At 66.3% G+C, this 56,325-nt stretch carries 52 protein-coding genes and 1 tRNA gene (1 of these 53 only partly in view); 33 read left to right on the top strand and 20 right to left on the bottom strand.

The window, feature by feature from the left end; translation table 11 throughout:
* A partial coding sequence (locus WA983_RS12610) for a hypothetical protein (RefSeq protein WP_424312129.1) occupies nucleotides 1-1,130 on the top strand: 1,130 nt, incomplete at its 5' end.
* Here WA983_RS12610 and WA983_RS12615 read toward each other — a convergent pair.
* Nucleotides 1,114-1,743, bottom strand: a complete 630-nt coding sequence (locus WA983_RS12615; protein WP_424312130.1) for a pseudouridine synthase — start codon at nucleotides 1,741-1,743, stop codon at nucleotides 1,114-1,116. The two genes, WA983_RS12610 and WA983_RS12615, sit on opposite strands and share 17 nt — an antisense overlap.
* Nucleotides 1,744-1,991: 248 nt before the next feature.
* Here WA983_RS12615 and WA983_RS12620 point away from each other — a divergent pair, with 248 nt between their 5' ends.
* Nucleotides 1,992-2,645, top strand: a complete 654-nt coding sequence (locus WA983_RS12620; RefSeq protein ID WP_424247828.1) for a DsbA family oxidoreductase — start codon at nucleotides 1,992-1,994, stop codon at nucleotides 2,643-2,645.
* A 161-nt stretch (nucleotides 2,646-2,806) separates the two neighbouring features.
* The gene (locus WA983_RS12625) at nucleotides 2,807-3,580 is read left to right on the top strand and encodes an NYN domain-containing protein (RefSeq protein WP_424247830.1); all 774 of its coding nucleotides are present in this window, start codon (nucleotides 2,807-2,809) and stop codon (nucleotides 3,578-3,580) included.
* 68 nt (nucleotides 3,581-3,648) lie between these two features.
* Here the strand turns inward: WA983_RS12625 and WA983_RS12630 are convergent.
* Nucleotides 3,649-3,724, bottom strand: a tRNA-Phe gene (locus WA983_RS12630).
* A gap of 133 nt (nucleotides 3,725-3,857) precedes the next feature.
* Between WA983_RS12630 and hemA the strand changes: the two genes are divergently transcribed.
* From hemA to WA983_RS12660, 6 genes are all read left to right on the top strand, one after another.
* Nucleotides 3,858-5,135 (top strand): glutamyl-tRNA reductase, encoded by a 1,278-nt coding sequence (gene hemA, locus WA983_RS12635; RefSeq protein ID WP_424247835.1) that lies wholly within the window; start codon nucleotides 3,858-3,860, stop codon nucleotides 5,133-5,135.
* A gap of 82 nt (nucleotides 5,136-5,217) precedes the next feature.
* A complete protein-coding gene (prfA, locus tag WA983_RS12640; RefSeq protein WP_424247837.1) occupies nucleotides 5,218-6,297 on the top strand; it encodes a peptide chain release factor 1 in 1,080 nt (359 codons plus the stop codon).
* A 67-nt stretch (nucleotides 6,298-6,364) separates the two neighbouring features.
* Complete coding sequence (prmC, locus tag WA983_RS12645) at nucleotides 6,365-7,186, top strand: peptide chain release factor N(5)-glutamine methyltransferase (RefSeq protein WP_424247839.1); 822 nt, start codon at nucleotides 6,365-6,367, stop codon at nucleotides 7,184-7,186.
* A 17-nt stretch (nucleotides 7,187-7,203) separates the two neighbouring features.
* Nucleotides 7,204-7,545: a Grx4 family monothiol glutaredoxin gene (gene grxD / locus WA983_RS12650; RefSeq protein ID WP_424247841.1), complete on the top strand. Its 342-nt coding sequence runs from the start codon at nucleotides 7,204-7,206 to the stop codon at nucleotides 7,543-7,545.
* Nucleotides 7,542-8,174 carry a UbiX family flavin prenyltransferase gene (locus WA983_RS12655; RefSeq protein ID WP_424247843.1) on the top strand — a complete coding sequence of 211 codons (633 nt, stop codon included), beginning with the start codon at nucleotides 7,542-7,544 and terminating at the stop codon, nucleotides 8,172-8,174. The genes grxD and WA983_RS12655 overlap by 4 nt, the downstream gene beginning before the upstream one ends.
* A gap of 34 nt (nucleotides 8,175-8,208) precedes the next feature.
* The gene (locus WA983_RS12660) at nucleotides 8,209-9,444 is read left to right on the top strand and encodes an HD-GYP domain-containing protein (RefSeq protein ID WP_424312131.1); all 1,236 of its coding nucleotides are present in this window, start codon (nucleotides 8,209-8,211) and stop codon (nucleotides 9,442-9,444) included.
* On the opposite strand, the gene WA983_RS12665 is transcribed toward WA983_RS12660, so the two are convergent.
* The gene (locus tag WA983_RS12665; protein WP_424247847.1) at nucleotides 9,441-10,697 is read right to left on the bottom strand and encodes a CynX/NimT family MFS transporter; all 1,257 of its coding nucleotides are present in this window, start codon (nucleotides 10,695-10,697) and stop codon (nucleotides 9,441-9,443) included. The genes WA983_RS12660 and WA983_RS12665 overlap by 4 nt on opposite strands.
* A 16-nt stretch (nucleotides 10,698-10,713) precedes the next feature.
* A complete protein-coding gene (locus tag WA983_RS12670; RefSeq protein ID WP_424247849.1) occupies nucleotides 10,714-11,943 on the bottom strand; it encodes an MFS transporter in 1,230 nt (409 codons plus the stop codon).
* A 230-nt stretch (nucleotides 11,944-12,173) separates the two neighbouring features.
* On the opposite strand from WA983_RS12670, the gene WA983_RS12675 reads away from it, so the two are divergent.
* The 3 genes from WA983_RS12675 (at nucleotide 12,174) to WA983_RS12685 (ending at nucleotide 15,680) form a co-directional block, all read left to right on the top strand.
* On the top strand, nucleotides 12,174-13,262 hold the full coding sequence (locus tag WA983_RS12675) for a TRAP transporter substrate-binding protein (RefSeq protein WP_424247851.1): 1,089 nt from the start codon (nucleotides 12,174-12,176) through the stop codon (nucleotides 13,260-13,262).
* Between the two features lie 115 nt (nucleotides 13,263-13,377).
* Nucleotides 13,378-13,989 (top strand): TRAP transporter small permease subunit, encoded by a 612-nt coding sequence (locus WA983_RS12680; RefSeq protein ID WP_424247852.1) that lies wholly within the window; start codon nucleotides 13,378-13,380, stop codon nucleotides 13,987-13,989.
* 2 nt (nucleotides 13,990-13,991) lie between these two features.
* Nucleotides 13,992-15,680: a TRAP transporter large permease gene (locus tag WA983_RS12685; protein ID WP_424247854.1), complete on the top strand. Its 1,689-nt coding sequence runs from the start codon at nucleotides 13,992-13,994 to the stop codon at nucleotides 15,678-15,680.
* A gap of 25 nt (nucleotides 15,681-15,705) precedes the next feature.
* On the opposite strand, the gene WA983_RS12690 is transcribed toward WA983_RS12685, so the two are convergent.
* Nucleotides 15,706-18,294: an EAL domain-containing protein gene (locus tag WA983_RS12690; protein ID WP_424247856.1), complete on the bottom strand. Its 2,589-nt coding sequence runs from the start codon at nucleotides 18,292-18,294 to the stop codon at nucleotides 15,706-15,708.
* 293 nt (nucleotides 18,295-18,587) lie between these two features.
* Between WA983_RS12690 and WA983_RS12695 the strand changes: the two genes are divergently transcribed.
* Nucleotides 18,588-19,790 (top strand): glycine C-acetyltransferase, encoded by a 1,203-nt coding sequence (locus WA983_RS12695; protein WP_424312132.1) that lies wholly within the window; start codon nucleotides 18,588-18,590, stop codon nucleotides 19,788-19,790.
* 22 nt (nucleotides 19,791-19,812) lie between these two features.
* Nucleotides 19,813-20,838: an L-threonine 3-dehydrogenase gene (tdh, locus tag WA983_RS12700; protein WP_424247860.1), complete on the top strand. Its 1,026-nt coding sequence runs from the start codon at nucleotides 19,813-19,815 to the stop codon at nucleotides 20,836-20,838.
* 3 nt (nucleotides 20,839-20,841) lie between these two features.
* On the opposite strand, the gene WA983_RS12705 is transcribed toward tdh, so the two are convergent.
* A complete protein-coding gene (locus tag WA983_RS12705; RefSeq protein ID WP_424312133.1) occupies nucleotides 20,842-21,816 on the bottom strand; it encodes an asparaginase in 975 nt (324 codons plus the stop codon).
* Nucleotides 21,817-21,857: 41 nt separating this feature from the next.
* Nucleotides 21,858-23,147 (bottom strand): Glu/Leu/Phe/Val family dehydrogenase, encoded by a 1,290-nt coding sequence (locus WA983_RS12710; protein ID WP_424251865.1) that lies wholly within the window; start codon nucleotides 23,145-23,147, stop codon nucleotides 21,858-21,860.
* A gap of 219 nt (nucleotides 23,148-23,366) precedes the next feature.
* Here WA983_RS12710 and WA983_RS12715 point away from each other — a divergent pair, with 219 nt between their 5' ends.
* The 3 genes from WA983_RS12715 to WA983_RS12725 all read left to right on the top strand — a co-directional run bounded on the left by WA983_RS12715 (nucleotide 23,367) and on the right by WA983_RS12725 (nucleotide 26,404).
* Nucleotides 23,367-24,134 (top strand): phosphoadenylyl-sulfate reductase, encoded by a 768-nt coding sequence (locus WA983_RS12715; protein WP_424250181.1) that lies wholly within the window; start codon nucleotides 23,367-23,369, stop codon nucleotides 24,132-24,134.
* The gene (gene cysD / locus WA983_RS12720) at nucleotides 24,131-25,042 is read left to right on the top strand and encodes a sulfate adenylyltransferase subunit CysD (protein WP_424250179.1); all 912 of its coding nucleotides are present in this window, start codon (nucleotides 24,131-24,133) and stop codon (nucleotides 25,040-25,042) included. Before WA983_RS12715 ends, cysD begins: the two co-directional genes overlap by 4 nt.
* 63 nt (nucleotides 25,043-25,105) lie before the next feature.
* A complete protein-coding gene (locus tag WA983_RS12725; protein WP_424250177.1) occupies nucleotides 25,106-26,404 on the top strand; it encodes a sulfate adenylyltransferase subunit 1 in 1,299 nt (432 codons plus the stop codon).
* Between the two features lie 12 nt (nucleotides 26,405-26,416).
* On the opposite strand, the gene WA983_RS12730 is transcribed toward WA983_RS12725, so the two are convergent.
* On the bottom strand, nucleotides 26,417-27,091 hold the full coding sequence (locus WA983_RS12730; RefSeq protein ID WP_424250175.1) for a Crp/Fnr family transcriptional regulator: 675 nt from the start codon (nucleotides 27,089-27,091) through the stop codon (nucleotides 26,417-26,419).
* A gap of 149 nt (nucleotides 27,092-27,240) precedes the next feature.
* On the opposite strand from WA983_RS12730, the gene WA983_RS12735 reads away from it, so the two are divergent.
* The 8 genes from WA983_RS12735 (at nucleotide 27,241) to WA983_RS12770 (ending at nucleotide 36,738) form a co-directional block, all read left to right on the top strand.
* Entirely contained in the window at nucleotides 27,241-29,202 is a 1,962-nt protein-coding gene (locus WA983_RS12735; RefSeq protein WP_424250172.1) for an AMP-dependent synthetase/ligase, read from the top strand.
* A gap of 1 nt (nucleotide 29,203) precedes the next feature.
* Complete coding sequence (locus WA983_RS12740) at nucleotides 29,204-30,043, top strand: ABC transporter ATP-binding protein (RefSeq protein WP_424250170.1); 840 nt, start codon at nucleotides 29,204-29,206, stop codon at nucleotides 30,041-30,043.
* Nucleotides 30,044-30,071: 28 nt separating this feature from the next.
* Complete coding sequence (locus tag WA983_RS12745) at nucleotides 30,072-31,001, top strand: branched-chain amino acid ABC transporter permease (protein ID WP_424250168.1); 930 nt, start codon at nucleotides 30,072-30,074, stop codon at nucleotides 30,999-31,001.
* 15 nt (nucleotides 31,002-31,016) lie between these two features.
* Nucleotides 31,017-32,078 carry a branched-chain amino acid ABC transporter permease gene (locus WA983_RS12750; protein WP_424312134.1) on the top strand — a complete coding sequence of 354 codons (1,062 nt, stop codon included), beginning with the start codon at nucleotides 31,017-31,019 and terminating at the stop codon, nucleotides 32,076-32,078.
* A gap of 89 nt (nucleotides 32,079-32,167) precedes the next feature.
* Entirely contained in the window at nucleotides 32,168-33,499 is a 1,332-nt protein-coding gene (locus tag WA983_RS12755) for an ABC transporter substrate-binding protein (RefSeq protein ID WP_424250164.1), read from the top strand.
* Nucleotides 33,500-33,544: 45 nt separating this feature from the next.
* Nucleotides 33,545-34,372 carry an ABC transporter ATP-binding protein gene (locus tag WA983_RS12760; protein WP_424250162.1) on the top strand — a complete coding sequence of 276 codons (828 nt, stop codon included), beginning with the start codon at nucleotides 33,545-33,547 and terminating at the stop codon, nucleotides 34,370-34,372.
* Nucleotides 34,373-34,386: 14 nt separating this feature from the next.
* Nucleotides 34,387-35,658 (top strand): phenylacetate--CoA ligase family protein, encoded by a 1,272-nt coding sequence (locus WA983_RS12765; RefSeq protein ID WP_424312135.1) that lies wholly within the window; start codon nucleotides 34,387-34,389, stop codon nucleotides 35,656-35,658.
* 57 nt (nucleotides 35,659-35,715) lie between these two features.
* Nucleotides 35,716-36,738, top strand: coding sequence for an amino acid ABC transporter substrate-binding protein (locus tag WA983_RS12770; protein ID WP_424312136.1), 1,023 nt, complete (start codon nucleotides 35,716-35,718; stop codon nucleotides 36,736-36,738).
* 51 nt (nucleotides 36,739-36,789) lie between these two features.
* On the opposite strand, the gene WA983_RS12775 is transcribed toward WA983_RS12770, so the two are convergent.
* From WA983_RS12775 to dprA, 3 genes are all read right to left on the bottom strand, one after another.
* On the bottom strand, nucleotides 36,790-37,269 hold the full coding sequence (locus WA983_RS12775; RefSeq protein WP_424251277.1) for a hypothetical protein: 480 nt from the start codon (nucleotides 37,267-37,269) through the stop codon (nucleotides 36,790-36,792).
* Between the two features lie 57 nt (nucleotides 37,270-37,326).
* Nucleotides 37,327-38,229 (bottom strand): hydroxymethylglutaryl-CoA lyase, encoded by a 903-nt coding sequence (locus WA983_RS12780; RefSeq protein WP_424251279.1) that lies wholly within the window; start codon nucleotides 38,227-38,229, stop codon nucleotides 37,327-37,329.
* Between the two features lie 68 nt (nucleotides 38,230-38,297).
* Nucleotides 38,298-39,458 (bottom strand): DNA-processing protein DprA, encoded by a 1,161-nt coding sequence (dprA, locus tag WA983_RS12785; protein ID WP_424251281.1) that lies wholly within the window; start codon nucleotides 39,456-39,458, stop codon nucleotides 38,298-38,300.
* A 179-nt stretch (nucleotides 39,459-39,637) separates the two neighbouring features.
* On the opposite strand from dprA, the gene def reads away from it, so the two are divergent.
* Entirely contained in the window at nucleotides 39,638-40,162 is a 525-nt protein-coding gene (def, locus tag WA983_RS12790) for a peptide deformylase (protein WP_424251283.1), read from the top strand.
* Nucleotides 40,163-41,107, top strand: coding sequence for a methionyl-tRNA formyltransferase (fmt, locus tag WA983_RS12795; RefSeq protein ID WP_424251285.1), 945 nt, complete (start codon nucleotides 40,163-40,165; stop codon nucleotides 41,105-41,107).
* A gap of 14 nt (nucleotides 41,108-41,121) precedes the next feature.
* Here fmt and WA983_RS12800 read toward each other — a convergent pair whose 3' ends face one another.
* The 4 genes from WA983_RS12800 to rsmB form a co-directional block, all read right to left on the bottom strand.
* Nucleotides 41,122-41,838 (bottom strand): response regulator, encoded by a 717-nt coding sequence (locus tag WA983_RS12800; RefSeq protein WP_424251287.1) that lies wholly within the window; start codon nucleotides 41,836-41,838, stop codon nucleotides 41,122-41,124.
* A gap of 6 nt (nucleotides 41,839-41,844) precedes the next feature.
* Nucleotides 41,845-44,172: an ATP-binding protein gene (locus WA983_RS12805; protein WP_424312149.1), complete on the bottom strand. Its 2,328-nt coding sequence runs from the start codon at nucleotides 44,170-44,172 to the stop codon at nucleotides 41,845-41,847.
* Nucleotides 44,172-44,741 carry a DUF4390 domain-containing protein gene (locus WA983_RS12810; protein ID WP_424251289.1) on the bottom strand — a complete coding sequence of 190 codons (570 nt, stop codon included), beginning with the start codon at nucleotides 44,739-44,741 and terminating at the stop codon, nucleotides 44,172-44,174. Before WA983_RS12810 ends, WA983_RS12805 begins: the two co-directional genes overlap by 1 nt.
* 84 nt (nucleotides 44,742-44,825) lie before the next feature.
* Nucleotides 44,826-46,148 (bottom strand): 16S rRNA (cytosine(967)-C(5))-methyltransferase RsmB, encoded by a 1,323-nt coding sequence (gene rsmB / locus WA983_RS12815; RefSeq protein ID WP_424312137.1) that lies wholly within the window; start codon nucleotides 46,146-46,148, stop codon nucleotides 44,826-44,828.
* A gap of 239 nt (nucleotides 46,149-46,387) precedes the next feature.
* On the opposite strand from rsmB, the gene rimO reads away from it, so the two are divergent.
* A complete protein-coding gene (gene rimO, locus WA983_RS12820) occupies nucleotides 46,388-47,710 on the top strand; it encodes a 30S ribosomal protein S12 methylthiotransferase RimO (protein WP_424250820.1) in 1,323 nt (440 codons plus the stop codon).
* Nucleotides 47,711-47,744: 34 nt separating this feature from the next.
* Here rimO and WA983_RS12825 read toward each other — a convergent pair whose 3' ends face one another.
* Nucleotides 47,745-48,701, bottom strand: a complete 957-nt coding sequence (locus WA983_RS12825; protein WP_424250818.1) for a methyltransferase domain-containing protein — start codon at nucleotides 48,699-48,701, stop codon at nucleotides 47,745-47,747.
* Nucleotides 48,702-48,775: 74 nt separating this feature from the next.
* Here WA983_RS12825 and WA983_RS12830 point away from each other — a divergent pair, with 74 nt between their 5' ends.
* Both WA983_RS12830 and WA983_RS12835 read left to right on the top strand, forming a co-directional pair.
* Nucleotides 48,776-49,522 carry a phosphoribosyltransferase family protein gene (locus WA983_RS12830; protein ID WP_424250816.1) on the top strand — a complete coding sequence of 249 codons (747 nt, stop codon included), beginning with the start codon at nucleotides 48,776-48,778 and terminating at the stop codon, nucleotides 49,520-49,522.
* A gap of 32 nt (nucleotides 49,523-49,554) precedes the next feature.
* Complete coding sequence (locus WA983_RS12835) at nucleotides 49,555-50,025, top strand: tRNA (cytidine(34)-2'-O)-methyltransferase (RefSeq protein WP_424250813.1); 471 nt, start codon at nucleotides 49,555-49,557, stop codon at nucleotides 50,023-50,025.
* Here the strand turns inward: WA983_RS12835 and WA983_RS12840 are convergent, their stop codons facing one another.
* From WA983_RS12840 to WA983_RS12855, 4 genes are read right to left on the bottom strand one after another with little or no spacing between them, the layout of a single operon-like run.
* On the bottom strand, nucleotides 50,026-51,066 hold the full coding sequence (locus WA983_RS12840) for an NAD(P)H-dependent glycerol-3-phosphate dehydrogenase (RefSeq protein ID WP_424312138.1): 1,041 nt from the start codon (nucleotides 51,064-51,066) through the stop codon (nucleotides 50,026-50,028). It lies immediately after the preceding gene.
* Nucleotides 51,067-51,085: 19 nt separating this feature from the next.
* Complete coding sequence (secB, locus tag WA983_RS12845; RefSeq protein ID WP_424251369.1) at nucleotides 51,086-51,592, bottom strand: protein-export chaperone SecB; 507 nt, start codon at nucleotides 51,590-51,592, stop codon at nucleotides 51,086-51,088.
* Between the two features lie 48 nt (nucleotides 51,593-51,640).
* Entirely contained in the window at nucleotides 51,641-51,898 is a 258-nt protein-coding gene (gene grxC / locus WA983_RS12850; RefSeq protein ID WP_424251367.1) for a glutaredoxin 3, read from the bottom strand.
* 16 nt (nucleotides 51,899-51,914) lie between these two features.
* Nucleotides 51,915-52,325 carry a rhodanese-like domain-containing protein gene (locus WA983_RS12855; RefSeq protein ID WP_424251365.1) on the bottom strand — a complete coding sequence of 137 codons (411 nt, stop codon included), beginning with the start codon at nucleotides 52,323-52,325 and terminating at the stop codon, nucleotides 51,915-51,917.
* Between the two features lie 121 nt (nucleotides 52,326-52,446).
* Here WA983_RS12855 and gpmA point away from each other — a divergent pair, with 121 nt between their 5' ends.
* From gpmA to WA983_RS12870, 3 genes are all read left to right on the top strand, one after another.
* Entirely contained in the window at nucleotides 52,447-53,199 is a 753-nt protein-coding gene (gpmA, locus tag WA983_RS12860; RefSeq protein ID WP_424251363.1) for a 2,3-diphosphoglycerate-dependent phosphoglycerate mutase, read from the top strand.
* Nucleotides 53,200-53,225: 26 nt separating this feature from the next.
* Nucleotides 53,226-54,743: a murein hydrolase activator EnvC family protein gene (locus WA983_RS12865; protein WP_424312139.1), complete on the top strand. Its 1,518-nt coding sequence runs from the start codon at nucleotides 53,226-53,228 to the stop codon at nucleotides 54,741-54,743.
* Nucleotides 54,744-54,845: 102 nt separating this feature from the next.
* A protein-coding gene (locus WA983_RS12870; RefSeq protein WP_424250642.1) for a S41 family peptidase crosses the window boundary here: on the top strand, nucleotides 54,846-56,325 show its 5' portion. 38 nt of this gene lie beyond the right edge of the window; 1,480 of the gene's 1,518 nt are visible here — the first part of the coding sequence; its start codon is at nucleotides 54,846-54,848; its stop codon lies beyond the right edge, outside the window.

Consider the following 56,325-nt stretch of genomic DNA (forward strand, 5'->3'; position numbering starts at 1 on the left):
GTACCAGCCTGCTCGCAGCCAAACCCGATGTCCTCATCGTCATCGGCAACGATCACCTGGCCAACAGCCGCACGCGTGCTTACCCGGATTTTCTGATTGGTATGGCACCGATGCATGTCGGCCCCTACGAATGGTACAAAGAGTGGCTGGGCTGTCGCGACTATCAGGTCAAGGGCAACCCTGCGGTCGCTGAGGCCGTGTTGCGCGGACTGAACCGGCGCGGCCACCGCATGCATGCCGAACGCGACAATCTGCGTTTTGACGATAACCTCTCGATCCCGGCGCTGCACATGAAGCTCGACGAGGGTGACATCACCGTGGTCCCGATTCTGCAGAACTGTACTGTTCCGCCCCTGCCCGATACGCACCAATGCTATGCGCTGGGCCAGTCCCTGGCTGACGTGATTGCCCATGACATGCCCGCCGACCTGCGCGTGGCGGTGCTGGGTTCGGGTGGCTTGAGCCATGAGCCGGGCGGTGCGCGCTACTGGTACATCGACAAGGAATTCGACCTCTGGTTCATGGAACTGATGGCCAGTGGCGACCACGACATGCTGCTCAAAGAACTGACGGTCGCCCGCATGGAGCAGGCCGGCTCCGGGGGCACCATGGAGGTACTGGCCTGGGTGGTGGTGGCCGGCCTGACGGGCCCGCGCTACGGCGCGCAGTCCGACTATGTCCTGCATAGCAACTTCAAGTGCGGGATCGGGGCCGTTCTATGGGATCTGAGCCGCACGGTCGACCAGCCGCTGCCCGTACGCGATCCCGGCCCGGTCACCACGGCACCTACGCTGCTGACGGCCTTTGATCCCAGCCTCGCCTCGCATGATCTGGTGCAGGATCTGAAATGGGACCCTCAACTCCGGGCGCGCTTTGCCACCCACGAATCAGACGTGCTGGATCGCTACCCCATGCGCCCCGAAGAGCGCCAGGCCATCGAGCAACGTGATTTTCGGGCGCTGTACGATCTGGGCTTTCACCCCTACCTGGGCGGTCAACTGGCACGGCTGATCTATGGCAACACAGCAGGCAAGGGTGCCACCATCGCGGTGCAAAAGCTGGTCGAATCCCTCCGTGGCCAGCAGATTGAAGCCTACGCCAGCGTGGAGGGCGTCACGGGGAAGGACTGACACGGGAATCGACCTCGCGCCATGCGCCGGGGGGCAGGTCTTCCAGGCCCCAGGGGCCGATGCGGATGCGCACCAGGCGCAAGGTGGGCAGTCCCACGGCGGCCGTCATGCGCCGGACCTGGCGATTGCGGCCTTCGTGAATGGTGATTTCCAGCCATGCGGTCGGGATGCTTTTGCGAAAACGCACCGGCGGATTGCGCGGCCAGAGCTGTGGTTCCGGCAGCCGGCGGGCCTGGGCGGGCAGGGTGGGGCCGTCCTTCAGCGTTACGCCGGTCCGCAGGTGCTGCAGTTGGGCCTCGGTCGGCTCCCCCTCGACCTGCACCCAGTAGGTTTTCGCCATCCGGTGCCGGGGATCGGCGATGCGTGCCTGCAGACGGCCGTCGTTGGTCAGCAGGAGCAGGCCCTCGCTGTCGCGGTCCAGACGCCCGGCCGGGTAGACGTCAGGGACATCGACGAAGTCCTTGAGCGTGGCGCGGCCCTGGTCGTCGCTGAACTGGGTCAGCACGTCGAAAGGCTTGTTGAGCACCAGCAGACGAGACCGCGCAGGCGGTTTCCGGGGTGTCCGGCGTGCACCGCCGGGTTGGGGACGTCGCGGCGGGGTTCCATCAGTCATGTGAGCCTTCCTGGGGCATGGGCGTGTGTGGCCATAGGTATCTGCCCAAAACAAAAAGCCCTTGATTCCATCTGGGATCAAGGGCTTCATGATACTTGGTGGCCGGGGGTACGATCCCGAAAGGGACGCAAACCGGCATGCATGCCGAGTCTTTTGAAAAGCGAGTGTGCCGGCGTCCAAAGCCCTGTTCCCGAGGCCGCCGTCGGATAGAATGGAGACACCGCCATCCGTCTTTGCAGGAGTCGCACATGACCGCCCGGATCAAGATCGATTTCGTCTCGGATGTGTCCTGTCCATGGTGCGCGGTGGGACTCGGCTCGCTGGAAAGCGCCTTGTCCAGGCTCCAGGGCGAGATCGAGGCGGAGATTCATTTTCAGCCCTTCGAGTTGAATCCGGACATGCCGCCCGAGGGGCAGGATACTGTGGAGCGCCTGTCGCGCAAGTACGGAATGACGCCTGAACAGGTGCGGCACAACGGCGAGCTCATCACGGCGCGTGGTCTTGAAGTCGGTTTTACGTTCAATATGGACAAGCGCACGCACACGTACAACACCTTCGATGCACATCGGCTTTTGCATTGGGCCGGCTTTGAAGGGCATCAGCTGGCATTGAAGCATGCGCTCTTGAAGGCGTACTTCACGGATGGCGAGAATCCCAGCGCGCATGATGTGCTGGTCAGGTTGTGCGGCGAGTCGGGGCTGGATGCCGGACGCGCGCGCGCGATCCTGGATTCTGACGAGTTCGCGGCGGATGTGCGCGAACGTGAGCATTTCTATGCACAGCAAGGCATCACTTCCGTGCCTTCCATCATCCTGAATGACCGGCATCTCATCCAGGGCGGGCAAACCCCCGAGGTCTTCGAGCGTGCGTTGCGGCAGGTGGCCGGAGCCCTCGCATCGTAAGCGCCCTTGGAGAAAAGCAGATTTGCCGAAAGCCAGATCGTCGTGGTGCTCAGAGAAAGCGAGGCTGGTCACCATCGCAACTGGGGATTTGGGCTGCGCTACCTGTATGGCCGCATAGCGTTCCTGCTTCTGACAATCGCTAAAAATGGGGGGAGATTACCGTGAACCACATACAGGCAGATGAAGAATCTCGTGTCGCTATTTTGATCGATTGTGACAATGTTCCCCCAGAAATCCTCGAATATGCACTATTGATATCGGCTCAGTTTGGACGTGCCACGATCCGACGTGGTTATGGCAACCAGAGAACCCTGGCTGATAGGTGGCGCGATGTGCTGGTCTCTTCTGCCTTTTCCCCTTGCCTGCAATATCAGTATGCTTCTGGCAAGAACACTGCCGATCTTGCCTTGGCGCTGGATGCGCTGGAGGCCCTGTTTGACGAGCGGGCTGATGTGTTTTGCCTGGTCACCAGCGATTCGGACTTTGCCTATCTTTGCCGCAAGTTGCGCGAACGTGGGTCTATGGTCTACATCATCGGTGAGCCTAAAACCCCAAGCGCGCTTCGCAATGCCAGTGATCAATTCTTTGAATGGATTCGAGAGGATGGTACAGCCACCCCGCTTGGCGAGGCAGGTTCAGAAGACACCAGGCAAAAGGCGGTGGATACCAAAGGCACTGCAAATAACAAGACAAAACCCCAGCAACGGCCAATCTTTGTTGTAAAGGCGGTCACCTTGCTTGCGAGTGAGTCGGTGGACGACAAGGTCCACCTTGGCCAGCTCGGGCAATATCTTAAGCGCACTGACCCCGCCTTTTCCCCTAAGACCTACGGATACACAGGCTTGCTGGAAATGTTGAAAACGTATGACCTGCTTGCCGTCCACAAGGAAAGCGCTGGTGGTTGGTCGGTGAGCGTGGTGAATGCTAAGCACTGAATGCAACAGGTGCTGTGCCCAGAACAAAAAGCCCTCAATTCCATTCGGAATCAAGGGCTTCATGTATTTGGTGGCCCGGGGCGGAATCGAACCACCGACACAAGGATTTTCAATCCTCTGCTCTACCGACTGAGCTACCGGGCCAAGACGCAGAATCATACATGAAAAATTGATCCTGTGCAGACAACGAGGCGTAAACGAGACGGTCGGCGTTCCATGACCGCGCGTGGCGTCCTATAATACAGTCCATCATCGTGTGCAACTACTTCTTGCGGGCATGTCCGTCGACGTCCTGACCTTTGGCTTGAACCACGTTTCCGCTCCGGTTTCGGTGCGGGAACGCGTGTCGTTTCCGCTCGATCTGGTTCAGCCCGCGCTGGCGGCCCTGCGTTCCACGTTTGGCAGCGGCGTGCGCGAAGCCGCCATTCTGTCCACCTGTAACCGCACGGAAATCTACTGTGCGGCCGATCCCGGCGTTGCGCCGGAACTGCCGGCCTGGCTGGCAGAGTTCAACCGGCTGGAAGCCGGCCTGCTGACGCCCCATCTGTATCAGTACCAGAAGAACGACGCCGTACGCCATGCCTTCCGCGTAGCCAGCGGCCTGGATTCCATGGTGCTGGGCGAACCGCAGATCCTGGGCCAGATGAAGGACGCCGTGCGCACGGCCGAACAGGCCGGCACGCTGGGCACCTTGTTGCACCAGTTGTTCCAGCGCACCTTCTCCGTCGCCAAAGAAGTCCGCTCGCAGACGGCCATCGGCGCGCATTCGGTGTCCATGGCCGCCGCCGCCGTGCGCCTGACCGAACGCGTGCTGGGGGACCTGTCCTGTAGCAACGTGCTGTTCATCGGCGCGGGCGAGATGATCGAACTCTGCGCCACCCACTTCGCTGCGGTGCGCCCGCGTCAGATCGCGGTGGCCAACCGCACGCTGGAGCGCGCCGAGACCCTGGCCGCCCAGTTCGACGCCCGCACCCTGAAGCTGTCGGAACTGCCGGATCACCTGGCCGAATTCGACGTGATCGTCTCCTGTACGGCCTCATCCCTGCCCATCCTCGGCCTGGGGATGGTGGAAAGGGCTGCGCGCGCACGGCGCCACCGTCCCATGGTGATGGTCGATCTGGCCGTGCCGCGCGACATCGAACCCGAGGTCGGTCGTCTGGCCGACGTCTATCTGTACACGGTCGACGATCTGGGGCGCATGGTGCAGTCCGGCACCGACGCTCGCCGCGCCGCCGTGGTCCAGGCCGAAGCCATCATCGAGGCGCGGGTGCGGCATTTCATGCACTGGCTCAGCAACCGCGAAATCGTGCCGGCGATCATCGACTACCAGCAAAGCGCCGACGCCTTGCGTCTGGCCGAACTGGACCGTGCCCGGCGGCTGCTGGCGCGGGGTGACGATCCTCAAGCCGTGCTCGAACTGCTGGCGCACAGCCTGACGCACAAATACATGCACGGCCCGTTGGCTGCGCTGAACCGCAGCGAGGGCGCCGAGCGCGACCAGATGTTGTCGCTGTTGCCCCGCCTGCTGCCCGAATCCGGCGCGCGTCGCCGGTAGCGGCGATCTCCTTTTCTTCGTGCCGATCCGGTCCCGCGCGGGCCGGGTGCCGGCTTTCTTGTGATTCCCCGGAACTTCCCCCATGAAAAGTTCGATGCGCAGCCGACTGGAACAGCTCGGCCACCGCCTGGCCGAGATCGATGCCCTGCTGGCCGAGCCGGACAGCGCCGATGACATGGACCGTTTTCGCAAATGGACACGCGAACGCGCCGAGCTGGAGCCGGTGGTGCGGGTCTTCGAATCCTGGCAGCGCGCGTGTGATGACCGGGACGCGGCGCGGGACATGCTGTCCGACCCCGACATGAAGGCGCTGGCCGAAGAAGAGCTGGCGGGCGCCGATGCGCGCATCGAGGCGCTGGAGGACGAGCTGCAGATCCTGCTGCTGCCGAAGAACCCGGACGATGACCGCAGCATCTTCCTGGAAATCCGCGCCGGCACGGGGGGAGACGAAAGCGCCCTGTTCGCAGGCGACCTGTTGCGCATGTACACCCGCTACGCGGAACTGCGCGGCTGGCGGGTGGAACTGATGTCCGAGAGCGAATCCGAACTGGGCGGTTACAAGGAAGTCATTGCCCATATCGAAGGCGACGGCGTCTACGGCCGGCTCAAGTTCGAGTCCGGCGCCCACCGCGTCCAGCGCGTGCCCGAGACCGAATCCCAGGGGCGGGTGCATACCTCGGCCTGCACGGTGGCGGTGATGCCCGAGGCCGATCCTCAGGCCGACATCCAGATCAATGCCAATGATCTGCGCATCGATACCTTCCGCGCCAGTGGGGCGGGGGGGCAGCACATCAACAAGACCGATTCGGCGGTGCGGATCACGCACTTGCCGACCGGCCTGGTGGTGGAGTGCCAGGACGACCGTTCGCAGCACCGCAACAAGGACAAGGCCATGCAGGTGCTGGCCGCGCGGCTGAAGGATCGTCAGCAGCAGGAAGTCCATGCCCGCGAGGCGGCCCAGCGCAAGAGCCTGGTGGGCTCCGGCGACCGGTCCGAGCGCATCCGCACCTACAACTTCCCGCAGGGGCGGGTCACCGATCATCGCATCAATCTGACCTTGTACAAGCTGGCGCAGACGATGGACGGCGACCTGGGTGAATTGACCGACGCCCTGCTGGCCGAGCACCAGGCCGAACAGCTCGCCGCGCTGGCGCTGGACTGAACATCATGAAACCACGCTCAAGCCCTGGGGGCGGGCGCGTTGCGGCCGCGCCCGGTATCCGTCGGCCATGAGCGCGCCGACGACCCTGCGCGCCGCTCTGGCAGCCAGCCCGCTGCCGCGCCTGGAGGCGCATCTGCTGTGGCAGCGGGTGCTGGGCGTGTCGCGCGCCTGGCTGATCGCGCATGACGCCGATCCCCTGGATCCGGTGCGTGTCGTCGCCTACCAGGCGCTGGAAGCGCGCCGGCTGGCGGGGGAGCCGATCGCCTACATCCTGGGCAGCCGGGAGTTTTTCGGCCGCGATTTCCAGGTCACCCCGGCGGTGCTGATCCCCCGGCCGGACACCGAACTGCTGGTCGAATGCGGCCTGCGGGCGATCCGGTCCGTGCGTGAACCTCGCGTACTGGACCTGGGTACGGGCAGCGGCATCGTGGCCGTGACGCTGGCGTTGGAGCGGCCCGACGCGCGCGTGCGGGCGACCGACTGCAGCGCCGAAGCTCTGGACGTGGCGCGAAAGAACGCACGCGCCCTGGGGGCGCAACTATGGTTTTCACACGGGAATTGGTACGATACAGAACTGGGTTCGGCGCGTTTCGATCTGATCGTCTCGAACCCTCCATACATCGACGCGCAGGACGCGCATCTGGGGCTGGGCGATCTGCGCTTCGAACCCGCGGGTGCCCTGACCGATGGGGCCGATGGCCTGCAGGCCCTGCGCGACATCGTGCAGGGGGCGCCGGATCATCTGTCTCCGGGCGGAGCCCTGTGTGTGGAACACGGTTGGGACCAGGCGGCGGCCGTCCGGTCCCTGTTTTTGAACCGGGGATTCGCCGACGTCGCCAGCGAGCGGGACCTGTCTGGCATCGAACGCGTCACCCGGGGGCATTTTTGATTTTAAGCGAGACCACCATGAGCGAAGCAGTCCAGTCCGAAGTCCAGAATTTCATCCGTGAAACGGTCACCGGCCATCCGGTCGTCCTGTTCATGAAGGGTACGGCCCAGTTTCCGCAATGCGGCTTTTCGGGCCGCGCGATCCAGGTCCTGAAGGAAATCGGCGTCACCAAGCTGGTGACCTTCAACGTGCTCGAAGATCCCGAAGTCCGTCAGGGCATCAAGGACTATGCCAACTGGCCGACGATTCCCCAGCTCTACGTCAAGGGCGAGTTCATCGGTGGCACCGACATCATGAACGAGATGCATCAGAACGGTGAACTGGCTCAACTGCTGAAGGACGCCGGGGCGATCGAGTGAGTTCCCCTGCGGGGGCCTCTGATCCGGTCAAGCGTCTGGTCGTCGGCATCAGCGGTGCGACCGGCGTCCGGTACGCCACGCGGCTGCTGGAAATCGCGCGGGCGCACGGTGGGGTGGAAACCCATCTCGTCATGTCGCCGTCCGGCGTGCTGAACGTCCGTCACGAGCTGGGTCTGGATCGTCAGGCCGTGCATGCCCTGGCCGATCACGTCCATAGTTTCCGCGACGTGGGTGCGGTGCTGGCCAGTGGCAGTTTCCGCACGGCCGGCATGGTGGTGGCGCCCTGTTCCATGCGGACGTTGGCGGCCGTGGCGCACGGCCTGTCGGACAACCTCATCACGCGGGCGGCGGACGTGACCCTCAAGGAACGCCGTCGGCTGGTGCTGATGGTGCGTGAAACCCCCTTCAATCTGGCGCATCTGCGCAACATGACGGCGGTGACCGAGATGGGCGGGGTGATTTTCCCGCCCTTGCCGGCGTTCTACCTGCGCCCGGCCACGCTGGACGATCTGATCGACCACACTGCCTGCCGTGTGCTGGAGTTTTTCGATATTTTCGTGCCTGGACCGCGTTGGGAAGGTCTCGATGAGCCGGGCATCCGCCACTCGCAGGGTGCCGGGGCTGCTTGATGTGCCGCCCCCACCTGTTTCCCGGAATGTGAGCATGATCAAAAAAGTCCCTGTGTCCCAATTGTGCGTCGGCATGTACGTGCATGACCTGGGTGGCTCTTTCCTGGATCATTCCTTCTGGCGTTCGCGCTTTCTGATCCAGAACGAACGCAAGCTGAAAAGGCTGCAGACGTCCCGGCTGGAGTGGGTGCTGATCGACACCAACCGGGGCATCGACCTGCGCTCCGGTGGGCCGGACGCCGTCGCGCCTGAGCCTCAGTCTGCGTCTCCGGCGCCCGGCGCGGCGCATTCCGCCGCGAAGTCGCATGCCGCTGAATCTCCGTCGCAGCCGCTCACACCCGAACAACAGGCCTTTGACGACGCCAAGGACATCATCGATGGCTCGCGTGAACAAGTAAAGCAATTGTTCGCCGATGCGGAACTGGAGGGCAAGATCGACCTGCGCCAGATCGAGGGCCTGGTTCAGGACATGGCCGATTCCATCGAAGGCCATCCGGACGCCTTGACCAGTCTGGCCCGCATCAAGCGCGCCGACCAGTATCTCTACGCGCACTCCGTGGCGGTGTCGGCGCTGATGACCGCGCTGGCGCGGACCCTGGAGCTGTCCGACGAACAGGTGCGTCTGGCCGGCATGGCCGGCCTGCTGCACGACATCGGAAAGATTCGTGATCCCGACGAGGTGCCCGGCAAGCTCGGCCGCCCGATCCAGCCGCCGCAGGAACTGCTGCGCAAGCATCCGGGCAGCGGTGCCGCGGTGCTGAGCCAGGACTCGAGCGTACCCCCCGAGGTCATCGACGTCTGTCTGCACCACCACGAGCGTGCCGACGGCAAGGGTTTCCCCGACGGGCTGCTTGGCGAGAACACCAGCCTGCTGGCCCGGATGGCCGCCATTTGCAATTACTACGACGAAGTCACCTCGACGCGGCCTTTCAAGAAAGGCTGGGACCCCGCCTTCGCGCTGTTCAAGATGCTGAAGTCTTCGGGCCAGTTCGACATGGACGTGCTGGGCGCCTTCGTGCGTACGGTGGGGCGCTATCCGCTGGGGTCCATCATCAGTCTGACGCAGAGCGAGCTGGGTCTGGTGGTGGAGCAGAACCCGGACACGCCGGAACTGCCCGTGGTCAAGATCTTCTATTCCATCCGCTGGAGCCACGCCATCCCGGAGCGCCGGGTGAATCTGGCCGATCCCGACTGCCCCAGCCGCGTCCTGCCCGTGGTCGCGCCGGTGGACTGGGCCCAATCAGGCTTGCCCGTGCCGTCCATTCTCTAGGATCTGGACGGAGGCGAACCGGCTCCGGCTGTCCGGGGTCGTGCACGCAAGCCGATCAGCACCGCCAGGACGATGCCCGTGGCGGCGAAGGTGCCTGTGGCGGTCCAGGTCCATTGCCAGTCGCCGCCTGCCCGGTTGACTACCCAGGCCACCACGGGCGGTCCGGCGAACTGACCCAGGGACGAGCCTTGCTGCATCCAGCCGATGGTCGTGGAGGTCGTCTGCGGGCTGGGCGCCAGGGTCAGCCCCAGCACGAACAGCGTGGCCGGCACCAGGCCGCCCACCATGGAAAACATCAACACGGCCACGAACTGGCCTGATGCGGGCAGACCGGCGCCAAACGCAGCCCAGGCGCACAGAATCATGGTGGCCAGCCCGGCCACCAGCAGTTGCCAGCCGGGTACTCCGCGATGCAGCAGGCGGCCGGCGGCTAGATTGCCGATCGCGTTGACGCCCGCGACGATGGCCGTCAGCAGCCCCGCCGTGGTGCCGCCGACGCCCTGGACGGCGTAGATCGTTGGCAGGAAACCGATCACCGCGATCCACTGGCCCGCATACAGGCCGAAGGTCAGGGCCAGCAGCCAGACGTTCAACGAACCCAGCGTCGTCCGGGTCAACTGCACCGGGGAATGCCGTGGCTGATCGGAGGCGGCAACGGGGTCCGGCGGCACGAGGTGTGCGGTGAGCAGCAGGCAGCACAGCGTCAGCGCCGCCAGCAGCGACCACAGCAACTGCCAACTGCCCACACTGAGCACCCAGGACCCCGTCAGCAGGATGACTACGGTGCCCAGCGGCATGTAACTGCCCCACAGGCCCATGATGCGGCTCAGCCGGTCCGGCGGCACGAGGCGGCGGATCAGCGCGGGAGTCGGCATGGCCACCATCAGCACGCCGAGGCCCTCGGCGGCGCGGCATAGCAGCACCAGCAGGCTGGTGTCCAGCAGGGCGCCCAGCATCGAGGTGGCCGCCAGGATGGCCAGGCCGATCAGAACGCAGCGGCGCAGGCCGATGCGTTCGGCCACCAGCGCGATCGGCAGGCCCAGGATCAACCCGCCGAGCTGCACGGCCGACAGCAGGAAGCCCGATTCCACCAGGCTGAGATGAAATTCGGCTTGCAACTGGGGCAGGGCCGGGGGCACTTTCCAGATGTGCAGTGCGGCGCACATGCCGACCAGCACCAGAAACAGGGCCGCGCGCACGGCGGCATGGATCTCGGGTGCAGTGCGGGATTCAGGGTCGGCGTGTAGCGGCATGGGCGATCAGAGAGGGTCAGGGAGAAGCGGTTTTACGGGGCAGCCAGTGCCAGAACATCCAGGCGGCGACGAAGCCCAGGGCGCCGATGGCGGTGATGCCGCTGGCGAGTGACAGCGCCGCAGTGACGGCGGACATCAGCAAGGGGCCGCCGCCGCCGCCGAGGTCGGTGATCAGCCGCCAGAGGCCCAGGAACCGGGTGCGGTCGCCAGGCGGGGAGGCGTCGGCGCCGATGGTCATGATGATGCCCGAGCCGATGCCGTTGCCTACGCCCAGCACCATGCTGACCATCAGCAGGCCGACGAATCCCGCCGTCCAGGGAATGGCGATCAGGCTGGCACCCATGATCAGCATGCAGGGCAGGGCGACCCAGTGGCGGCCGTGCAGGTCCATGATCCGGCCCGCGGGATAGAACAGCAGCATGTCCACGCCACCCATGATGCCGTAGATCAGGGCGGTCTGCGTGGCGTCCAGGCCGATCTGATCGGCCCAGAGCGGGATGACGATCTGGCGGCAGGCGCGGATCGCCGCAACCAGCGCGGTGGCCACCCCCAGTGTCAGGAGGACGCCTGCGTGTGCGCGAGCCAGGTCCGCCAGGGACAGTGGCGGGGCGTTGCGGTGCGCGGTGCGGTCGCGGGGTTCGAGATCCGGGACGCTGAAGGCCAGGATGCCGGCGCCCAAGAGGGCCAGAATGGCGGCCCAGTAGGCCCCTTGCAGCCCCAGCAGGTGGATGAAGCCGGCAGCCATGAAGGGGCCTGCGAACAGCCCCACCCGCATGGTGCCTCCCAGTGTGGACATGGCGCGCGCGCGCATGTGGGGCGGTACGGCCTCGATCAGGTAGGTCTGGCGAGCCAGCAGAAAGACGGAACTGGCCAGGCCGACCATCAGGACGCCCAGGCCGAAGGTCCAGGGGGTACGGGCAATCAGGCACAGCACCAGCGCGGCCAGGCTGAAAGCGGCGGCGCCGATCATGGCGCGGCGTTCGCCGTAGCGGTTGGTCAGCGCAGCGGCCGGCAGGTTGGCGAGCATCGAGCCGATGCCGATCAGGGCGACGATCAGGCCGGCTTGTGCGGAACTGGCACCCAGTTCGCGGGCGCTGAGGGCGAGGACGGGGTAGATGGCGCCTTCGCCCAGGCCGAAAAGCAGGGAAGGACCAAATGCCGGCAGGGCGATCCGCGCCAGGCTGAAGGAATCGGAGGAGGGAGGCACGCCGGAAGGGTCGTGATGACCAAATCGGCATTGTCGCATACGGTAGGCGCGGCTGTGTCCGAATGCGACCCGAATGCGACCCGGATGCGGCGCAGTGGGTGAGTTTCCCTATTCCCTTCATGGAAATTGGCAGATTCAATCAGAGATCAGATTAGGCGTTATTACCGATTGCGAGAGGCTTCAAGTTTCGTGCATCATGCACGCGCTCTCAGCCGTTTACAAAGCGGCACATTTAACCGGTTTACCAACCAACTTAGGGGCTCTCTCTCATGCAACGTCGTTCCTTCCTCAAGAAGGCTGCCCTCGGTGCGGCCGCTGGCGGCGCCACCCTGGCCGCTCCCGTCTTCGCCCAGGAATCGCCCACCCTCACGTGGCGTCTGGCTTCCAGTTTCCCCCGCAGCGCCGACGCCATCTATTCCGGTGGCGAAAACGTCGCCAAGTTCGTCTCCGAGGCGACTGGGGGCAAGTTCCAGATCCGCGCCTTTCCTGGTGGCGAAATCCTGCCCGCGCTGGGTGTGCTCGACGGCGTGCAGAACGGCACGGTCGAATGCGGCCATACCGCGTCCTACTACTATTTCGGCAAGGATCCGGCCCTGTGCTTCGACGGCGCCGTGCCCTTCGGCCTGAACACCCGCCAGTACAACGCCTGGGTGCGTCACGCCGGCGGCCTGCAGGTGCTGCGCGAGATGTTCGCCAAGTTCAACATCGTGAACTTCCCCTGCGGCTACACCGGCACCCAGATGGGTGGCTGGTTCCGCAAGGAAATCAAGACGGTCGATGATCTCAAGGGCCTGAAGTTCCGCACGGCGGCCTTCGCCGGCGCGGTGTTGATGAAGCTCGGCGTGGTGCCGCAGCAGATTGCCGGCGGCGACATCTACCCGTCCCTGGAAAAGGGCACCATCGACGCGGCCGAATGGATCGGCCCCTATGATGATGAAAAACTCGGCTTCCACCGCGTGGCGCCGTTCTACTACTTCCCCGGCTGGTGGGAAGGCACGCTGCAGGTGTCCCTGTACGTCAACAAGGACAAGTACGAAGCCCTGCCCAAGCACTATCAGGCTGTGCTGGACCAGGCTTCCGCCCTGGCGACCAACACCATGATCGCGACCTACGACGCCGAGAACCCCAACGCCCTCAAGCGCCTGATCGCCGAAGGCGCCAAGCTGCGCGCTTTCCCGAAGCCCGTCATGGACGCCTGCTACAAGGCCGCCCAGGAAACCTACGCGGAGCTGTCCGCCAAGGATGCGGGATTCAAGAAGATCCATGACGCTTACATGGGCTTCCGCGACCATGAAATCCCGTGGTTCCGCATTGCTGAAGGCAGCTTCGACCAATACATGGCCACGGCCGCCAAGTAATCGACGCCTCGTGCCGGCCTTCTTTCAAGGCCGCTCATGACCGGTTCACGCGCTAGCCCCCCTCGAGGGGGCTTGCGCGTGTCCGGGTGCAACCCCTTTTTCATCGGCTCTCACCATGAATGCACTTCTCGCCCTGTCGCGAGCGATTGACGCCGTCAATCGCCGCGTGGGCCGGGCCGTGACCTGGTTGATCCTGCTTGCCGTTCTCGTCAGTTCCATCAATGCGACGGTCCGCAAGCTGTTCAACGTCAGTTCCAATGCCTGGCTCGAATTGCAGTGGTATCTGTTCGGCGCCATCTTCCTGTTGGCGGCCGGCTATACCCTGCTCAAGAACGAACACGTCCGCGTCGACGTCCTGGCCTCGCGCTTTTCGCGGCGCACCCAACTCTGGATCGAAGTCTTCGGCGTGCTGTTCTTCCTGCTGCCCGCCTGCGGGCTCATCATGTGGCTGTCCTGGCCGTTCTTCATGGACGCCTACGTGAACCACGAGCAATCCTCGAACGCGGGCGGCCTGATCCGCTGGCCGGCCAAGCTGCTGATTCCCATCGGCTTTGCCCTGCTGGTGGCTGCCGGCGTGTCGCACATGATCAAGAGCATCGGTTGTCTGCTTGGCCGCTGCCCTGATCCCCGCGACGTGCACACGGGCAAGTCCGCCGAGGAACTGCTCGCCGAAGAAATCGCCCGCGAGGCGCAACAGCGCGAGTCCTCCTCGCATGAGGGGCACTGACCATGGAAGCATTGTTACTGGCTTATATGGCGCCGATCATGTTCGGCATGCTGGTGGTCCTGCTGTTGCTGGGGTTTCCGGTGGCTTTTTCCCTGGCAGCCAACGGGATTTTGTTCGGCCTGATCGGGATCGACCTGGGTCTGCTGTCTCCGGCGCTGTTCCAGGCCCTGCCCCAGCGCGTGTTCGGCGTGATGGGCAACGAGTCCCTGCTGGCGGTGCCGTTCTTCACCTTCATGGGCTTGATCCTGGAACGCTCCGGCATGGCCGAGGATCTGCTGGAGACTGTCGGCCAGTTGTTCGGTCCGCTGCGCGGCGGCCTGGCGATCGCGGTCGTTCTGGTGGGTGCGATGCTGGCGGCGACGACTGGCGTGGTGTCTGCCTCGGTGATTTCGATGGGGCTGATCTCGCTGCCCATCATGCTGCGCTACGGCTATGACCGCAAGCTGGCGGCCGGCGTGATCGCGGCCTCCGGCACACTGTCGCAGATCATCCCGCCCTCGTTGGTGCTGATCGTGCTGGCCGACCAGTTGGGCCGCTCCATTGGCGACATGTACAAGGGTGCCTTCCTGCCGGGCTTCGCCCTGACGGGGCTGTACATCTTGTACGTCGTTGCGATCGCCTTGTTCAGGCCGAAATCGGCACCCGCCATCCCGCCCGAGGCGCGCACCTTCATCGAGCCCAGCGGCGGGCACGGCATCCCTTCGCTGCTGGTGCTGATGGCCCTGTCCGTCGGTATTTCCGTCGTGGGTGTGGAACTGCTGCTGGACGACGGGACGCACGTGGACGAACTGATCGTCACCAGCATCCTTCTCTGGGGCGTGGCGGCTTTCGTCATGGCCGGGGTCAACAAGATCCTGCGTCTGGGGCTGCTCTCGCAGATCGCCGAGCGCGTGACCTTCGTCATGATTCCGCCGCTGGCACTGATCTTCCTGGTGCTGGGCACGATCTTCATCGGCGTGGCCACGCCGACCGAAGGCGGCGCCATGGGCGCGGTCGGTGCGCTGGTGATGGCCATGATCAAGCGACGGCTGAATTTCACGCTGCTGCGCCAGGCCATGGACACCACCACGACGCTGACCTGCTTCGTGGTGTTCATCCTGATCGGCTCCTCGGTGTTCAGCCTGACCTTCCGTGGCGTGAACGGCGACCTGTGGGTCGAGCATCTGCTCACGGGCCTGCCGGGCGGCGAGATGGGCTTCCTGATCGTGGTCAGCCTGCTGACCTTTGTTCTGGCCTTCTTCCTGGACTTCTTCGAGCTGGCCTTCATCATCGTGCCGCTGATCGGGCCGGTGGCCGACAAGATGGGCATCGACCTGATCTGGCTGGGCATCCTGCTGGCCGTGAACATGCAGACGTCTTTCATGCACCCGCCGTTCGGTTTCGCGCTGTTCTATCTGCGGTCGGTGGCGCCCAAGGAAGACTACCAGGATCGGATCACCGGCAAGACCATCGCCAAGGTCACCACCGGCGATATCTATTGGGGCTCGATCCCCTTCATCGTGATCCAGATCGCCATGGTGATCCTGGTGCTGTTGTATCCCGGCATGGTCACGCACTACAAGGCGGACCGGCCCCAGGTGAACATCGAGGACGTCAAGCTCGATATGGGCAACTTCGGTGGCTATGGTGCCGATACCGGGGGCCAGGCGAGCGAGCCCTCGGATCAGGACTACAACAGTATGTTCAAGTAGGGCCTGTGTCGCGTCCGGCCCCGCCTCAGCGGGGCCGGCGCGCGCGGATCATGTCCACCCATGCCGCCAGTGGCATGGGGCGGGCCAGCAGATAGCCTTGCTGGGCGTGGCAGTCGTGTTCGAACAGGAACCGGGATTGCGCTTCGGTTTCCACGCCCTCTGCGACCACGCGCAGATCGAGCTTGTCGGCCATCGCCAGGATCAGTTGGACGATGGCGAGGCTGTCGCTGTCGCCCGGGATGTCCTGGACCAGGCTTTTGTCGATCTTCAGTTCGTACAGCGGCAGGCGCTTCAGGTAGGCCAGGTTGGAATAACCGGTGCCGAAATCGTCGATGGAAAAACGGATTCCCAGCAGGGCCAGTGCCTGCATGCGCCGGGTGACGGCCTGTATATCCTGGATCAGCACGCCTTCGGTGATCTCGAAGATCAGCCGATTGCCCGGGATGTTCTTGTTTGCCAGCGTGTCGCGCACGGTTTCGACGAACTGGGGTTCCATCAACTGCCGGGGGCTGACGTTCAGGGACAGGGGGTAGGTCTCGCCTTCTTCCTGCAGCGTCACCAGGGCGTCGCAGGCGAATTGCAGGGACCAGCTCCCCAGCAGGCTGATCAGGCCGGTTTCCTCTGCGATGGGGATGAACAGGGCGGGTGAGACCGGCCCTCGGGTGGGGTGGGTCCAGCGGGCCAGCAGTTCGCCGCCGGTGACGCGCCCGTCGTGGCCGAACTGAGGCTGGATGTACAGGGTGAGGTGCGGTGTGCCGATGGTCTGCAGCAGATCATGTTCCAGCCAGAGTCGCTGCTCGACCTCGGATTGCAGGCTCTGCTCGTAGAACGTGACCTGGTTGCCGCCGTGCTGCTTGGCGCGGTGGGTGGCCATGTCGGCCTCGCGCATCACGGAGTCGATGGTCTGGCTGTCCGCCTGGATCAGGGTCAGGCCGATGCTGCCGGTGACATAGATGGGCTTGCCCTGGACGGAGAATGCGCTGTTGCAGACGGCGATCCGCAGTTTCTCGGCCACATGCATGGCATTGCGGGCAGCATCGTTGACTTTGCTGCTCAGATCGTCGAGCAGCACGATGAACTCGTCGGCGCTGACGCGCGACACCATATCCTGGTCGCGCACGCTGGTCCGCAAGCGGTCCGCAATGCCGCACAGCACCTGGTCGCCGGTGTCATGTCCATGCATGTCGTTGATTCGCTTGAAGCCGTCCAGATCAATCAGCAGCAGTGCGCCGATGGGCCGGCCCGGTCTGGCCGATTCGAGCATCTGCGTCAGATGGCTCAGTGCCGTGCGCCGGTTGGGCAGGCCGGTCAGCGCGTCGTAGACGGCCAGGTGGTGAGCGGTCTCCTCGGCGCGCAGCCGTTCGGTGATGTCGGTGGCGACCGTGCAGATGGCTTCCAGGGTTCCGTCCGGGTCGCGCATGGGCGCCTTGATCGTCAGGAAGGTGCGTGGCTCGCCCTGACGCGGTTGCAGGGTCATCTGCGACACGCTGCGTTCGTGGGAATCGATCACGGCCTGGTCGCTGCTGCGGATGCGGGACAGGGATTCGGCGTCGTCCAGGACGTCTTCGTCTCGCAGGCCGATGAGCTGGCCTTCGTTCAGGCCCAGGAATGCTTCGTGTTTGTCGTTGGCGAAGGTATAGCGGAAGTCCAGGTTCTTGATGCCGACAGCGGCGTCGATGGCGTCCAGGATGGCTCCCAGGCGGCGCTCGCTGCGCCGCAGACGCCGCCGCTGGTGGCGAAGCTGGGTGCGCAGCACCAGGGTCACGATCAGGGTCAGGATCAGCAGTCCGCTCAGGCCGCCGACGATCCAGCGGCCGTATAGGCTCAGCAGGGATTGGGAACGCGGCAGGCGCCAGTTGTCCAGGGTGTGATAGTAGAACGAGCCCGGGGAGGCCTGCCAGGCGCTGAGGTGGCGGTCGATGGCCGCAAGGACTGTGGGGAAGCGGCCCTTCGGGGCGGCGAAGTAGGCCTGAGTGGGTTGAAAGATGATGGGTGTGGCGACGAGCTTGTGTTCTTGCGCCAGCAGTTCGCCGGCGTAGAAATCGGCCACCACGGCGTCGTCCTGGCCGGCCAGCACGCGCCGGAAACCGGCGTCCAGGTTCAGGACCGGGTCGATGCGGGCGTTGATGCCCAGGCTGGGCAGGGCGGTTTTCAGGTAGTCCTGCTGGAGTGAGCCTTCCAGGACCGCGATAGCGTGATTCTTCAGGTCCTCGATCGAGCGCAGGGTATGGTCCGGCCGGGCATAGACCTGAGACCAGCTATGCAGTGCCGGGACGTGATGCAGATTGAACGTCTGGGCCCGTTCCAGAGTGTAGAAGACGTCGGGCAACAGGTCGATCTTGCCCTCCGCCAGCAACTGCATGCACTGCGCCCAGTGGCAGGCCTGGGTCCGGATCGTCCAGCCCTCCTGGCGGGCGATTTCGTTCAGCAGTTCGCCGAGGATGCCCGCCGGGCGGCCGTCCCGGGCGATGTAGATGTCGGGTTTCTGGTCGTAGATGCCGACGTCCAGGGTCAGGGCGGCGCGCGCGTGCGGTGCGAACAGCCCCAGGCACAGCACCAAGGCTGGCAAGAGGATGCTGCAATACACGCGGTGCAGGCGAGCGCGAAAGGCCATAAGGGTTCGGTCCGGGGACCGGATGAGCGGCGCCCGGTCCCCCGCAGGCGGGGCGGTGCCTATGGCGCGCTGGCACGAATCCAAAAGAGAACATCATAGTGCGAGGCGGAACAAATCAAAATGGCGCACAGTCCGCAGGATTGTCATCAGTTGTACGGATTGTGAACCAATATGAAAACCGCGTCGTGAACCTTTGCTCGTCTGACCCAGTGTCGGGGTTAGGGCGCCGCAGGTGCGTGGGCGGCGTACAATGCCGGCACGCATTTCCATTGCATTCCCCCAAAAGGTGGATCATGTCCCAGCGATTTCTTGCGGATGCGCGCGCCCGGATCGGGCAGTTGCGCGAAGAAGGCTTCTACAAGTCCGAGCGTGTCATCGCCAGCCAGCAGTCTGCTCGTGTGCGCCTGTCTGACGGCGCCAGCGTGCTGAATTTTTGCGCCAACAACTACCTGGGACTGGCCAACGATCCGCGCCTGATCCAGGCCGCTGCCGATGGCCTGGCGGCCGACGGTTTCGGTCTGGCGTCGGTGCGTTTCATCTGTGGCACCCAGACGGGACACAAGGCACTGGAATCCGAACTGGCTCATTGGCTGGGGATGGGCGACGCGATCCTGTATTCCAGTTGCTTCGACGCCAACGGCGGTCTGTTCGAGGCCCTGCTGGACGAGCAGGACGCCATCGTCAGCGACGCACTGAACCACGCCAGCATCATCGACGGCATCCGCCTGAGCAAGGCGCGCCGCTACCGCTACGCCAACAACGACATGGCCGACCTGCGCGCGCAGCTTCAGGCCGCCCGTGACGGCGGGGCGCGGCACATCATGATCGCTACCGATGGCGTGTTCTCCATGGACGGCATCATCGCCGACCTGGCGTCGATCTGCGATCTGGCCGATGAATTCGACGCCCTGGTGATGGTGGACGATTCCCATGCCGTGGGCTTCATGGGTGCGGGCGGTCGTGGCACGCCGGAACACTGCGGCGTCGCGAACCGGGTCCACATCCTGACCGGGACGCTGGGCAAGGCGCTGGGCGGGGCCTCGGGCGGCTACGTCGCGGCCGATCCCGTGATCGTCGAGCTGCTGCGCCAGCGCTCGCGGCCCTATCTGTTTTCCAATACGCTTGCCCCCGCCATCGTGGCGGCGTCGCGGCGGGTGATCGAACTGCTGCAGGACGCCGAAGGCGCCGATCTGCGCGCCCGCGTCCACCGCAACGGCGCGCATTTCCGCCGCGAGATGCAGGCGCTGGGCTTCGATCTGGTGCCCGGCGAACATCCGATCATTCCGGTGATGCTGGGCGACGCCGCGCTGGCTGGTCGCATGGCCGACGCCCTGCTGGCGCAGGGCATTTACGTGATCGGCTTTTCCTATCCCGTGGTGCCCAAGGGGCGTGCCCGCATCCGCACCCAGATGAGCGCGGCCCACACGCCCGAGGACATCGGCCGCGCCGTCCAGGCCTTCGCCCGCGTCGGACGAGACCTGGGCGTTATTGCCTGACGGCCACTTCCCGGAGATTGTCATGAGAGCCTTGGCCAAAATGCAGCCTGCCGTCGGGCTGGAAATGGTGGATGTCCCGAAGCCCGTCATCGGGCACAACGACCTGTTGATCCGCATCCGCAAGACCGCCATCTGCGGCACCGACATCCACATCTGGAAATGGGACGACTGGGCCGCGCGCACCATCCCCGTGCCCATGCACGTCGGCCATGAATACGTGGGCGAAGTCGTCGAAATCGGTCAGGAAGTCCAGGGCTTCCGGATCGGCGACCGCGTTTCCGGCGAAGGGCACATCACCTGCGGCCATTGCCGCAACTGCCGTGCCGGCCGTCGCCATCTGTGCCGCAACACTCAGGGTGTGGGCGTCAACCGTCCCGGCGCTTTCGCCGACTATCTGGTGATCCCGGCCTTCAACGCCTTCCGCATTCCGGATGACGTGTCCGACGATCTGGCTGCGATCTTCGATCCCTACGGCAACGCCACCCACACGGCGCTGGCCTTCGATCTGGTGGGCGAGGATGTGCTGATCACAGGGGCCGGTCCGATCGGCGCCATGGCGGCGGCGATTGCCCGCCACGTGGGCGCGCGCAACGTCGTCATCACCGACGTCAACGATTACCGCCTGGATCTGGCTGCCCGCATGGGTGCCAGCCGAACGGTGAACGTGGCCCGCGAGGACCTGCGCGACGTGATGCGTGAACTGGGCATGACCGAGGGCTTCGACGTGGGCCTGGAAATGTCCGGCGTGCCCAGTGCCTTTGCCTCGATGCTGGGTCAGATGAATCATGGCGGCAAGATCGCCATGCTGGGCATCCTGCCCGACGGCGTGGGCATCGACTGGAGCCAGGTCATCTTCAAGGGGCTGGAGATCAAGGGGATCTACGGCCGCCAGATGTTCGAGACCTGGTACAAGATGGTCGCCATGTTGCAAAGCGGCCTGGATCTGTCCCCCATCCTGACCCACCACTACCCGGTGGCTGACTTCCGCCAGGGCTTCGAGGCGATGCTGTCAGGCCAGAGCGGCAAGGTCATCCTGAATTGGAATTAAGCGCTACAGCCGCCGCAGCAATCCGTCGATTTCCGCTCGCCCCATCCCGCGTGCCAGCGCCAGCCGCAGGGCGATGCGCGCTTGCAGTGGATTGAGCGCATGGGCGGCCAGCGAGCCGCCGGCCTGTGCCGCGTCGTCGGTGACCAGGCCGTCCGGCACCCGGCTGGCGCGCACGCACACCAGGCCCCGGCGGATCGCCTGAGCGCAGCCCCGCACAGCGGCGGGACTGAGGCTGCCGTTGCCCATGGCGGCGACCACCAGGCCGCGCGATCCGGCCTGAATCGCGGCGGCGTAGGGGTATGCGGGCGCATCCTGGTAATCGAGAATGACGTCCACCGGGGGCAGCGTCCGCAGGCCGGACAGGGCGAAGGGGGCCGTAGCCGGCAGATCGGGTCGGACTGAATAGCGCGCCTGGCCGTCGGTGACCGCGCCCAGCACGCCCGTGCCGTCCGCCCCGAAGGCGTCCACCCGCGTGGTGTGGCGCTTGGCCGCGTGCCGTGCCGCGACGATGCAGTCGTTCAGGACCACCAGCACGCCCCGGTCGCGGCTGGCCGGATCGGCTGCCGTCAACAGGGCGTTCACCAGATTCAGCGGCCCGTCGGCGCTCAGGGCCGAGGCCGGGCGCATCGCGCCGACCAGCACGACGGGCTTGGGGCTGCGCACCGTCAGGTGCAGGAAGAAGGCGGTTTCTTCCAGGCTGTCGGTCCCGTGGGTCACGACCACCGCGTCCACGTCCGGCGCGCGCAGGTGGCGCTCTATCAGGCGCGCCAGCCGCAGGACCTGGGCGGTGCCCAGATTCCGGCTGTCCACGTTGAACGGCTGTTCGCAGCGGATCTCGGCCACGTCGCGGGCGCCGGGGATCGCCGCCAGCATGGCTTCGATCCCCTGGGTGACCTGGTAGCCGGTCAGTGTGCGGGCGTCGCCTGCCGTGGCGGCGATGGTGCCGCCCGTGCCGATCAGGACCAGACGCGGTCGCATCGGTCCCGACGGGTTCGTCCTGGAGGCGCGCGGGCGGGGCATCAGGGGTACAGGCCGCGCACCTGACGGGCTTCGAGGATGCGGGTGCAGGCCACGATGAAGGATGCCGTGCGCAGCGACACGCCGTGCTGGCGGGCGACCCCCGACACGGCCGCGTAGGCGGCCCGCATCATGGCTTCCAGACGGTGGTTGATTTCCTGCTCCGTCCAGAAGAAGCTGGAGAAGTCCTGCACCCACTCGAAGTAGCTGACCGTGACGCCGCCCGCGTTGGCGACCACGTCCGGGACGATGATCGTGCCCTTGGCCGAGATGATGTCGTCGGCTTCGGGGGTGGTCGGGCCGTTGGCGCCTTCGACCAGGATGCGGGTATGGATCAGGTCGGCGTTGTCGTGGGTGATCTGGCCTTCCAGGGCGGCCGGAATCAGGATTTCGGTTTCCAGCGACCAGAATTCCTGGGGCGTGAGCGTCTCGGAGTCGGGGGCGCCGCCCACGCCGCCGCTTTCGCGCACGTGATCGAACAGGGCCAGGACGTTCAGGCCGCGGGCGTTGTGGATGATGCCGGTGTGGTCGTACACCGCGATGACCTTGGCGCCGGCTTCGTGAAACAGACGCGCAGCGGTGCCGCCCACGTTGCCGAAGCCCTGGATGGCGATGCGTGCGCCCTTGATGTCGATGCCGGACTCGCGTGCGGCTTCGCAGGCGGCCACGTAGACGCCGCGGCCGGTGGCTTCGACGCGGCCCAGGCTGCCGCCCAGTGCGATCGGCTTGCCCGTCACCACGCCGGTGGTGGTGGCGCCTTCGTTCATGGAGTAGGTGTCCATCATCCAGGCCATGATCTGACCGTTGGTGTTCACGTCCGGCGCGGGGATGTCCTTGTTGGGGCCGATGATGTCATGGATTTCGCTGGTGTAGCGGCGCGTGATGCGTTCCAGTTCGCCCAGGGAGTGCTTGCGCGGGTCGATGCGGATGCCGCCCTTGGCGCCGCCGAAGGGCAGGTTCACGGCGGCGGACTTGACCGACATCCAGGCCGACAGGGCCATGACTTCGGACAGGGTCACGTCCTGATGGTAGCGCACGCCGCCCTTGCCGGGCCCGCGCGAGGTGTTGTGCTGCACCCGATAGCCTTCAAAGTGGGCGACGGAACCGTCATCCAGTTCCACCGGCACGTCCACGATCAGGATGCGTTTGGGGCGCTTCAGGGTTTCGACCCAGCGCGCCAGAGAGCCCAGGTAGGGCGTGACACGGTCGACCTGTTCCAGGTAGATGCCCCAGGGACCGGGATGGGCGGGGTCCAGATAGGAGGGCAGGACTTGGGGAAGCGGTTCGGACATGATGGGCAGCCTTTGGTGTGAGTGCAGGGCAGTCAGAGACATGCGATTGACCCCATTTTAGTGCCGCAAGGGCGTTCTGTGTCCGGGCGGGGGCTAGGGCTCTCTGGCGGTTATATCGAATCAACGTTTTTTTCGTTCCGCCCGGAACAGTGGGCGGGCACACTGGGTACTTCCGTCGGCGCAAAGCCGGCTTTGCGCCATGGAGAAAAAATCGTGTCGATGACGCTGTCCCCGCCGCAGGCGGCGCGCTGGGAGGCCCTGCTGGCGGGTCTCGCGCGCATTGTGGACATCCACCCGGATGCGCTGCTGGCCTCGTCCATGGGGATCGAGGACACCTTGCTGATCCACGCCGTGGCGCAACTGCCCCGGCCGTTGGAGGTTTTCATGCTGGACACCGGCCGCCTGCACGCGGCAACACTGGGCATGGTGGACGTCATACGGGATCGCTATGGTATCGAGACGCGCGTGATGCAGCCCGATCCGCAGGCCGTGCAGGACCACGTGGCCGCGCACGGCGAGTTCGCCTTTTATGAAAGTGTGGAATTGCGCCAGGCCTGCTGCGGCATTCGCAAGGTCGAACCGCTGCGCCGCGCGCTGGCGGGCCATACGGCCTGGATCACCGGCCAGCGGCGCGAGCAGTCCCTGACCCGGGTCGAATTGCCCGACACGCAGTGGGACGACACGTTCGGCCTGCAGAAATTCAATCCCCTGGCGTTCTGGACGACCGACGAAGTCTGGGGCGTGGCGCGCGCGCTGGACGTGCCCTACAACCCGCTGCACGACCGGGGATATCCCTCCATCGGTTGCGAACCCTGTACACGCGCCGTGCGCCCCGGCGAGGATGCGCGCGCCGGGCGCTGGTGGTGGGAACAGCGCGACAGCCGCGAATGCGGCCTGCATGCCGGTAATTTGCGCACGGCGGGAACACCGGGCGTGCGCCCGCGCACCCCTCTTTCCACGGACTTCACGGAAACATCGACATCATGAGCACTGCCGTACTCACTCGCACGCACCTCGACTGGCTGGAATCCGAAGCCATCCACATCCTGCGCGAAGTCGCCGCCGAATGCGCGCGGCCCGTGCTGCTGTTTTCCGGCGGCAAGGATTCCTGCGTGCTGCTGCGCCTGGCGGAAAAAGCCTTCCGCCCGGGGCGCTTTCCCTTTCCCCTGATGCACATCGACACCGGTCACAACTTCCCCGAGGTGATTGCCTTTCGCGACCGTCGCGCGGCGGAGCTGGGCGAGGAACTGATCGTGCGCAGCGTCGAGGATTCCATCGCGCGCGGTACGGTGGTTTTGCGCCACGCCAACGATTCGCGCAACGCGGCCCAGGCCACGACACTGCTGGAATCGATCGCGGAATTCGGCTTTGACGCCTGCATCGGCGGCGCCCGCCGGGACGAGGAAAAGGCCCGCGCCAAAGAACGCATCTGCTCGTTTCGCGACGAGTTCGGTCAGTGGGACCCCAAGGCCCAGCGTCCGGAGCTCTGGAATCTGTACAACACCCGCGTGCATCCGGGCGAGAACATCCGCGTCTTCCCGATCTCGAACTGGACCGAACTGGACGTCTGGCAGTACATCGAGCGCGAAGGTCTGGAACTGCCCTCGATCTACTACACCCACGAGCGCGAAGTCGTGCGCCGCAACGGTCTGCTGGTCCCCATCACGCCGCTGACGCCGCCGCGCGAAGGCGAACGCCCCGAACACCTGAGCGTGCGCTTTCGCACGGTGGGGGACGTGTCCTGCACCTGCCCGGTGGCGTCCACCGCAGCCACGCCGGCCGACATCATCGCCGAGACGGCCGTCACCACCATCACTGAGCGCGGCGCTACGCGCATGGACGACCAGACCAGTGAGGCGTCGATGGAACGGCGCAAGAAACAAGGCTATTTCTGAGCGCCTGGCCTGACAAGCCCATGCATCCGAACTTGAGCATCCAAATCGGATCAAGGAATCACAATGAACGCAATCAATGAACAATGGCCGCTCGCGCCCGAAACCAGTGTGCTGCGCCTGATCACTGCGGGGTCCGTGGACGACGGCAAATCCACGCTGATCGGTCGCCTGCTGGTCGACAGCAAAGGGGTGTTCGCCGATCAGCTCCAGGCCATCGCAGGCTCGAAATACACCCGTGCGCCCAATAGCGAACTGGATCTGGCGCTGCTGACCGACGGCCTGGAGGCCGAGCGCGAGCAGGGCATCACCATCGACGTGGCCTACCGGTATTTCGCCACGCCGGCGCGCAAGTTCATCGTCGCCGACGCCCCCGGCCACGAACAGTACACGCGCAACATGGTCACGGGCGCCTCGACCGCCGATGCCGCCGTGATCCTGATCGACGCAAGCCGGGCGCGCGACGGCCGACTGTTGCCGCAGACCAAGCGCCACAGCACTCTGGCGCGCCTGCTGGGGCTGCGTCACCTCGTGGTGGCGGTCAACAAGATGGATCTGGTCGACTGGGATCCCGCCGTGTTCGAGCGCATCCACGCGGCTTACAGGGATCTGGCCGAGCGCCTGGACATCCCGGCCTTCCACATCGTGCCGCTGTCGGCCCTGTCGGGCGACAACGTGGTGCGGCACAGCGAACGCACTCCCTGGTATCAGGGACCGCCGCTGCTGACCCTGCTGGAGAACCTGCCGGTCGATCCGGTCCGCGGGGACGAGCAGGCGCGTTTCTTCGTCCAATGGGTGATTCGCCACAATGGCAGCGGCCCCGACGCCTTCCGGGGCTACGCCGGACAGTTGCAGGGCGGCTCCTGGCGGGTCGGCGACGCCGTCCAGGTGTTGCCGAGCCGTGAGTCCGTCCGCATCACGGGCCTGCTGCGTGGCGCGCAGGCCGTCGATCAGGCGGTGCCGGGCGACAGCATCACGGTGGTGCTGGACCGCGACGTCGACCTGTCCCGGGGCGACGTGCTGGTCGATGCCCAGGCGCAGCCGGCGCTGGACAGGGACTTCGAGGCGGACCTGTGCTGGCTGGATCAGCAGGCGCTGAATCCTGCGCGGCTGTACTGGCTGAAGCAGGGCACCCGCCTGACCCAGGTCCGCATCCAGGCCGTGCGCACCCGGCGCGACATCCATGAGCTGCGCTCGGTGGAATGGAACGGCACCCTGGCCATGAACGACATCGGCCGCGTGCGGTTGCGTGCCCGCGACCCATTGGTCCTGGACGACTACGACGCGCAACGGGCCACGGGCGCCTTCATTCTGATCGACACCGCCACCCACCAGACAGCGGCGGCGGGACTGATCCGGCGCTGACTGCGGACCGTCCTACAGTCCGTAGTGCTTCAGTCCGTCCAGGTCCAGCACCTGGACGGCGCCGTATTCGATCTTCAGCAATTGCGCGGCTTCCAGCGCGCGCAGGGCCTGGTTGGTGCGCTGGCGGGAAATCCGCGCCAGAAAGCCGATCTCTTCCTGCGTGATTTCCAGGCGCATCGAATTGCCCGGGTACAGCAGCGGGTTGAACAGTTCCGCCAGGCAGCGCGCCACGCGCGCGTCGGGGGCCAGCAGGCGGTCGTATTCGGCCTTGCCGATGAACTGCGCCACGCGTTCGTTCAACTGGTGCAGCAGATAGCGATTGAAGGGGATGCTGGTGTCCAGCAGCCAGTAGAACGTGTCGCCGCGCAGCCGGGCGATGGTGCTGCGGCGCAGGGCGATGATGTCGTATTTGCGGGCTTCGCGTTTCAGCAAAGAGCCTTCGCCGATCCAGCCGCCGGCCGGCACCCCGGTCAGGGATGCCAGCTTGCCGTCGGCGTTGCCGACCGAGACCTTCACCAGTCCGTCGAGCACGCCGATCCAGGCATAGGCGACCGCGCCCTTGTGCTCGACGATGGTGCCGGCTTCGACGTGCGCCACAGCGGTGTCCTGCAGGACACGGGCCTGCTGTGCGTCGTCGAGCAGGTCGAACCAGGCGGCGCGTGCCGGCAAAGCCTGTGTCAGGTTCATGGGGACTTACCCTAGATCGAGATCGAATGTCATACGTGCGACAGTCGAGGGCGGGGCGCAGCCTGTACCTTAAGTCTGACACACCGCCCATCAGAGGCGCACTGAAGGCTTCGCGCGTCGCAGAATCTGCGCAAGGCCAAGGAGACATCATGGTACAGGAAACCACTGCTGCGACGACGTTCCCCGCCCTGCTGATGCACCATGCGCAGGTACGCGGCGCACGGCCCGCGATCCGCGAAAAGGATCTGGGCATCTGGCAGACGCTGACCTGGCGCGAGGTGGCGGCCGAGGTCCGGCGCGTGGCCTGCGGGCTGGCCGACCTGGGCGTCGGGACGGGTGAGCACGTGGCCGTCGTGGGCGAAAACCGCCCCCGGCTCTACATGGCAATGATGGCGGCCCAGTGTCTGGGGGCGATCCCCGTGCCGCTCTATCAGGATGCCGTGGCCGAGGAAATGGCCTTCGTGCTGCAGGATGCCGAGGTCGGTGTGGTGGTGGCCGAGGACCAGGAACAGGTCGACAAGATGCTGGAGGTCTCGGGCCGCTGCCCGGCGCTGCGCCACGTCGTCTACGACGACCCGCGAGGCCTGCGCCATTACGACGATCCGCGCCTGCTGGCCTGGGAATCCCTGCTGGCGCGCGGCGACGAGCGCGCGCAGGGGCGGCCGGACGAGATCGATGACCGGATCGCAGCGATCGGCCCTGACGACACCGCAGCGATGTTCTATACCTCCGGGACCACCGGCAAGCCCAAGGGCGTGGTGCTCAGCCACCACGCGCTCATCGACCGGGCGCGGGCCATCGAGCGTTTCGAGGGCCTGACCGACCGCGAGGACGTGCTGGCCTACCTGCCGCCCGCCTGGATCGGTCAGAACATGTTTTCCTACACCCAGTTTCTGACCACGGGCTTTACCGTGAACCATCCTGAATCGCCCGAGACCGTGTCGATCGACATGCGCGACATCGGCCCCACCTATTATTTCGCGCCGCCGCGTGTGCTGGAAGGCCTGCTGACCCACGTCACGATCCGGATGGAGGACGCCGGCCGTTTCAAGCGCTGGTTGTACCGCCGGGCGATGGGCCTGGCGCGGCGGGTGGGCGACCGGGTCCTGGACGGCGGCGCGGGCGTCGGCCTGTTCGACCGCCTGAAATATGCCCTGGGCGATCTGCTGATCTACGGTCCCCTGCGCAACACCCTGGGCATGAGCCGGGTGCGCGTGGCCTACACGGCGGGCGAGGCCATCGGCCCCGACCTGTTCGTCTTCTATCGTTCCATCGGCATCAACCTGAAACAGCTCTACGGATCCACCGAGACCTCGGTTTTCGTCTGCGTCCAGGCCAACGGCCAGGTGCGCGACGACACGGTCGGCCCGCCCTGCGAGGGCGTGGACATTCGCGTGGCCGACAACGGCGAGATCCAGTTGCGCAGCCCGGGTCTGTTCTCCGGCTACTACCGCAATCCCAAGGCGACGGGCGAATCCTACACGGCCGACGGCTGGTACCACACAGGCGACGCGGGCTATCTGGACACCGACGGCCAGCTCAAGATCATCGATCGCGCCAAGGACGTCGGCCATCTGTCCGATGGCAGCCTGTTCGCGCCGAAATACATCGAGAACAAGCTCAAGTTCTTCCCCTTCGTCAAAGAAGCCGTGGCTTTCGGGGCGGACCGTGCCGAGGTCTGCGCCTTCATCAACATCGACCTGGAGGCTGTCGGCAATTGGGCCGAGCGCCGTGGCCTGCCCTACGCCGGTTACACCGATCTGGCCGGCAAGGACGAGGTCTACACCCTGATCCGGGAATGCGTCGAACAGGTCAACGCCGACCTGGCCCAGGACCCCAGGCTGGCGGCCTCGCAGGTCAGCCGCTTCCTGATCCTGCACAAAGAGCTGGACCCCGACGACGACGAGTTGACCCGCACCCGCAAGGTCCGCCGCGCCTTCATCGCCCAGAAATACGCCGTGCTGGTCGAGGCCCTGTTCGAGGGCCGAGACCGCCAGTTCATCGAGACCGAGGTCAAATTCGAGGACGGCCGCACGGGCCGGATCTCCGCCGACCTGCGCATCGAGCCCGCAGCCGTCTCGCGGCCCGAACCCTTGAAGAAGGTAGCTTGAAATGATCCAGTCGGCGACAGAGCAGACTCCGCAGGACGCGCCAGACGGCGCTGTGGACCGCGCCGGACGCATCGGCGAAGTCATCCTGGACCTGCAGAACATTTCCCTGTCCTTCGGCGGGGTCAAGGCGCTGACTGATATTTCCTTCGACGTGCGCGAGCACGAGATCCGCGCCATCATCGGTCCCAACGGCGCGGGCAAAAGTTCGATGCTGAACGTCATCAACGGCGTCTACACGCCCCAGGAAGGCAGCATCCTGCTGCAGGGCCGGCAGTTCGCCCGGATGAATCCGCGCCGGGCCGCCGAAATGGGCATCGCCCGCACCTTCCAGAACCTGGCCCTGTTCAAGGGCATGAGCGTGCTGGACAACATCATGACGGGCCGCAACCTGCGCATGAAAAGCGGCGTGCTGGCCCAGGCGCTGCGGCTCGGTTCGGCCGAACGCGAGGAAATCGCCCATCGCGAGGTCGTGGAGAACATCATCGACTTCCTGGAAATCCAGGCCTGGCGCAAGACCCCGGTCGGGCGCCTGCCTTACGGCCTGCAGAAGCGCGTGGACCTGGGCCGCGCGCTGGCCATGGAGCCGCGCATCCTGCTGCTCGACGAGCCCATGGCGGGCATGAACGTCGAGGAAAAGCAGGACATGAGCCGCTACATCCTCGACGTGAACGACGAATACGGCACCACGATCGTGCTGATCGAACACGACATGGGGGTAGTCATGGACATCTCCGACCGGGTGGTGGTGCTGGACTATGGCCGCAAGATCGGCGACGGCGCGCCCGACGAGGTGCGCAGCAACCCCGAGGTCGTCCGGGCTTACCTGGGCGCCAGCCACTGAGGCCGGCAGCGCCATTCAAGGAGTCGCAATGGGATTCTTACTGGAAACGGTGATCGGCGGGTTGATGAGCGGCATGCTCTATGCCCTGGTGGCCCTGGGCTTCGTGCTGATCTTCAAGGCATCGGGGGTGTTCAATTTCGCCCAGGGCGCCATGGTGCTGATCGCGGCGCTGGCCATGGCCCGCCTGTCTGGCTGGATCGATGGCTGGCTGGGCGGCGGCTCTCCCGTGCTGGCCAACCTGCTGGCCTTCGTGCTGGCCGCTCTGTTCATGTGGCTGATCGCCGTGCTGGTCGAGCGCCTGGTGCTGCGCCACCTGGTCAACCAGGAGGCCACCACGCTGCTGATGGCCACCATCGGCATCAGCTATTTTCTGGACGGCATCGGCCAGATCCTGTTCGGCAGTTCGGTGTATTCGATCGACGTCGGCATGCCCAAGGATCCCGTCATCATCCTGGACACGATGTTCGACGGCGGCGTACTGGTCAGCCTGGAAGACCTGACGGCCGCCGTCGTTGCCGCCGTGCTGGTGGCGGTGCTGGCCTTCTTCTTCCAGTACACCACGGTGGGCCGGGCGCTGCGCGCCGTGGCCGACGATCACCAGGCGGCGCAGTCGGTGGGCATTCCGCTGAACCGCATCTGGGTGGTGGTCTGGACAGTGGCCGGCCTGGTGGCACTGGTCACGGGCATCGTCTGGGGCTCGAAGTTCGGCGTGCAGTTCACCCTGTCCACGGCGGCCTTGCGGGCCCTGCCGGTGGTGATCCTGGGCGGCCTGACCTCGGTGCCCGGCGCCATCGTCGGCGGTCTCATCATCGGGGTGGGCGAAAAACTGTCCGAGGTCTACCTGGGGCCCTTCGTGGGCGGCGGCATCGAGATCTGGTTCGCCTACGTGCTGTCCCTGGTGTTCCTGCTGTTCCGGCCCCAGGGCCTGTTCGGCGAAAAAATCATCGACCGCGTCTGACAGGAAACCCTGCCCATGTTCTATCGTGAAAACGGCCAGTTCAAGAGCACCTACCGGTCGGACCAGCAGATCTTCCCGATCCGCCAGGACCGCTGGTTCATCTCCGGCCTGCTGCTGCTCGCCTTCGTCGGCATTCCCCTGGGGGCGACGGACTATTTCCTGCAGGCGATTCTCACCCCCTTCCTGATCCTGTCGCTGGCGGCCATCGGTCTGAACATCCTGGTCGGCTACTGCGGCCAGATCTCCATCGGCTCCGGGGCTTTCATGGCGGTGGGTGCCTACGCCGCCTGGAACTTCGGCGTGCGGCTGGACCCGCCGCTGGTGATCCAGATCCTGCTGGGCGGCGTGTTCGCCACCCTGGCGGGTGTGGCGTTCGGCATACCCAGCCTGCGCATTCGCGGCCTGTACCTGGCGGTGACGACGCTGGCGGCGCAGTTCTTCATGGACTGGGCCTTTCTGCGCATTCCCTATTTCACCAACTATTCGTCCTCGGGCAATGTGTCCGTGCCGGCGCTCCAGGCCTTCGGCCTGCCGGTGACCACGCCCGCGCAGAAATACCTGTTCGTGCTGTGCTTCGTGGCGGTCATCGGCCTGCTGGCCAAGAACCTGGTGCGCGGCGCCATCGGCCGGCAGTGGATGGCGATCCGCGACATGGACGTGGCCGCCGCCGTCATCGGCATTCGGCCGGTGTACGCCAAGCTCACCGCCTTCGCCGTCAGTTCCTTCATCATCGGTGTCGCGGGGGCGCTCTGGGCCTACATCCACCTGGGCTCCTGGGAACCCCTGGCCTTCGACCTGAACCGTTCGCTGCAACTGCTGTTCATCATCATCATCGGCGGCCTGGGCTCCATCATCGGCAGCTTCTTCGGCGCGGCCTTCATGGTGCTGGTGCCGGTGCTGCTGACCAACGTACCGCATTGGCTGGGCCTGGACCTGCCGGTGGACGTGGCCTCGCACATCGAACACATGATTTTCGGCTTCCTGATCGTCTTCTTTCTGATCGTGGAGCCGCATGGTCTGGCCAGGCTGTGGAGCATCGCCAAGGAAAAACTCAGGATCTGGCCGTTCCCCCATTGAGCGATCAAGGGGGGCCTTTGGGGCGGCGTTCGATCGGACCCGTTCTTTGTTGACACGATAGGTGCCACACGCACCAGGAGGAGCTACAGATGAAGCATGCACTGACGAAGACCGCCGCCACCGCCCTGCTGGCCGTCATCGGGCTGGCGGGTGTCGCCAGCACGGCGCAGGCCGCCGAGGAACAGTTCATTCCCCTGCTGGTCTACCGGACCGGTTCGTTCGCCCCGCTGGGCATCCCCTGGGCCAACGGCAAGATCGACTACCTCAAGCTCGTCAACGCGCGCGACGGGGGCGTCAACGGCGTCAAGATTTCCTACGAGGAATGCGAGACCGCCTACTCCACCGATAAAGGCGTGGAGTGCTACGAGCGCCTGAAGAACAAGAACGGCGGGGCGTCGGGCTTCGATACCCAGTCCACGGGCATCACCTTCGCCGTGACCGACAAGGCGATCGTCGACGGCCAGGTCGTGGTCACGGTGGGCTACGGCCTGTCGCAGTCCGCCGATGGCCGGGTGTTCAAGTGGAACTTTCCGCTGCTGGGCACGTACTGGACGGCGGCCGACGTCATGATCCAGGACATCGCCAAGAAGCTGGGCGGTGAAGACAAACTCAAGGGCAAGAAGATCGCCCTGATCTATCACGACTCGCCCTTCGGCAAGGAGCCCATCCCGCTGCTCCAGGAACGCGCCAAAGACAACGGCTTCGATCTGCAGCTCTATCCGGTCGCCGCGCCGGGGGTCGAGCAGAAATCCACCTGGCTGCAGATTCGCAAGAACCGTCCCGACTACGTCATCCTGTGGAGCGCCGGGATCATGACGCCGACCGCCATCCGCGAGGCCCAGGGGGTCGGCTATCCGCGCGACAAGATGTACGGCATCTGGTGGGCCAGTTCCGAGACCGACGTCAAGGATCTGGGCGACGTGGCCAAGGGCTACAACGGCATCACCATCCAGAACAGCGCGGAACATGGCCGGGTGCACGAGGACGTGAAGAAATACGTCTACGACAAGGGCGAGGGCGCCGACAAGGATGGCAGCACCTTCGGTTCGCTGGCCTACACGCGCGGCATGATGATTTCCATGCTGCAGGTCGAGGCCATCCGTACGGCCCAGGAAAAGTTCGGCAAGGGCAAGCACATGACGCCCGAGCAGGTGCGCTGGGGCTATGAAAACCTGAACCTGGACCAGGCCCGCCTGGAGCAACTGGGCTTCGCCAAGCTGATGCGTCCCGTGAAGACCTCGTGCGAAAACCATATGGGCGACGACTGGGCGCGCATCATCCAGTGGGACGGCAAGAAGTTCGACGTCGTGTCCGACTGGTATCAGTCCAACCCGAAGTACGTGCAGCCGCTGGTGAAGTCCCTGGGCGACAAATACGCCGCCGAGAAGAAACTGCCGATGCGCGACTGCGCCGCCGAGTAAGCCGTGCCGGGGCCGGGCCGCGCCCGGCCCCTGGGAGAGGAATCGATGGATAGCGCACAGGCGTCCGAACCCACGGTGCTGTTGAACGTCAACGGTATCGAGGTCATCTACAACCACGTCATCCTGGTGCTCAAGGGCGTGTCCCTGACCGTGCCGGAAGGCCGGATCGTGGCGCTGCTGGGCGCCAACGGAGCGGGCAAGACCACCACGCTGCGGGCGATCTCCAATCTGCTGCGCGGCGAGCGCGGCGAGGTCACCAAGGGCGGGATCGAATATCGCGGGGAACGCATCGAGTCCCTGTCGCCGGCCGACCTGGTGCAGCGCGGAGTGGTCCAGGTCATGGAGGGCCGCCATTGCTTCGCCCACCTGAGCATCGAGGAAAACCTGCTGACGGGCGCCTATACGCGGCGCCTGGGGCGTGCCGACCAGGACGCCGCGCTGGAGCGGGTCTACCGTTATTTTCCGCGCCTGAAGCAGCGGCGCAAGAGCCAGGCGGGCTATACGTCCGGCGGCGAGCAGCAGATGGCCGCCATCGGCCGGGCGCTGATGGCCGATCCGCGCATGATCCTGCTGGACGAGCCCTCGATGGGCCTGGCGCCGCAGATCGTCGAGGAAATTTTCGAGATCGTGCGCGACCTGAACCAGCGCGAAGGCGTCAGCTTTCTGTTGGCGGAGCAGAACACCAACGTGGCCCTGCGCTACGCGGACTACGGCTACATCCTGGAAAACGGCCGCGTGATGATGGACGGTGCCGCCCGCGCGCTGGCCGAGAACGAGGACGTGAAGGAATTCTATCTGGGTGTTTCGGGGGCGGGCCGCACCAGCTTCCGCGACACCAAGTTCTACCGCCGGCGCAAACGCTGGCTGGCCTGACACGGGGGAATGGCATGCAGGCATACTACGATGCGCGCGAAACCCTGCCCGCCGACGAGCGCGAACGGCGGCTGTTCGAGCGCCTGCCCGCCGCCCTGGAGCGGGCCGGGGCGCGCGCGCCGGCCATCGCCCGGCAGCTCCAGGGGATCGACCCGGCAGCTCTGGGCTCGCGAGAGGCCCTGGCCCGCGTGCCGGTATTGCGCAAGAGCGAATTGCTGCAGACCCAGCATGCCGCCCGCATCGCCTGGGCCGACGGCACTGCCGAGGCCCAGCGCCTGCGCGTGTTCGGCGGCTTCTCGGCCGTCGGCTGGGGTGCGGCGCGGCGGGTGTATGCCTCGCCGGGGCCCATCTACGAACCCGAAGGCCCGCGCCCGGATTACTGGGGTTTTGCCCGCGCCCTGCATGCGGCGGGGGTGCGGGCCGGCATGCTGGTGCACAATGGTTTTTCCTATCATTTCACCCCGGCCGGTTCCATGATGGAGACCGCCGCACACGCGCTGGGCTGCACGGTGTTTCCGGGCGGCGTCGGGCAGACCGAACAACAGGTGCGTGCCATGGCGGACCTGGCGCCGCACGCCTACACCGGCACGCCCAGTTTTTTGCGCATCATCCTGGAAAAGGCCGACGAGATGGGGGTGGCGCTGCCCTCGCTGCAACGGGCGCTGTTTTCCGGCGAGGCTTACCCACCGTCCCTGCAGGCCTGGTTCAAGGGGCGCGGCATCCAGGGGTTCCAGGCCTATGGCAGTGCCGATCTGGGCATGGTGGCCTTCGAGACCCCTGCGCGCGAGGGCCTGGTCGTCAATGAGGACCTGATCCTGGAAATCGTCCGGCCCGGCACCGGTCAGCCCGTGCCCGAGGGCGAAGTCGGCGAACTGGTGGTCACGACCCTGAATGCGGACTATCCGCTGCTGCGCTTTGGCACCGGTGACCTGTCGGCCTTGATGCCGGGGGCCTCGCCCTGCGGACGGACCAATCGGCGTATCCGCGGCTGGCTGGGCCGGGCCGACCAGACGACCAAGGTGCGCGGCATGTTCGTGCACCCCGAGCAGATCGCCGCCGTGCTGGAACGGCATGCGGGGATCGGGCGCGCCCGCCTGGTGGTGTCGGGGGAAACAGGCCATGACGTCATGACCCTGCGGGTCGAGGCCGATGCCGCGCTCGATACCGAAGCCGTGGCCGCCACGGTGCGCGAGCAGACCAAGCTGCGGGCCGTGGTCGAGGTCGTGGCGCCCGGTAGCCTGCCCAACGACGGCAAGGTGATCGAGGACGCGCGGCGCTACGATTGAAGCGCCCCCTCAGTTACTATGTTCAAATCCGTGAAGCAGACTGAGGGAGACTCTTCCATGCGTGGATTCAAAACGATCGCCGGCCTGGCCGTCCTGCTGGGCGCCGGCATGCCCCTGGCCCAGGCCGATACCCTGTCCGTGGTGAAGGAACGCGGCGCCGTGCAGTGCGGTGTGACGACCGGGTTTGCCGGGTTTTCGGCGCCCGACACTCAGGGCGATTGGAAGGGCCTGGACGTGGACATGTGCCGCGCCGTCGCCGCCGCCGTGCTGGGTGACGCGTCCAAGGTCAAGATCGTGCCTCTGAACGCGCAGCAGCGCTTCACCGCACTGCAGTCGGGCGAAATCGACGTGCTGGCGCGCAACACCACCGTGACGCAGTCGCGCGACACCGCGCTGGGCGCCATCCATGCCGCCATCAACTTCTATGATGGCCAGGGGTTCATGGTGCCCAAGTCCCTGGGCATCATGTCCGCTCGCGACCTGAACGGCGCTACGGTCTGCATGCAGACCGGCACGTCCAACGAACAGACCATGGCCGACTGGGCGCGTGCCCACAAGGTGCAGTACAAGCCCGTCGTGATCGAACAGTTCAACGAGGTCGTCAACGCCTTCGCCGCTGGCCGCTGCGACGTGTTCACCACCGACGCCTCGGGCCTGGCCTCGATCCGCATCGCCAAGCTGACCAAGCCTGATGATTACGTGATCCTGCCGGAAATCATCTCCAAGGAACCCCTCGGCCCCTTCGTGCGCCAGGGCGACGACGCCTGGCTGAACATCGTCAAATGGAGCTTCCACGCCATGGCCGGCGCCGAAGAGCTCGGCCTGACCTCCGCCAACGTCGACGAGCAGGCGAAAAGCAGCACCGATCCCAACGTGCAGCGCCTGCTGGGTGTGACCGGCAGCGCCGGCAAGAACATGGGCCTGGACGAACAGTGGGCCTATCGTATCGTCAAGCAGGTCGGCAACTACGGTGAATCGTTCGACCGCAACGTGGGCATGGGCAGCCCGCTGCAGATTCAGCGCGGCCAGAACGCCCTCTGGAAGGACGGCGGTCTGATGTATCCGCTGCCGATCCGGTAAACCGGCGCTGCAATACAGAAACCCTGCCTCCGAAAAGGACGCAGGGTTTTTTCAAGTCCTTTTCCGATACACCAGACTGATCCGCGCAAAAGCCGCCTGCAGTTCCGGCGTACCGGCCTGGAAGGTCACGGGGCGGCCTTTTTGTACGAAGCACACCAGTTTCTTCGAGGCGAGCAGGGGGATGAACTTGGTGGACTGGATCTCGGTCCAGGGCACCTCGCGGCGCGTGATCCAGGACTGGCGGATGCCCCAGTCGGAGACTTCGGTGACCGAAGTCCACATGTGGACGCTCATCCAGAGCAGGGCGCCGAAACACACCACGAGGCTGGCGATGACCGGCATGGGCAGGGCCTGTCCGGCCGCGAGTTGCAGCACGATGATCAGGCGCACGGCAATCACGGCCATGATGATCCAGGCGATGGCGGCGATCCAGCGCGGCCAGGCGCGGCCGCGCAAGGGCAGCGGCTCGATCTGGGCCATGAGGGCCTGGTGTTCCTCGGGGGAGGGGCGGCCGAAGGGGGATAGATTCATGCGAAAGGCTCGGTTCGGGCACCCCGGCCGGGCCGGGGCATGGCGGGGCGGGATGCGTCAGGCTTTCTTCAGTGCCAGGGCGCGGCCTGCGCGGCTGGAGGTGGGGCGGCCGATGCGTTCGGAGATCCACTGGCCGATATCCACGACGGCGTCCAGGTCCACCCCCGTGTGCAGTCCCTGGCCGTGCAGCAGGTAGAGTACGTCTTCCGTGGCGACGTTGCCGGTGGCGCCCTTGGCGTAAGGGCAGCCGCCCAGCCCGGCGACCGAACTGTGGAAGATGCGCACGCCGCAGTCCAGCGCCGACAGGATGTTGGCCAGGGCCTGGCCGTAGGTGTCATGGAAATGCCCCGAGACCCGGGTGCCCAGGTCGGCGACCTGGCCGACGGCGCGCAGCACACGTCCGACCTGGGCGGCCGTGCCCACGCCGATGGTGTCGGCCACGTCGATCTCGTCGCAGCCCAGGCGCAGAAAACGTTCGGCCACATCGACCACGGCGGCCACCGGGGTCTCGCCCTGGTAGGGGCAGCCCAGCGCACAACTGATGCTGCCGCGCAGGCGCAGCCCGGCCGCTTTGGCGGCGGCGGCCACGGGTTCGAAACGAGCGATGGATTCGGCGATGGAGCAGTTGATGTTGCGCTGGGAGAAGGCCTCGCTGGCGGCGCCGAAGATCACGACCTCGTCGGCGCGGGCGGCCAGAGCGCCCTCGAAGCCCCGCAGATTGGGCACCAGGGCGGAATAGAGGGTGTCCGCGTGGCGGGTGATGCCGGCCATGACTTCCGCGCCGTCGGCCATCTGCGGCACCCATTTCGGGGAGACGAAGGATGCGGACTCCACATTGGCGAAGCCGGCGGCTGCCAGACGGTCGACGAGTTCGATCTTGATGGCGGTATCGACGAACTGCTTTTCATTCTGCAGGCCGTCTCGCGGTCCGACTTCGACGATCTTGATGTGTTCGGCCATGGCGGTCATCCGGTGGGAAGGCTCAATTGGGGGAAGGAATCATCATAGCGCAGCCGGACTGAGATCCCTCAGGCGCTGCGCCGGTAACGGCCATCGGCGCAGCGTTCGATCCGTCCGGTGATTTCCAGCAGCGTCAGCCGGCCCATCAAGCGGTCGAGGGACCAGCCCAGGTCCGCCAGCAAGGTATCGAGGGCAATCGGGTCGAGGCCGAGCCGCCGCAGCAGGGCGGCATCATCCGGGTCGGTGTCCGCGTCAGAGGGCGCGTCGGCATCGGGATCGGCCAAGGGGGCTGCCGCCAAGGAGGGCGGCACCGGCATGCCCGGCAGTTCGCCTTGCCGGAGTTCCTCGATGATGTCCTGTCCGGACTCGACCAGCTTGGCGCCCTGGCGGATCAGGGCATGGCAGCCGCGTGACAGGGGGGAATGGATGGAACCGGGGATGGCGAAGACCTCGCGCCCCAGTTCGCCCGCCAGCCGGGCGGTGATCAGCGAACCGCTGCGTGTGGCGGCTTCGACCACCAGCACGCCCTGGCTCAGGGCGGCGACGATGCGGTTGCGCTGCGGGAAATGGAAGGGCAGTCCGGGCGTTCCCAGGGGGAATTCCGACAGCAGCAGGCCGTGGGTGGCGATGCGGTGGGCCAGGGCATGATGGCTGGATGGATAGACCCGGTCGATGCCGGTGCCCAGGACGGCCAGGGTGCCCCCGCCTGCTTCGCCCGCGTCCAGGGCGCCGTCGTGGGCCGCGCCGTCGATGCCGCTGGCCAGGCCGCTGACCACGCACCAGCCCTGCTGCGCCAGGTGGCGTGCAAAGGCATGGGCGTTGCGTTCGCCGTCCGCCGTGGCATGGCGTGCGCCGACGATGGCCAGCATGGGCCGGGTCAGGATGTCCAGCCGGCCGTGGGCGTACAGGATCGGCGGCGGGTCGGTCAGCGCGTACAGCGCACGTGGATAGTGAGGGTCGGCCAGGGTCAGCAGGTGGTGGCCGTCGGCCCGCAGCCATTCCAGTGCCTGGTCGATGGCAGCCTGGGTTTCCGGTGCGGGCGCCTGGCGCAGGCGTGCCGCCAATGCCGGGTCCAGGTAGCGGGCCAGGTTGCTGGTGGTGGCCTCGACGATGTGCTGCGGCAGGCCAAAGACCGACAGCAGCAGGCGGATCCGGGCCGCGCCCAGATCGGGCTCCAGGCTCAGGCGGATCCAGGCGCGCAGTTCGGTTTCAGAGGCATTCAGGGGCATCGGGTCGGTCGGGTTGAAGCGGGGCGTTCAGGTCGGGGGATCGCGCCAGTGTGCCACGAATGTGGGCCGGACTTGCGGCGGGCGGGATGTTCCTGTCCCGCCTCAGGTCACGCATCCTGTCGTGCATTGGAGGTACCTGATTTATGATGGAGCTTTGGCATCATCGTCACGGTTTTCTCATGGCCCTGCTTCCCATTCTCAAATACCCGGATCCCCGGCTGCACACGGTCGCCGCGCCGGTCCAGCAGGTGGACGACCGCATCCGCCAATTGGTGCGCGACATGGCGGAAACCATGTACGCGGCGCCCGGCGTCGGTCTGGCTGCGACCCAGGTGGACGTCCACGAGCGCATCGTGGTCATCGATGTCTCAGAGGACGGCAACGACCTGCACGTGCTGATCAACCCCGAAATCACCTGGAAGAGCGAAGAACGCCAGGTCTACGAGGAAGGCTGCCTGTCGGTGCCCGGCGTCTACGACGAGGTCGAACGCTCCGCCCGCATCCACGTGCGCGCGCTGGACGAGCGCGGCGAACCCTACGAATTCGATGCCGAGGGTCTGCTGGCCGTGTGCGTGCAGCACGAACTCGATCACCTGCTGGGCAAGGTCTTCGTCGAATACCTGTCCGTCCTCAAGCAGAACCGTATCCGCACGCGCTTGCGCAAGCAGCAGCGCGAATCTCAGCGTGAATCCGCCGGGGCTTGAATGCGGATCGCCTTTGCGGGAACCCCGGAATTCGCCCGGCAGGCGCTGGACGCGTTGATCGCGGCCGGGCATCAGGTCGTCTGCGTGCTGACTCAGCCGGATCGCCCTTCGGGGCGCGGCATGAAGCTCGTACCCAGCCCGGTCAAGCAGGCAGCCCTCGATGCCGATATCCCGGTGTTGCAGCCGCGCAGCCTGCGGCTGGACGGCAAATACCCGGAAGACGCCCGGGCGGCTGAGACTGCGCTGCGGGACCTGACGCCGGAGGTCATGGTGGTGGCGGCCTACGGGCTGATCCTGCCCCAGTGGGTGCTGGACCTGCCGCGTCACGGATGTCTGAACATCCACGCCAGCCTGCTGCCGCGCTGGCGCGGGGCGGCGCCCATACAGCGCGCGATCGAGGCGGGCGATGCGGCCAGCGGCGTGACCATCATGCAGATGGACGCGGGCCTGGACACGGGCGGCATGCTGCACCGGGTGGAACGCCCTCTGGCGGCGGACGAGACCGGCGCCAGCCTGCACGATGGACTGGCGGCCGACGGCGCCCGCGCCATCGTCGACGTTCTGGTCCGGCTGGAAGCCGGGGATGTACCGACGCCGGTCCCCCAGCCGGAGGCGGGCGTGTGCTATGCGGACAAGCTGCTGAAGTCCGAATCGGCGCTGGATTTTTTCCGCCCCGCAGCGGAACTGGCGCGTCGGGTGCGGGCTTTCGACCCCTTTCCCGGCACGACAATGGCGCTGCCCGGCTTCGATCAGCCGGTGAAGGTCTGGGGCGCCCAGGCCATGCCGGCCGGGGCTGCGACGCCGGCCCCTGGTGTGATCGTGGGCATGGGGCCGGATGGCATCGACGTGGCGACGGCAGACGGCGTGCTGCGTGTGACGGCGCTGCAAAAGCCCGGCGGGCGGCGTCAGCCGGTGGCTGAATTCATGCGTTCGTATCGCGGATAGCGATAGCCCGCCGTTCAGCTTCCGGACGGTTTCTTGCGCGACGTATCGATGCCGAGCTGTTTCAGCTTGCGGTACAGGTGGGTGCGTTCCAGGCCGGTGCGCTCGGACACCCGCGTCATGCTGTGATTTTCGTGCAGCAGGTGGTATTCGAAATAGATCCGTTCGAATTCGTCACGGGCCTCGCGCAGGGGCTGGTTCAGTGAGATCCGCCCCAGGTGCGAATCGTCGTGGACGGGGGCGGCAGCGGGCACCACGCCTGCGGGCTGTACGGCGGCGGGGCCGCCTGCCAGTGCAGGCGGCTGGGTGAAGATCGGATCGGCAGACGCCACCGGGCGTTCGGTGCGGCTGCGCATCGAGGCCGGGATCACCGGGCGTGCCAGGCCGGCGGCGACGGTCTTCAGCAGCTTTTGCAGCGTGATGGGTTTTTCCAGGAAATCGACGGCACCGATGCGGGTGGCCTCGACGGCGGTGTCCACGGTGGCGTGGCCGCTCATCATGATGACGGGCATGTTCAGCAGCCCCTGGCTGGACCATTCCTTGAGCAGGCTGACGCCGTCGATGTCGGGCATCCAGATGTCCAGCAGTACCAGATCGGGACGTTGGCGGAGACGGGATTCACGGGCCTGCGCCGCATTTTCCGCGAGTTCGACCGTGTGGCCTTCGTCGTAGAGAATTTCGGACAACAGTTCGCGGATGCCGATTTCGTCATCCACCACCAGAATTCTGGCCATATCACCTCACCTTGTGTTCTGCGTATTATCGTGTGCTTGCCGGGGCGCGTCCAGCCGGGTTGGCGCTTCCGCCAGTCTGGAAAACAGGATGGAGATGCGTGCGCCGCCTTCGGTCCGGTTGGAAATGTCCACCTGGGCGGCATGTTCCTCGACGATTTTCTTGACGATGGCCAGCCCCAGTCCGGTTCCGGTGGTCTTGGTCGTCACGTAGGGCTCGAAGACGCGATGCAGGACCTCGGGCGCGAAACCCGGGCCGTTGTCCGAGACGGTCAGCCGGACATGGGCGTGTCCGGGGTCGTCCTCCGGACGGATCAGGCGGGTCTGCACGCGGACCTCGGCCGTGCCGGGCGCGGCGTGCTGGCAGGCGGCGTCGCGGGCGTTGGCCAGCAGATTATGGATCACCTGGCGCAACTGGGCCGGATCTCCCTCGATCAGCGGCAGGTCGGTCGCCAGCAGGGCGTCGAAGCGGGCTGCACCCGCCGCAGCCGGCGCGGACTCGGCGGGGTCCCAGCCGTACAGGATCAGGACCTCGGTCAGCAGGGCGTTCAGGTCGATGTCCTGCATCTGTGCCGGCGGCGTGCGGGCGTATTCACGGAAATCGTCCACCATGCGCTTCAGGGACGCGACTTGATTGACGATGGTCTGGGTGGACCGTTGCAGCATGGCGGCATCGTCCGGTGCCAGCCGGTCGGCCAGCTTCATGGCCAGCCGCTCGGCCGACAACTGGATGGGGGTGAGCGGGTTCTTGATCTCGTGGGCCAGACGCCGGGCGACCTCGCCCCAGGCGACCGTGCGGTTGGCGGAGATCACCTCGCTGATGTCGTCGAACACCACCAGATAGCCGTCTTCGTGACCGTCCATGAGCAGCCGGGTGCCCCGGGCCAGCAGGGTGATGACGTGTTTCTTGCGCTCGTTGTCCGATGCTTCCTGGAGCTCGATTTCGAACTGCTGCTGCCAGTAGGGCCGTGTGGATTCGACCGCGTCGTGGGCAGAGAAAGCCTGCCGGATCAGATGGGCGAGCGGCGGGGCGCCATCGGCGGTTTCCAGCGGACGGCCCTGGACGGTGCGCAGGTCGACGTGCAGGATGGTCTGGGCGCCCTGGTTGAACAGCGTCAGCCGGAAGGCGTGGTCGAACACCAGCACCCCCGAGGACAGGTTGCTGAGCACCGACTCCAGGTACAGATTGCTTTGCTCCAGTTGGCGCCGGTGGCGATCGACCATCCGGCGGGCTTCGTCGAGCTGGCGCGTCATGGCGTTGAAGGACCGCGTCAACTGGCCGACCTCGTCGCGCGCAGGCGGTTCGGGCAGGGGCCGGTAGTCGCCGACCCCGACGGCCTGGGTGCCCGAGGCCAGGCTCAGCAGGGGCCGCACCAGGCGCCGCGAGACGGCCAGTGCCACGACCACGGCGGCGAAGACGGCCAGGATCAGGGCCAGGGTCAGGGTGATGCCGTAGAGCTTGCGTAGCCCCAGGCGCGACAGGGCTAGTTCCTGATAGTCGCGGAACCCCTGCTGGACCTGGCTGGCGTTGTGGGCGATGCGTTCGGGCACGGTCTGGATCACCTGCAGCCAGCGCGAATCGCCGCCCAGGCTCATGGGGTTGCCCAGCCGGTCCGAGGTGGCCGAACTCAGCGGGATGATGACGCGCAGGTGCAGGCCGTCGCTGGTCGGGCCGTCGCCGGAGGTGGCGTCGGCCTCGGCTGCGGCGTAACCCTGGGCGACCCGCAACTGGTTCATGACGCTGCTGGGGGGCAGGTCCGGCAGCAACTGCCCGAAGGCGGACGAGGAAAACGCGACCAGGCGGCCGTTGCCGGTGAAGACCATGGCTTCGTCGATTTCGTTGGTCGTGCGCAGCGAAGTGATCAGCAGGGCGGTTTCGGCGTCGCTGGCGGTGTTCAATCGCAGGGCCATGTTGCGCGCCCGGCCGCCGAGTTCGGTGAGTTGGGCGTCCAGAGCGGCGCGTCCCAGGTTCAGGCCCGCCTCCAGGGCGGTGTCCACGCGCACGTTGAACCAGGACTCGATCGAACGCGACATGAACTGCACCGACAGTACGTAGATCAGCACGCCGGGCAGGATGCCGATCAGGGTGAAGTACAGCGTGAAGCGGGCGGTCAGCCGGGCGCCGAACTGGCGCCGCCGGATCTGGCGCACCAGCCGGATCGAGAGCATGGCAACCCAGGACATCAGGGCGATCGCCAGCACGCCGTTGAGCAGCAGCAGCATGTCGTACTGCTGCGCGTAGCGTGAAGCGTTGCCGGTGGACCAGACCAGCAGGCCCAGCAGCGCGATTGCGCTGGCGGCGGCGACCCCCAGCGCGGAGCGCAGCGCCCAGCGGATCAGCCGCGGGGCGTGGCGGCGGAAATTGAAAAGGTGAATGCTTTCCATGGAGTCGTCAAGGTCCAGGCTGCGCTGTTGAGCGCATCGACCTGGAAGGGGCGGGCCAGGCGGGACGTGTCCAGCCGCAGCCGCAGCCGTCCCTGGTAGGTCAGGTCCGGCGTGAATTGATCGGCGTTGCCCAGAGGCCAGTCGCGGATGTGGCGCACCAAATTCAGGGCCTCGTCCAGGGATGTGGCCGGCAGGGACAGGTCGCCGGTGCCGACCCGCCATTGGCGCGTCAGCGCGTTGTACTGGATGCGCCAGGTCTGGCTGAGCGACAGGATCGTCTCGTTGAACCACCACCAGCGCGGGTGTTCGATGTTCAGGTCCGCCGTGAAGTACAGCGGAACGCCTTTGCGGGCGGCATCGTGCAGTTCTTCGCTGAGCGTGAAGTCGACGTCCGCGTTCAGCAGGAGTTGCCCCTGGCGCAGCACCGGCTCGATGCGCACGACCTGGCCGTCATCGGCCCGGGCGGCCGGAGACGCCAGGAACAGGAGGCTGAAGACCAGGAGGATCAGGAGGCGTGGCATGCGCTGGCGGCGGTGGAGCGGAAGGTCACGGACAGTCGCAGTATTGTTGAGCCTGCGCCAAAGTGCAAGCTGTGTGCTCCGGGCTTACGCTGGTTTGCGCAGCAGCGCATAGTAGAAACCGTCGCCGTCGTCGGGCCCGCCGGGCAGGATGTGGCCGGGGGCCGGCAGCCGCTGCGCCTCGGGGTGCCGATCCATGAATGCCCGGACCTGCGACTCGCCTTCCTGGGGGAAGATCGAGCAGGTGGCGTACAGCAAGTGGCCGCCAGGGGTCAGCAGCGGCCACAGTGCGTCGGCGATGCGGGCTTGCAAGGCTGCCGTGCGCGCCAGATCGTCTGCGCGGCGCAGCCAGCGGATGTCCGGATGGCGGCGCACTACGCCCGACGCGGTGCAGGGCACATCGGCCAGGATGGCGTCGTAAGGCTGACCATCCCACCAGTCGGCGGGTCGGGCCGCGTCGGCGCAGCGCAGGGACACGTCGGCGGATTCCAGGCCCAGCCGCCGCAGATTGTCGCCCACGCGCTCCAGGCGTTGGGCATCGCTGTCCAGGGCCGTCAGGCGCAGCCTGTGGTGTTCCAGCAGATGGGCCGTCTTGCCGCCGGGTGCCGCGCAGGCGTCCAGCACCCGCATGTCGTCTTGCAGCGGCAGCAACCGGGCGGCCCGCTGGGCCGATGGGTCCTGTACCGACCACCAGCCCTCGGCGTAGCCGGGGATGTCGCGCACCGGTCGGGGCGCGTCCAGGATCAGTCCGTCTTCGCCCACGGGGCGGGCGTCCAGGCCGGCTTCTCCCAGGCGTGCCCGCAGCGCGTCCCGGCCGATGCGCCGGACATTGGCGCGCAGGGCCATGGGCGGCGGCTGGTCGGCAGACGCCAGGATCGTCTGCCAGTCGTCCGGCCAGGCCTCGCGCACGGTGGCGATCCACCAGTCGGGATGGTTCCAGGCAGCTTCGGGCTGCTTGGCCAGCGCGGTGTGCAGCGCCGCGCGCTCGCGGCCGTAGCGGCGCAGCACGGCATTGATCAGGCCCTTGGCCGGCCGGGCACGGCGGTCGGCTGCTGCTGCCTCGACCAGTTGATGGACCAGCGTGTGTTCGTGGTAGATCGGCGTGCCGGGCGGCTGTTCAGCGCCTTCGGCCTGACGCAGGCTGGCTTCCAGCAGGCTCAGGCCCAGCAGGATCAGGGCCTCGACCAGGCGTTCCGGCGGGCGGCGTGGCACCAGCCGTTCGCATGCGGCGCGGGCATGGCCCAGCCGGCGCATGGCGTGGAAGGACAGGGCCTGGGCGGCAGGGCGCAGCGTGGCGGGGGTTGCTTCCAGCGCCTCCGACAGGGACTGGCCGCCCAGCACCGCCCGGATGGCGCGGGCGGCAGCTAGCAACTGGTCGGACAGGGCAGTGGAGTGTGGCGATTCCGGCACGAACAAGATCCAGAATGAAGGATTGGGAGGTGGATTTCGGGGACTTTAGCACCGATTGGCTAAAATCAAGGGTTACGGAACCTCTGAACAAGTCCTCGCGCCGTGTCCGGACTCATCCTCGCCATCGCTACGGCTATGGCTGCGGTTCGCGCCTTGCATCCCATCCCGACCCATAGCGCCCGCTTTCCGCTCGACTTATTCAGAGGTTTCTTCCCTGTCGCATTCCTCCGAGTATTCCCATGAGCCAATCCCCCCGTGTCGGTTTCGTCAGTCTTGGTTGCCCCAAGGCCCTGGTCGATTCCGAGCGTATCCTGACCCAGTTGCGCACCGACGGCTACACCATCAGCCCCGACTACGAGGGCGCCGACGTCGTCGTGGTGAACACCTGTGGCTTCATCGACAGCGCCAAGGCCGAGTCCCTGGACGCCATCGGCGAGGCCATCACGGAAAACGGCAAGGTCATCGTCACCGGCTGCCTGGGCGTCGAAGCCGACATGATCCGCGACGTGCATCCGGCGGTGCTGGCCGTCACCGGCCCGCAGCAGTACGAGCAGGTGGTGCGCGCCGTGCACGAGGCTGCGCCGCACGAACGCTCGCACGATCCCTACGTGGATCTGGTGCCGCCCCAGGGCATCCGCCTGACGCCGCGCCACTATGCTTATCTGAAGATTTCCGAAGGCTGCAACCATAACTGCAGTTTCTGCATCATCCCGTCCATGCGCGGGCGGCTGGTCAGTCGTCCGATCGGCGACGTGCTGGGCGAGGCCCGCCGCCTGGTCGATGCGGGGGTGAAGGAACTGCTGGTGATCTCCCAGGACACCAGCGCCTACGGGGTGGACGTCAAATATCGCACCGGTTTCTGGGATGGCCGTCCAGTCAAGACGCAACTGACCGCGCTGGCGAATGCGCTGGGTGAATTTGGCGTCTGGGTGCGTATGCACTACGTGTACCCCTATCCCCACGTGGATGAGCTGATCCCCCTGATGGCCGAAGGTCGCATCCTGCCGTATCTGGACATCCCCTTCCAGCACGCCAGCCCGCGCATCCTGAAAGCCATGAAGCGCCCCGCCTTCGAGGACCGCACCCTGGCCCGCATCCGCCAATGGCGCGAGGCCTGTCCGGACCTGACGCTGCGCTCCACCTTCATCGTCGGCTTCCCCGGCGAAACGGAGGAAGACTTCCAGTACCTGCTGGACTGGATGACGGAAGCCCAGCTCGACCGTGTCGGCTGTTTCCAGTATTCCCCGGTCGAAGGCGCGCGCGCCAACGAACTGGCCGACCCTGTGCCCGACGAGGTCAAGGCCGAGCGCTGGGAACGTTTCATGGCGCATCAGCAGGCGATTTCCACGCAGCGCCTGGCGGCCAAGGTCGGCCGCACCTTGACGGTGCTGGTGGATGAGGTCGATGCCGAAGGCGGCGCCACTGCGCGCTCCATGGCCGACGCCCCCGAAATCGACGGCAGCGTGCTGCTGCGCGATGCCGCCGGCCATGCCTCGGGCGACCTGATCCAGGTCCGCATCGAGGACGCGGATGAGTACGATCTGTACGGCGTGCCGGTCTGAGCCAGGTCTGGCCTGACGGCCGATGGGGGCGGGGCTAGTCCTCGCCCTCCGGTTTGCGCGGCACCACGCGCGGGGGCGGCTTGCCTGCTTCCAGAGGCTGGGCGCGCTTGAACGTGGTCACGGGCAGGTCGCCGAACACGCCGCGCCGCGCGGGGACGCGCCAGGCGTGGCCGTAGGCGACTTCCAGGCTGAGATGAATCGTGCCGTCGACGTGGCGGCGGCGTTCCAGTGCATGGATCAGGCGTTCGCGCCAGGCTCGGCCTGGCAGGCCCCGCCGGCGTTCGGGGTGAGGGTTGCCGCCCAGGACGTGCACGTCTTCCAGCAGTTTGTCGGCCGTCTTGTAGGTCAGGGTGATGGTTTCCTGATCCATGACGGGATCGGCGAAGCCGACCTGCAGCATCAGATCACCGAAATCGTGCATGTCCACGAATTCCATGGGGCGCGTATCCGGATCGGCCTCGGCCAGGGCCTCGCGCAGCTCGCGGAAGGTGCCGGGCCCCAGGCTGGAATACATCGCCAGGGCGTCGTTGCGCAGGATGCGGCGCCATTCCTGCAGCACCAGATGGGGTTCCGGGTGCCAGTGCAGCGCCAGATTCGACCAGACCAGATCCAGGCTTTCGTCCGGCAGGCCGGTTTCGGCCAGGTCCGCCTGCCGGAAATCGACGGCCGGCGTGGGCTTGTTGCGTAGCCGATGCCAGAAGCCGGGTTTGGCCGCGTAGCGTTCGCGCGCCGTGTCCAGCAGCGCGCCACAGGCGTCCAGGCCGGTGTAATGCTGGTCGGGGTAGCGGGCGCGCAGCGGGTCCAGCGCGTGGGCGGCACCGCAGCCCGCATCCAGAATGTCGCGCGGGGCGATGCGGATGTAGCTCAGGCGGCGCAGCATGCGCTGGGCGATTTCACCGTACAGGAATTGTGGGGCGTCCAGGGGCGCGCGCCGGGCAAACTGGCGCGCCACGGCCTGGGAGTCGATGGGCAGACGGGGAAGCTGTGGCATAAACGATCAAGACCGGCTCCGGAGCGGCCCGAAGCGTGCTGTGATGGAGGTTTCCTGCGGAGGGACATGCCATTATGCTGCATCTGCCGATGGACCGCTGGCGTGACTGGATTCCGTCTGATTGCCCGGGCTGCGGCCGGCGCGTGGGCTGCCAGGGCTTGTGCCCCGATTGCCTGACGTGCCTGCGGCCGGACGCGGCGCGGCCGCGCTGCCGGCGTTGCGCGCATCCGCTGAACGATGCCGGCCATTGTCCGGACTGCGGTCCCGGGACGCCTGCCTACGATCGCGTGGTGGCCGCGTTCGACTATGCCGGCTTGGGCAGGGACCTGGTCCGGAATTACAAGATCCGCTGCCGCCTGTCCCTGGCGCGCTTGCTGGCGGACTTGCTGGCGCAGTCGGTGCGCGCCGCCGGGTCGGTGGATGGGCCGGACTGGATCGTCCCGGTACCGGCCCGGCGCGCGGCGCTGCATCAGCGTGGTTTCAGCCCGCCCGCCGAGGTGGCCCGTCTGCTGGCCCGGCAGTTGGGGCTGCGCCATCGCCTGGACGGGGTGCGGCGGCTGCGTGAAGGCGATCGGCAGGTCGGACGGGACCGCGTGCGGCGATTGCAGGCGCAGACGGGCGCTTTTGCGTGCGGTGTCGCGGGCAGTTTGGCCGGTCAGCGGATCGCGGTGGTGGACGACGTGCTGACCACAGGCGCCACGCTGCAGGCGGTGGCGCGGGTATTGAAAGAGGCCGGCGCCGCGCGGGTCGAAGGCTGGGTGCTGGCCCGCGCCGTGGATCACCGTGCCTGCGATTCGTCCGGCGGCCGGGTCTTACAATAGGGCCCGCCGACCGGCCTTTCTGATCCCGCTCCATGTTCCACATCGTCCTCGTCGAACCCGAAATCCCCCCCAATACGGGTAATGTGATCCGCCTGGCGGCCAATACCGGCGCCTTTCTGCACCTGGTGCGGCCGCTGGGCTTCACCCTGGATGACGCACGCATGCGGCGTGCGGGGCTGGATTACCACGAGTGGGCGCGCATGCGGGTGCATGACGGATTGGGCGAGGCGCTGGCGGCGATCGGCGGGGATGCGTCGCGGCGCTTTGCCCTGACCACACGCGGCTCGTCGTTGATCGGCGGACAGGCGTTCCAGCCGGGAGACGTGTTCGTGTTCGGTCGGGAAACGGCCGGCCTGTCGGCCGAGCAGTTGGCCTGCTTTCCCGCGGCGCAACGCATCCGCCTGCCGATGCGGCCGGAACAGCGCAGCCTGAACCTGTCCAACGCCGTGGCGGTCACGGTTTTCGAGGCCTGGCGGCAGACCGGCTACGTGGGCGGGATTTAGTTACTCGTCGCGCGGATCGCGCGCCAGCAACGCAGCGACGGCCTGAGGCGGAGCCACACCGTCGAACAGCACGCCGCAGACGGCGTCGGTGATGGGCAGGTCCAGTCCGTGTCGTTGGCCCAGGACCAGGGCTGCGCGTGCGCAGCGCACCCCTTCGGCGGTCATGCCGCCTGCCAGGATGTCGTCCAATGTGCGGCCCTGGCCGATGGCGATGCCGACCTGGCGGTTGCGGGACAGTTCGCCGGTGGCAGTCAGGACCAGATCACCCAGCCCCGTCAGGCCGGTGAACGTGTCCGCCTGGCCGCCCAGGGCGACGCCCAGGCGCTGGATTTCCGCCAGGCCGCGCGTGATCAGGGCGGCGCGGGCATTGGTGCCCAGCCGCAGACCGTCGCTGATGCCGCAGGCGATGGCCATGACGTTTTTCAGTGCGCCGCCGACTTCCACCCCCATGACGTCGCGGGTGCCGTAGATGCGCGCCCGGGTGCCGTGGAAGGCTGCCTGGGCGGCGCGGCCGGTGCCCGGGTCGCGGCCGGCGACCGTCAGGGCGACCGGCAGGCCTTGGGCCACTTCGCGGGCGAAGGAGGGGCCGGACAGCACGCCCGTGTGCACCCCGGCGATGCCGGTCAGCGCCCGGGCGACGATCTGGTGCGGCCATTCGTAGGTGTCGGGACTGATGCCCTTGCACGTCCACAGGAGGTGGACCGGCGGGGTGTCAGGGGTGCGGGCCGGCAGCGCGGCCGCAATGCGTTGGCAGACCTCGGCCAGGCCCGCCATGGGCACGCCCAGCACGATCAGCCGTTCGGTCGGATCGGAGCCGTCCAGCACGTGCGCCAGTGCAGCGTCGAAATCGTCCGTCGCCCGCAGGGCGGGCGGCAGGGCGATGTCGGGTAGGTGGCGCGGATTGAGGTGTTGCTGGTCAATGGCCCGCGCCTGTTCGGGATCACGGGCCCAGATCAGGGCGTCGGAGCGGGCGCTGGCCAGGGCCGCCAGGGCGGTGCCCCAACTGCCCGCCCCCAGGACGCAAAGCCGGACCGGCGCCATGGCGTGCAGGCCCCGTCGATCAGTTGCGTGCGCCGGGGGGCAGGATCAGGCCGGAGTCCTCGCCCGGAGCCGAGGCACCCGCCTGCTGCGCCAGCCGCTGCTCGTACAGTGCCTGGAAATTCATTTCGCTGAGGTGCAGCGGCGGCATCGAGGTACGGGTGATGGCGTCGGCGACGTTGGCGCGCAGATAGGGATAGAGCATGGTCGGGCAGACGATGCCCAGCAGCGGATCGAGCTGTTCGGCCGGGATGTTGGCGGCCTCGAAGATGCCGGCCTGGCAGAGTTCGACCAGATACAGGACCTTGTCGCCGATGCGCGTGGTCACCGTGGCGGTCACCGAGGATTCGAACACGGTTTCCGCCAGTTGCCGGCCACCGACCTGGATGGAGACCTCGACGGTCGGGCCTTCCTGTTCGAGGAAGATTTCCGGGGCGTTGGGCATTTCCAGCGACAGATCCTTCACATAGGTGCGCTGCAGGCCGAAGCTGGGGGACTGGTCGTTCTGGGTTTGGTTTTCGTCGGACATGAGAGGTTCCGGTGAGTAGGGTGGGGAGGCGGCCGGGACTGGCCGGTGTCAGGCTTGCAGCAGGGGCAGCAGGCCGGCGGCGCGGTCCAGGGCTGAAAGGTCGTCGAAGCCGCCGATGTGGCGCTCGTCGATGTAGATCTGCGGTACGGTGCGGCGACCCGTGCGTTCCATCATGGCCGTGCGCTGCTCGGGATCGCGGTCGATGAAGATCTTGTTGATCTCGGTCACGCCGCGCTGCTTGAGCAGCATTTCGGCACGTGTGCAATAGGGGCACACAGAGGTGCAATACATGGTGATTTGAGCCATGGCGGATGGGTTCCGGTCAGGATTTTTTCAGAGGCAGGCCGCCTTCGGTCCAGGCATTCAGCCCGCCGTCGAGGCAGGATACCCGATCGAAGCCCTGCTTGCGCAACTGGGCGACGGCCTTGGTGGCGTCGCGCCCGTGGGCGTCGACCAGCACGATGGGCTTGTCCTTGGGCAGGCTGTTGATGTGCGATTCCAGCGTGTCCAGGGGGATGTTGCGGGCCTGGGGGATGGCGCCGGTCTTGAACTGATCGGCAGGACGCACGTCCACGAACTGGCCATGTTCCTGGTTGACCTGGCGGATGGCTTCGGCCAGGGCGACGCGTCCGGTCGAGCGGCCTTTGGACAGGCTGGGCCATAGCAGCAGGCCTCCGGAAGCCAGGGCGATGAGCAGAATCCAGAGGTTGTTCTGGCTGAGTAAGAAGTCCACGGCGGTTCCTGTAACGGTGTGACGGCTAGCGTTTTTGCCCGGGATTGGCCCATCGGCAAAAAATCAATGCTCGGGGATTATAAAATGGTCGGCAGTTTTGGACTTTACAGGCTTGCGGATCATGCACAAACTGGTACTCATGCGCCATGGCGAAAGCCAATGGAATCTCGAAAACCGCTTCACCGGCTGGACCGACGTGGACCTCACCGACACCGGCCGCGAACAGGCGCGCAGGGCGGGAGAACTGCTGCGCGAGCAGGGTTATGAGTTCGATCTGGCCTATGCTTCGGTCCTCAAGCGCGCGATCCGCACCTTGTGGATCGCGCTGGACGCCATGGATGCCATGCATACCCCCATCGGCCTGCACTGGCGGCTGAACGAGCGCCACTACGGGGCCTTGCAGGGCCTGAACAAGGCCGAAACAGCCGCCCGCTACGGCGAAGCCCAGGTGCTGCAATGGCGCCGCGCCTACGCAATCGCCCCCGACGCCCTGGCCGAGGACGATCCGCGCCATCCGCGCTTCGATACCCGCTACCGTCGCGTGCCGGCCGGCGAACTGCCGGCCACGGAATGCCTGCGCGACACGGTGGACCGCGTCGTCCCTTTCTGGAATGAGTCCATCGCGCCCGCCATCCGCTCCGGGCGGCGGGTGCTGGTCTCGGCCCACGGCAACAGCCTGCGCGCCCTGATCAAGCATCTGGACGGCATTTCGGACGAGGACATCATCGCCCTGAACATCCCGACCGGTCAGCCGCTGGTGTACGAGCTGGACGACGATCTGCGTCCCCTGCGCCACTATTACCTGGGCGACGAGGAACAGATCCGCGCCGCCATGCAGGCGGTCGCCAACCAGGGCAAGGCGAAGGCGGTCTGACGATTCGACCAGTTCCGGGCCTGAACATGGACTTCATTGGCGGGGCGTGCATGCGCCCGGGTGCGCGCGCTCGCCGCGCGCTCGATCGCGGGTGGCTGTGGCGGGCGCTGGGCCTGCTGGGCCTTGCCATGGCCCTGGCCTGCCAGACGGCCGGAGCACAATCCAGCCCCGAAACCCGTCAGGCGCGCGCGCGCGAAGACCAGACTGCCCTGCGCGAGCAGATCGATGCGCTGCAAAAGCGCATCGAGTCCTCGGAGTCCTCGCGCGAGGATGCCAGCCGTGCGCTGCAGGCCTCCGAACAGGCGATTTCCGACATCAGCCGCGAACTGGCCGAACTGGACCGGCGCCAGGTCGCGTTGCAGGACAGTCTGCGCCGGCTGGACACCACCCGTGACCAGCAGTCCAAAGAGCTGGAGCGCCAGCAGCAGGCCCTGGCGGATCAGTTGCGCGCTCAGTACGCCAGTGGCCTGTCGCCGTGGACCGCGCTGCTCTCGGGCCGCGACCCGCAGGAAATCGGCCGCGAACTGGCCTGGCTGGCCTACGTCACCCGGTCCCGCACGCAGGCGCTCGACGACTTGCGCAAGACGCTGGACCGGCTGGCCGATCTGCGGCGGCAGACCGACGAAGGCCGTCGGGATCTCGACACGGTGCGGGACGACGTCCAGAAACGTCGCCAGGACCTGCAGGCCCAGCAGGCGCAGCGCCGCGAGGTGCTGGACAAGATCCGGTCCCGGCTGGACGATGAGCGCGGTCAGGCGAAACAGCTTCAGGCGCGTGATGCGCGCCTGGGCAATCTGATCAAAGATCTGGATGCCGAGATTGCCCGGGCCGAGGCCCGGCGCCAGGCGGCCCTGAAGGCCGAGGCCGAGCGCCGCGCGCGTGAACAGGCCGCCCGCGCCCAGGCTGAAAAGGTCCGGCAGGAGCAGGAACGCGCGCGCGCCGCCGAAGAGGCGCGCCAGGTGCGTGAGCAGGCCGAACGCCACGTGCGCGAGGCAGATGCGCAGGCACCGCGTGCCGAGGAGACCGCGCCGGCGCAGACCCCGGATCGGGCGCCGCCCGCAGCCGGGACGGTCCGGGAAGAATCGGCCCAGGGCGAATCCTCCGGTCAGGCAGCACCCAGGGGCGAGGCGGCCGCGCGCACCGAGCCCGAAGGCGGCTTCCCCGGTTTGAGCAAGGGCCTGCCGCGCCCTGTCCCGGGCGACGTTCAGGGCCGGTTCGGCGCGCAACGTCCGGAAGGCGGGTTGTGGCGCGGCGTCGTGCTGCGGGCGGCGGCGGGAACGCCCGTGCACGCCGTAGCCCCGGGCCGTGTGGTGTTCGCCCATTGGCTCAGCGGTTTTGGCAACCTGCTGATCATCGATCACGGCAAGCAGTATCTCAGCATCTACGCTTACAACCAGACCCTGATGCGCCAGGTCGGCGACGTGGTGGCACGCGGTGACGAGATCGCCCGGGTCGGCGCCACGGGCGGCCAGGTCGAACCCGGCCTGTACTTCGAATTGCGGCACCAGGGGGCGCCCATCAATCCGGAAATGTGGTTGAAATAGGGCTGTCCCGTGCGGACTTAACTTTCTGTACTATGTATCCTTCGCCCTCCGAGGCGCCTTTGGGCACCGCGATGGCGGTCCAATCATCGCTTAGGAACGTGCATGAGCACTCGAAACAAACGCTCGTTGATCTGGGTTCTGGCAGGTTTTCTGGGAGGCATCCTGGTCAGCCTCGGCATCTCGGCGGCTGCCCAGAAGGGCGAGCCCCTGCCGCTCAAGGCCTTGCAGCAGTTCGCCAACGTCTATGGCGCGATCAAATCCAGCTACGTCGAGCCGGTGCCCGACCAGACCCTGATCGACGATGCGATCAAGGGCCTGTTCGCCGACCTGGATCCGCACTCTGTGTATCTGGACGAGGAAGCCTACAAGCAGATGCAGGACATCACCCGGGGCGGCTTTGGCGGCCTGGGGATCGAGATCGGCACCCAGGACGGCATGCCCAAGGTCATCGCGCCGATCGAGGACACCCCGGCGGCGCGCGCCGGCATTCTGACGGGTGACCTGATCACCCACATCAACGGCGAGCCCACCAAGGGCGTCAGCCTGAACGACGCCGTGAAGAAGATGCGCGGCGAACCCGGCACCCCGATCGACCTGACGATCCAGCGCGCCGGCAGCCCCAAGCCCCTGAAATTCCACATCGTGCGGGAAATGATCAAGACCCGCAGCGTGCGCGGCAAGATGCTCGACAACGACATTGCCTACATACGCATCAGCCAGTTCCAGGACCGCACCACGTCCGACATGGTGCGGATGCTGGCTTCCCTGTCGAAAAAGCAGGCGCCCAAGGGGCTGGTGCTGGACCTGCGCAACGATCCGGGCGGTTTGCTGGACGGTGCCATCGGCGTGACTTCCGCCTTCATCGAGCCCGGCAAGCTGGTGGTGTCCACCAAGGGTCGCATTCCGTCCTCGAACGAAGAGTTCTATGCCCGTCCCCTGAATGGCAGCCATGGCGTCGAGGACGGCGGGCAGTTGCCCGCCTGGACGCACACGGTGCCCATGGTGGTGCTGGTCAATGTCGGCTCGGCTTCGGCTTCGGAAATCGTGGCCGGCGCCCTGCAGGACTACAAGCGCGCCCGCATCATCGGCAATCGCACCTTCGGCAAGGGCTCGGTGCAGTCCGTTCTGCAACTGGGCAAGGACACGGGCATCAAGCTCACCACGGCGCGCTATTACACCCCCAGCGGTCGTTCGATCCAGAATACCGGCGTGGCCCCCGATGACGTCGTGGACGACAGTGCCGCCGGCAACCTGTTCCGCATGCAGCGCGAGGTCGATCTGCAGCACCACCTGGAAAACCAGGCCGGCGCGGCGGGTGCGGACGACGCGGATGATGGCGATTTCGTCCAGGGCGAGATCAAGATGTTCGAATTCGGCGGCGCCGACGACTGGCAGTTGCGGCAGGCCATCAACGTCCTGCAGGGCCGCCCGGTCCAGAAGTCCGACCCCGCCCAGGTGAAGCAGGCGCGTGCCCAGGCTCAGGCCGAGGACGCAGCGGCCAAACCGGCGAACAATGCGGCCGGCAAACCCGCCGATGCGGAAAAAAAAACCCTGAATAATGCCGGCGACGGGGTTGAACGCT

Source organism: Castellaniella sp. (genome assembly GCF_049650445.1).
GTDB lineage: Bacteria > Pseudomonadota > Gammaproteobacteria > Burkholderiales > Burkholderiaceae_B > Castellaniella.

Bases quoted from the DNA above. Each gene is read 5' to 3' on its own strand.
- WA983_RS12615 (WP_424312130.1), bottom strand. From the start codon at position 1,743: ATGACTGATGGAACCCCGCCGCGACGTCCCCAACCCGGCGGTGCACGC.
- WA983_RS12620 (WP_424247828.1), top strand. From the start codon at position 1,992: ATGACCGCCCGGATCAAGATCGATTTCGTCTCGGATGTGTCCTGTCCA.
- hemA (WP_424247835.1), top strand. From the start codon at position 3,858: ATGTCCGTCGACGTCCTGACCTTTGGCTTGAACCACGTTTCCGCTCCG.
- prfA (WP_424247837.1), top strand. From the start codon at position 5,218: ATGAAAAGTTCGATGCGCAGCCGACTGGAACAGCTCGGCCACCGCCTG.
- prmC (WP_424247839.1), top strand. From the start codon at position 6,365: ATGAGCGCGCCGACGACCCTGCGCGCCGCTCTGGCAGCCAGCCCGCTG.
- grxD (WP_424247841.1), top strand. From the start codon at position 7,204: ATGAGCGAAGCAGTCCAGTCCGAAGTCCAGAATTTCATCCGTGAAACG.
- WA983_RS12660 (WP_424312131.1), top strand. From the start codon at position 8,209: ATGATCAAAAAAGTCCCTGTGTCCCAATTGTGCGTCGGCATGTACGTG.
- WA983_RS12665 (WP_424247847.1), bottom strand. From the start codon at position 10,697: ATGCCGCTACACGCCGACCCTGAATCCCGCACTGCACCCGAGATCCAT.
- WA983_RS12670 (WP_424247849.1), bottom strand. From the start codon at position 11,943: ATGCGACAATGCCGATTTGGTCATCACGACCCTTCCGGCGTGCCTCCC.
- WA983_RS12675 (WP_424247851.1), top strand. From the start codon at position 12,174: ATGCAACGTCGTTCCTTCCTCAAGAAGGCTGCCCTCGGTGCGGCCGCT.
- WA983_RS12680 (WP_424247852.1), top strand. From the start codon at position 13,378: ATGAATGCACTTCTCGCCCTGTCGCGAGCGATTGACGCCGTCAATCGC.
- WA983_RS12685 (WP_424247854.1), top strand. From the start codon at position 13,992: ATGGAAGCATTGTTACTGGCTTATATGGCGCCGATCATGTTCGGCATG.
- WA983_RS12690 (WP_424247856.1), bottom strand. From the start codon at position 18,294: ATGGCCTTTCGCGCTCGCCTGCACCGCGTGTATTGCAGCATCCTCTTG.
- WA983_RS12695 (WP_424312132.1), top strand. From the start codon at position 18,588: ATGTCCCAGCGATTTCTTGCGGATGCGCGCGCCCGGATCGGGCAGTTG.
- tdh (WP_424247860.1), top strand. From the start codon at position 19,813: ATGAGAGCCTTGGCCAAAATGCAGCCTGCCGTCGGGCTGGAAATGGTG.
- WA983_RS12705 (WP_424312133.1), bottom strand. From the start codon at position 21,816: ATGCGACCGCGTCTGGTCCTGATCGGCACGGGCGGCACCATCGCCGCC.
- WA983_RS12710 (WP_424251865.1), bottom strand. From the start codon at position 23,147: ATGTCCGAACCGCTTCCCCAAGTCCTGCCCTCCTATCTGGACCCCGCC.
- WA983_RS12715 (WP_424250181.1), top strand. From the start codon at position 23,367: ATGACGCTGTCCCCGCCGCAGGCGGCGCGCTGGGAGGCCCTGCTGGCG.
- cysD (WP_424250179.1), top strand. From the start codon at position 24,131: ATGAGCACTGCCGTACTCACTCGCACGCACCTCGACTGGCTGGAATCC.
- WA983_RS12725 (WP_424250177.1), top strand. From the start codon at position 25,106: ATGAACGCAATCAATGAACAATGGCCGCTCGCGCCCGAAACCAGTGTG.
- WA983_RS12730 (WP_424250175.1), bottom strand. From the start codon at position 27,091: ATGAACCTGACACAGGCTTTGCCGGCACGCGCCGCCTGGTTCGACCTG.
- WA983_RS12735 (WP_424250172.1), top strand. From the start codon at position 27,241: ATGGTACAGGAAACCACTGCTGCGACGACGTTCCCCGCCCTGCTGATG.
- WA983_RS12740 (WP_424250170.1), top strand. From the start codon at position 29,204: ATGATCCAGTCGGCGACAGAGCAGACTCCGCAGGACGCGCCAGACGGC.
- WA983_RS12745 (WP_424250168.1), top strand. From the start codon at position 30,072: ATGGGATTCTTACTGGAAACGGTGATCGGCGGGTTGATGAGCGGCATG.
- WA983_RS12750 (WP_424312134.1), top strand. From the start codon at position 31,017: ATGTTCTATCGTGAAAACGGCCAGTTCAAGAGCACCTACCGGTCGGAC.
- WA983_RS12755 (WP_424250164.1), top strand. From the start codon at position 32,168: ATGAAGCATGCACTGACGAAGACCGCCGCCACCGCCCTGCTGGCCGTC.
- WA983_RS12760 (WP_424250162.1), top strand. From the start codon at position 33,545: ATGGATAGCGCACAGGCGTCCGAACCCACGGTGCTGTTGAACGTCAAC.
- WA983_RS12765 (WP_424312135.1), top strand. From the start codon at position 34,387: ATGCAGGCATACTACGATGCGCGCGAAACCCTGCCCGCCGACGAGCGC.
- WA983_RS12770 (WP_424312136.1), top strand. From the start codon at position 35,716: ATGCGTGGATTCAAAACGATCGCCGGCCTGGCCGTCCTGCTGGGCGCC.
- WA983_RS12775 (WP_424251277.1), bottom strand. From the start codon at position 37,269: ATGAATCTATCCCCCTTCGGCCGCCCCTCCCCCGAGGAACACCAGGCC.
- WA983_RS12780 (WP_424251279.1), bottom strand. From the start codon at position 38,229: ATGGCCGAACACATCAAGATCGTCGAAGTCGGACCGCGAGACGGCCTG.
- dprA (WP_424251281.1), bottom strand. From the start codon at position 39,458: ATGCCCCTGAATGCCTCTGAAACCGAACTGCGCGCCTGGATCCGCCTG.
- def (WP_424251283.1), top strand. From the start codon at position 39,638: ATGGCCCTGCTTCCCATTCTCAAATACCCGGATCCCCGGCTGCACACG.
- fmt (WP_424251285.1), top strand. From the start codon at position 40,163: ATGCGGATCGCCTTTGCGGGAACCCCGGAATTCGCCCGGCAGGCGCTG.
- WA983_RS12800 (WP_424251287.1), bottom strand. From the start codon at position 41,838: ATGGCCAGAATTCTGGTGGTGGATGACGAAATCGGCATCCGCGAACTG.
- WA983_RS12810 (WP_424251289.1), bottom strand. From the start codon at position 44,741: ATGCCACGCCTCCTGATCCTCCTGGTCTTCAGCCTCCTGTTCCTGGCG.
- rimO (WP_424250820.1), top strand. From the start codon at position 46,388: ATGAGCCAATCCCCCCGTGTCGGTTTCGTCAGTCTTGGTTGCCCCAAG.
- WA983_RS12825 (WP_424250818.1), bottom strand. From the start codon at position 48,701: ATGCCACAGCTTCCCCGTCTGCCCATCGACTCCCAGGCCGTGGCGCGC.
- WA983_RS12830 (WP_424250816.1), top strand. From the start codon at position 48,776: ATGCTGCATCTGCCGATGGACCGCTGGCGTGACTGGATTCCGTCTGAT.
- WA983_RS12835 (WP_424250813.1), top strand. From the start codon at position 49,555: ATGTTCCACATCGTCCTCGTCGAACCCGAAATCCCCCCCAATACGGGT.
- WA983_RS12840 (WP_424312138.1), bottom strand. From the start codon at position 51,066: ATGGCGCCGGTCCGGCTTTGCGTCCTGGGGGCGGGCAGTTGGGGCACC.
- secB (WP_424251369.1), bottom strand. From the start codon at position 51,592: ATGTCCGACGAAAACCAAACCCAGAACGACCAGTCCCCCAGCTTCGGC.
- grxC (WP_424251367.1), bottom strand. From the start codon at position 51,898: ATGGCTCAAATCACCATGTATTGCACCTCTGTGTGCCCCTATTGCACA.
- gpmA (WP_424251363.1), top strand. From the start codon at position 52,447: ATGCACAAACTGGTACTCATGCGCCATGGCGAAAGCCAATGGAATCTC.
- WA983_RS12865 (WP_424312139.1), top strand. From the start codon at position 53,226: ATGGACTTCATTGGCGGGGCGTGCATGCGCCCGGGTGCGCGCGCTCGC.